General features: G+C 39.4%; 43 protein-coding genes and 1 tRNA gene (1 of these 44 only partly in view). 14 read left to right on the forward strand and 30 right to left on the reverse strand.

The window, feature by feature from the left end; genetic code table 11:
- Positions 1-204, forward strand: the final stretch of a protein-coding gene (locus tag B176_RS0117560; RefSeq protein ID WP_017260147.1) for a RagB/SusD family nutrient uptake outer membrane protein. Its footprint begins 1626 nt before the window's first position; 204 of the gene's 1830 nt are visible here — the last part of the coding sequence; its start codon lies beyond the left edge, outside the window; its stop codon occupies positions 202-204.
- Positions 205-555: 351 nt separating this feature from the next.
- Here the strand turns inward: B176_RS0117560 and B176_RS0117565 are convergent, their stop codons facing one another.
- A complete protein-coding gene (locus B176_RS0117565; RefSeq protein WP_017260148.1) occupies positions 556-1044 on the reverse strand; it encodes a hypothetical protein in 489 nt (162 codons plus the stop codon).
- 129 nt (positions 1045-1173) lie between these two features.
- Entirely contained in the window at positions 1174-4524 is a 3351-nt protein-coding gene (gene mfd / locus B176_RS0117570) for a transcription-repair coupling factor (protein ID WP_017260149.1), read from the reverse strand.
- Between the two features lie 315 nt (positions 4525-4839).
- Between mfd and B176_RS0117575 the strand changes: the two genes are divergently transcribed.
- Together B176_RS0117575 and B176_RS0117580 are read left to right on the forward strand one after the other, a co-directional pair.
- A complete protein-coding gene (locus B176_RS0117575; RefSeq protein ID WP_026063431.1) occupies positions 4840-5286 on the forward strand; it encodes a low molecular weight protein-tyrosine-phosphatase in 447 nt (148 codons plus the stop codon).
- Between the two features lie 24 nt (positions 5287-5310).
- Complete coding sequence (locus tag B176_RS0117580; RefSeq protein WP_017260151.1) at positions 5311-5733, forward strand: hypothetical protein; 423 nt, start codon at positions 5311-5313, stop codon at positions 5731-5733.
- Between the two features lie 42 nt (positions 5734-5775).
- Here B176_RS0117580 and B176_RS0117585 read toward each other — a convergent pair whose 3' ends face one another.
- Together B176_RS0117585 and B176_RS0117590 are read right to left on the reverse strand one after the other, a co-directional pair.
- Positions 5776-6069, reverse strand: a complete 294-nt coding sequence (locus B176_RS0117585) for a hypothetical protein (RefSeq protein WP_237739852.1) — start codon at positions 6067-6069, stop codon at positions 5776-5778.
- 59 nt (positions 6070-6128) lie between these two features.
- Entirely contained in the window at positions 6129-6605 is a 477-nt protein-coding gene (locus tag B176_RS0117590) for an Lrp/AsnC ligand binding domain-containing protein (protein ID WP_017260153.1), read from the reverse strand.
- A gap of 163 nt (positions 6606-6768) precedes the next feature.
- Between B176_RS0117590 and B176_RS21085 the strand changes: the two genes are divergently transcribed.
- Positions 6769-6880 (forward strand) — tRNA-Asp (locus B176_RS21085).
- Positions 6881-7326: 446 nt separating this feature from the next.
- Here B176_RS21085 and B176_RS0117595 read toward each other — a convergent pair.
- From B176_RS0117595 to bla, 3 genes are all read right to left on the reverse strand, one after another.
- The gene (locus tag B176_RS0117595; RefSeq protein WP_017260154.1) at positions 7327-10734 is read right to left on the reverse strand and encodes a DUF1080 domain-containing protein; all 3408 of its coding nucleotides are present in this window, start codon (positions 10732-10734) and stop codon (positions 7327-7329) included.
- 31 nt (positions 10735-10765) lie between these two features.
- Entirely contained in the window at positions 10766-12034 is a 1269-nt protein-coding gene (locus tag B176_RS0117600; RefSeq protein ID WP_017260155.1) for a Gfo/Idh/MocA family oxidoreductase, read from the reverse strand.
- A 201-nt stretch (positions 12035-12235) separates the two neighbouring features.
- The gene (gene bla / locus B176_RS0117605) at positions 12236-12952 is read right to left on the reverse strand and encodes a subclass B1 metallo-beta-lactamase (protein WP_083852754.1); all 717 of its coding nucleotides are present in this window, start codon (positions 12950-12952) and stop codon (positions 12236-12238) included.
- A gap of 235 nt (positions 12953-13187) precedes the next feature.
- Between bla and B176_RS21660 the strand changes: the two genes are divergently transcribed.
- On the forward strand, positions 13188-17489 hold the full coding sequence (locus B176_RS21660) for a choice-of-anchor Q domain-containing protein (protein WP_017260157.1): 4302 nt from the start codon (positions 13188-13190) through the stop codon (positions 17487-17489).
- Between the two features lie 168 nt (positions 17490-17657).
- Here the strand turns inward: B176_RS21660 and B176_RS0117615 are convergent, their stop codons facing one another.
- The 4 genes from B176_RS0117615 to thrA all read right to left on the reverse strand — a co-directional run bounded on the left by B176_RS0117615 (position 17658) and on the right by thrA (position 23870).
- Complete coding sequence (locus B176_RS0117615; RefSeq protein WP_017260158.1) at positions 17658-18305, reverse strand: hypothetical protein; 648 nt, start codon at positions 18303-18305, stop codon at positions 17658-17660.
- A gap of 53 nt (positions 18306-18358) precedes the next feature.
- Positions 18359-19663: a threonine synthase gene (gene thrC / locus B176_RS0117620; protein WP_017260159.1), complete on the reverse strand. Its 1305-nt coding sequence runs from the start codon at positions 19661-19663 to the stop codon at positions 18359-18361.
- 505 nt (positions 19664-20168) lie between these two features.
- Positions 20169-21101, reverse strand: a complete 933-nt coding sequence (locus B176_RS0117625) for a homoserine kinase (protein ID WP_017260160.1) — start codon at positions 21099-21101, stop codon at positions 20169-20171.
- A 318-nt stretch (positions 21102-21419) separates the two neighbouring features.
- The gene (gene thrA, locus B176_RS0117630; RefSeq protein ID WP_017260161.1) at positions 21420-23870 is read right to left on the reverse strand and encodes a bifunctional aspartate kinase/homoserine dehydrogenase I; all 2451 of its coding nucleotides are present in this window, start codon (positions 23868-23870) and stop codon (positions 21420-21422) included.
- Between the two features lie 275 nt (positions 23871-24145).
- Here thrA and B176_RS0117640 point away from each other — a divergent pair, with 275 nt between their 5' ends.
- Entirely contained in the window at positions 24146-26827 is a 2682-nt protein-coding gene (locus tag B176_RS0117640; RefSeq protein ID WP_083852756.1) for a PAS domain-containing sensor histidine kinase, read from the forward strand.
- A 160-nt stretch (positions 26828-26987) separates the two neighbouring features.
- Here B176_RS0117640 and tsf read toward each other — a convergent pair whose 3' ends face one another.
- The 4 genes from tsf to rplM form a co-directional block, all read right to left on the reverse strand.
- Entirely contained in the window at positions 26988-27827 is an 840-nt protein-coding gene (gene tsf / locus B176_RS0117645) for a translation elongation factor Ts (protein ID WP_017260164.1), read from the reverse strand.
- A 97-nt stretch (positions 27828-27924) separates the two neighbouring features.
- A complete protein-coding gene (gene rpsB, locus B176_RS0117650) occupies positions 27925-28791 on the reverse strand; it encodes a 30S ribosomal protein S2 (RefSeq protein ID WP_017260165.1) in 867 nt (288 codons plus the stop codon).
- Positions 28792-28809: 18 nt separating this feature from the next.
- Entirely contained in the window at positions 28810-29196 is a 387-nt protein-coding gene (gene rpsI, locus B176_RS0117655) for a 30S ribosomal protein S9 (RefSeq protein WP_017260166.1), read from the reverse strand.
- Positions 29197-29214: 18 nt separating this feature from the next.
- Entirely contained in the window at positions 29215-29658 is a 444-nt protein-coding gene (gene rplM / locus B176_RS0117660) for a 50S ribosomal protein L13 (RefSeq protein ID WP_017260167.1), read from the reverse strand.
- 580 nt (positions 29659-30238) lie between these two features.
- Here rplM and azu point away from each other — a divergent pair.
- Entirely contained in the window at positions 30239-30757 is a 519-nt protein-coding gene (gene azu, locus B176_RS0117665; RefSeq protein WP_237739853.1) for an azurin, read from the forward strand.
- 202 nt (positions 30758-30959) lie between these two features.
- Here azu and B176_RS0117670 read toward each other — a convergent pair whose 3' ends face one another.
- Entirely contained in the window at positions 30960-31415 is a 456-nt protein-coding gene (locus B176_RS0117670; protein WP_017260169.1) for a hypothetical protein, read from the reverse strand.
- A 124-nt stretch (positions 31416-31539) separates the two neighbouring features.
- Positions 31540-31884: a hypothetical protein gene (locus tag B176_RS0117675; RefSeq protein WP_017260170.1), complete on the reverse strand. Its 345-nt coding sequence runs from the start codon at positions 31882-31884 to the stop codon at positions 31540-31542.
- Positions 31885-32094: 210 nt separating this feature from the next.
- On the opposite strand from B176_RS0117675, the gene B176_RS0117685 reads away from it, so the two are divergent.
- Positions 32095-32913 carry an ion transporter gene (locus B176_RS0117685; RefSeq protein ID WP_017260172.1) on the forward strand — a complete coding sequence of 273 codons (819 nt, stop codon included), beginning with the start codon at positions 32095-32097 and terminating at the stop codon, positions 32911-32913.
- Between the two features lie 235 nt (positions 32914-33148).
- Here the strand turns inward: B176_RS0117685 and typA are convergent, their stop codons facing one another.
- A complete protein-coding gene (typA, locus tag B176_RS0117690; protein WP_017260173.1) occupies positions 33149-34960 on the reverse strand; it encodes a translational GTPase TypA in 1812 nt (603 codons plus the stop codon).
- A 121-nt stretch (positions 34961-35081) separates the two neighbouring features.
- On the opposite strand from typA, the gene B176_RS20775 reads away from it, so the two are divergent.
- The 3 genes from B176_RS20775 to B176_RS0117705 all read left to right on the forward strand — a co-directional run bounded on the left by B176_RS20775 (position 35082) and on the right by B176_RS0117705 (position 37839).
- Positions 35082-35240: a FeoB-associated Cys-rich membrane protein gene (locus B176_RS20775; protein WP_017260174.1), complete on the forward strand. Its 159-nt coding sequence runs from the start codon at positions 35082-35084 to the stop codon at positions 35238-35240.
- 575 nt (positions 35241-35815) lie between these two features.
- On the forward strand, positions 35816-37570 hold the full coding sequence (locus B176_RS0117700) for a lysophospholipid acyltransferase family protein (RefSeq protein WP_017260175.1): 1755 nt from the start codon (positions 35816-35818) through the stop codon (positions 37568-37570).
- Between the two features lie 2 nt (positions 37571-37572).
- Positions 37573-37839, forward strand: a complete 267-nt coding sequence (locus tag B176_RS0117705; RefSeq protein ID WP_017260176.1) for a VF530 family protein — start codon at positions 37573-37575, stop codon at positions 37837-37839.
- Between the two features lie 303 nt (positions 37840-38142).
- Here B176_RS0117705 and nadD read toward each other — a convergent pair whose 3' ends face one another.
- The 9 genes from nadD to B176_RS0117770 all read right to left on the reverse strand — a co-directional run bounded on the left by nadD (position 38143) and on the right by B176_RS0117770 (position 47262).
- Positions 38143-38715, reverse strand: coding sequence for a nicotinate (nicotinamide) nucleotide adenylyltransferase (gene nadD, locus B176_RS0117710; protein WP_026063433.1), 573 nt, complete (start codon positions 38713-38715; stop codon positions 38143-38145).
- Positions 38716-38809: 94 nt separating this feature from the next.
- The gene (gmk, locus tag B176_RS0117715; RefSeq protein WP_017260178.1) at positions 38810-39379 is read right to left on the reverse strand and encodes a guanylate kinase; all 570 of its coding nucleotides are present in this window, start codon (positions 39377-39379) and stop codon (positions 38810-38812) included.
- Positions 39380-39450: 71 nt separating this feature from the next.
- Complete coding sequence (locus tag B176_RS0117720; protein WP_017260179.1) at positions 39451-40314, reverse strand: YicC/YloC family endoribonuclease; 864 nt, start codon at positions 40312-40314, stop codon at positions 39451-39453.
- Positions 40315-41774: 1460 nt separating this feature from the next.
- Positions 41775-42218: a hypothetical protein gene (locus B176_RS0117730; RefSeq protein WP_193372315.1), complete on the reverse strand. Its 444-nt coding sequence runs from the start codon at positions 42216-42218 to the stop codon at positions 41775-41777.
- A 17-nt stretch (positions 42219-42235) separates the two neighbouring features.
- The gene (locus B176_RS0117735) at positions 42236-42781 is read right to left on the reverse strand and encodes a C40 family peptidase (RefSeq protein ID WP_026063434.1); all 546 of its coding nucleotides are present in this window, start codon (positions 42779-42781) and stop codon (positions 42236-42238) included.
- A 399-nt stretch (positions 42782-43180) separates the two neighbouring features.
- Positions 43181-43822, reverse strand: coding sequence for a DUF6266 family protein (locus tag B176_RS0117745; protein ID WP_026063436.1), 642 nt, complete (start codon positions 43820-43822; stop codon positions 43181-43183).
- A gap of 1519 nt (positions 43823-45341) precedes the next feature.
- The gene (locus tag B176_RS0117755; protein WP_017260186.1) at positions 45342-45641 is read right to left on the reverse strand and encodes a GIY-YIG nuclease family protein; all 300 of its coding nucleotides are present in this window, start codon (positions 45639-45641) and stop codon (positions 45342-45344) included.
- Positions 45642-45998: 357 nt separating this feature from the next.
- Positions 45999-46277: a helix-turn-helix domain-containing protein gene (locus B176_RS19950; protein ID WP_017260188.1), complete on the reverse strand. Its 279-nt coding sequence runs from the start codon at positions 46275-46277 to the stop codon at positions 45999-46001.
- A 130-nt stretch (positions 46278-46407) separates the two neighbouring features.
- Complete coding sequence (locus tag B176_RS0117770) at positions 46408-47262, reverse strand: LytTR family DNA-binding domain-containing protein (protein ID WP_017260189.1); 855 nt, start codon at positions 47260-47262, stop codon at positions 46408-46410.
- Between the two features lie 912 nt (positions 47263-48174).
- On the opposite strand from B176_RS0117770, the gene B176_RS0117775 reads away from it, so the two are divergent.
- Both B176_RS0117775 and B176_RS0117785 read left to right on the forward strand, forming a co-directional pair.
- A complete protein-coding gene (locus tag B176_RS0117775; protein WP_154648036.1) occupies positions 48175-48579 on the forward strand; it encodes a hypothetical protein in 405 nt (134 codons plus the stop codon).
- A gap of 660 nt (positions 48580-49239) precedes the next feature.
- Positions 49240-49599 (forward strand): hypothetical protein, encoded by a 360-nt coding sequence (locus tag B176_RS0117785; RefSeq protein ID WP_154648037.1) that lies wholly within the window; start codon positions 49240-49242, stop codon positions 49597-49599.
- A gap of 60 nt (positions 49600-49659) precedes the next feature.
- Here the strand turns inward: B176_RS0117785 and B176_RS0117790 are convergent, their stop codons facing one another.
- Genes B176_RS0117790 through B176_RS21445 form a run of 3 tightly spaced genes read right to left on the reverse strand, consistent with a single transcriptional unit; the run spans position 49660 to position 55988 of the window.
- Complete coding sequence (locus B176_RS0117790; protein ID WP_017260193.1) at positions 49660-51021, reverse strand: RagB/SusD family nutrient uptake outer membrane protein; 1362 nt, start codon at positions 51019-51021, stop codon at positions 49660-49662.
- Positions 51022-51032: 11 nt separating this feature from the next.
- Positions 51033-54236, reverse strand: a complete 3204-nt coding sequence (locus B176_RS19955; RefSeq protein ID WP_017260194.1) for a SusC/RagA family TonB-linked outer membrane protein — start codon at positions 54234-54236, stop codon at positions 51033-51035.
- Between the two features lie 21 nt (positions 54237-54257).
- Complete coding sequence (locus B176_RS21445; protein WP_316928476.1) at positions 54258-55988, reverse strand: TlpA family protein disulfide reductase; 1731 nt, start codon at positions 55986-55988, stop codon at positions 54258-54260.
- 1 nt (position 55989) lies between these two features.
- Here B176_RS21445 and B176_RS21450 point away from each other — a divergent pair.
- The coding region (locus B176_RS21450) for a hypothetical protein (protein WP_237739855.1) at positions 55990-56576 on the forward strand (587 nt) is incomplete at its 3' end.

Raw genomic sequence — 56576 nt, forward strand, 5'->3', positions numbered from 1 at the left:
CGATGGATGATTGCAGAAAACGCTGTTGGAGATGGAGGCTTAAATGGAGATTTCCACGGCATGAATATGGATGGTGATGCCACCACCTTTTTCCAACGTACAAAAATACAAACTAGAGTTTTTGAGCGCAAACAATACCTTTACCCAATTCCTTACAACGAAATGGAGAAGACTAAAAACCTTGTTCAAAACCCCCTTTGGTAGGCTATTTAAAATAAAAAATGTTTAACCCAAAAGCTGGACTTAAAACTCCAGCTTTTTTTATGCATTATTTTTAACGGTTTTGTGGCAACTCCTTAGGTTTTAGAAAAATAGCAGTTATTCGAGCTGTTAGCAAAGCACATTCCGAATCAGGAATAATTCGGATTTACAAACCTCTGACAACAAATAAGTTAATAGCGGAATAGATAGATTACGAATCTATCACATTTTTAAGTTCAACATGGATTTGAGAGCAGCAGGATTTGGTTTAAAACAGCAACCGAAGCAAAAATAAAATAACGCAGGGTCCTCGAAAAGAGAGACCCTGCGTTAACATAAATGTTGATCTACACTTTAAAAATTGACTTTTAATCCGGCGCCGTTATTGGAGATTAGTAAGTTATAGCGGACTTCATTTTTACCAGTTTGCATTAAACCATTGTTGTAGATTAAGACAGCACTTTTGAGGTGCTTCACTCTTCCAAGTTCAAACGGAATAGACAATCCTAACAAAGCAGTAGCCGCACTAAGTGCTCCCCAATTGGGTTTGGATCTAGTATACCTACTAGTTAATTGATAACCGAAAATATAACCAGATGTGCATCCAAATACTATCGAAAAAATCAAATTAGTTCTCATTAATTTTATTTCGGCATTTGTTTCTGGATTTGACCTTAATAACTTATTTAATCCCTTGCCGTTACCTATGCTTTTGTCGCCCTTTAAATAAATAGTACCAAATACACCTTTTTTAATTTGAATAGTGTCTATTAATGGTTGAGCTTTAGAACAGCTGAGACAAAAAAACATTAAGCAGAAACCGACTATTAAATTTTTCCCCATCCTCTAAAATAAAAATAATGTTGTTTCAATAAATAAGTATTTTTTACAATATTTTCCACCTCTGTCCTTAGAGTTCAGCGAAGCGTCTCTAAGGATTCAAGAATAGAAAAGAGTCTCTGCCTCTTTAAACTAAATCACCACCGGATCCCGCATCTGCTCCAAAGCAAAAATAGCTTCATCAATAGTTTTGATACCCTCAATGGCAATCCTCAATGTATTTTTCACCTCTTTTAAATTTACATTACGAGGATTCTGTTGCGCAAAAGACAGTATCCTGCCAAAGGCTTCCGATTCAAAATACTTGGATTGTTTATCCGAGATAAAATAACCTCGCAAAACGCCTTTTTTCCAGCTGATTTTTTCTAAGCCGATTTCTTTACCGATCCATTGCAATTCAACGGTTCGCAATAAATCACGGACTTGCCGTGGGACAGCTCCAAAACGGTCATGTAGCTCTTTAGCGAAAGCATCCAACTGGGTTTGGTTTTCTATTTTAGATAATTCGGTGTATAAATTATAACGTTCCTGAATGTTGGTGACGTATTCATCCGGAATCATCAATTCCATATCCGTATCAATCTGCGTAAAGCTTACAAACGGACGAGGTTTGTCATCGGAAAATAGTCCCTTGAACTCGTCTTCTTTCAGTTCTTGGATGGCTTCGTCCAAAATTTTATGGTACATATCAAAACCAATTTCGGCAATGAAACCACTTTGTTCGGCACCTAAAAGGTTTCCGCTTCCTCGGATATCCAAATCTCTCATGGCAACATTAAAGCCGCTTCCCAAATCAGAAAACTCTTCAATAGCGCTCAGTCTTTTTCTAGCTTCAGATGTTAAAGTGGATAAAGGTGGACTCAATAAATAACAGAAAGCTTTTTTGTTGGAACGCCCAACTCTGCCTCGCATCTGGTGCAAATCGCTTAAACCAAACATATGGGCGTGATTGATAAGCATTGTATTGGCGTTTGGAACATCCAAACCTGCTTCAATAATGGTTGTTGCTACTAAAACATCATATTTACCATCAATAAAATCAAGCATCACATCTTCCAGCTTATCACCTTCCAACTGTCCGTGAGCAATTGCAATTTTAGCTTTTGGAACCAGTTTTTGAATTAATCCACCTAACTGACGTAAATCTGCAACACGGTTATGGATAAAGAACACTTGTCCGTCGCGGTCCAACTCAAATTCAACAGCCTCTTTAATTAAAGTTTCGTTAAAAACGTGAAGTTCTGTTTGTACTGCTTGGCGGTTTGGCGGAGGCGTTTGCATGATGGATAAATCACGAGCACCCATTAAAGAGAAATGCAAAGTACGCGGAATTGGCGTTGCGGTAAGCGTCAACGTATCCACATTGGCTCTAAATTGCTTCAGCTTTTCTTTAACAGAAACGCCAAATTTTTGTTCCTCATCAATAATCAGCAAGCCTAAATCTTTAAACTTTACATCCTTACTTACCAGCTTGTGCGTACCAATAATGATGTCCACTTTGCCGGCTTTTAAATCCTCTAAAGTATCCTTTACTTGTTTGGTAGTTTTAAAACGATTGATATAATCCGTACGGACAGGAAAATCTTTTAAACGTTCGTTAAAGGTTTTGTAATGTTGCATTGCTAAAATGGTGGTGGGCACTAAAATAGCGACTTGCTTACCATCCGTTGCGGCTTTAAAGGCGGCTCTGATTGCAATCTCTGTTTTTCCGAAACCAACATCGCCACAGATCAAACGATCCATCGGATTGGGCGATTCCATATCCTTTTTTACATCTGCTGTAGCCTTTTCCTGATCTGGCGTATCCTCATAAATAAACGATGCTTCCAGCTCGTTCTGCAAATAAGTATCGGGCGAAAACGCCATTCCCTCCTGCGCTTTACGAACGGCATAAAGTTTTATGAGGTCGCGGGCAATATCTTTAACTTTTTTTTTTGTGGTTTTCTTTAGCTTATCCCAAACATCGGTACCCAATTTATTCATTTTCGGCACCTGCCCTTCTTTGCCGGCGTATTTAGAGATACGGTTTAACGAGTTGATATTTACATACAGCAGATCGTTATCGGCGTAAACCAAACGAATCATTTCCTGCACTTTATCATTCACTTCTACTTTTTCTAAGCCGGCATATTTCCCAACTCCGTGATCAATATGGGTAATAAAATCTCCGGGTTTTAAATCACGAAGTTCTTTTAGAGTTATGGATTGCGAGCGGGTATAACCACGTTTCTGCTTATACTTATAATACCTGTCGAAAATCTGATGATCGGTGTAGCAAGCGATTTTTTGCTCATGATCAATAAAACCTTCCCGTATGGAAACGTTGATGGGCTGGAATTTGATTGCCTTATTCAAATCATCAAAAATGGCAAACAAACGTTCCTGCTGTTTTGATGAATCTGTTAAAATATAGTTGTCGATTTTTTGTTCTTCATTTTGCTGAAGGTTGTGCATCAACAACGTGAAGTCTTTATTGAACGAAGGTTGCGGACGGGCATCAAAATTAATGGTATCCGTAGCGTGATAAAAAAACTGCTTCCCAAATTCTATAATTGGATAATCATTTAGCTGATCTGCCAACATTTTATCATCCGTAAAAGCAAATTTTGGATCAATCCAATCTGGGTTTTGTTGTTTTTGCGCTGGCGATAGTGCTTTCCATAATTCGGATGCTTTCTTATAGCCCGATTTAATCACATCCAATGTAAATTGAACATCCTTAAACCAAACCACAGCATCTTTTTCAATAAATTCAAGCAAAGAAATATTACTTTCCGTCAAAAATTTAGCCTGTACATTAGGCACAATGGTAATGGATTTTACCTGCTCTACCGAAAGCTGACTCTCAATTTCAAAAGTACGGATGCTTTCAATATGATCACCAAAAAACTCAATTCGATATGGTAGTTCATGCGAAAACGAGAAAATATCTACAATACCTCCACGTACAGAAAACTGCCCAGGTTCATAAACAAAATCAGTACGTTCAAAATCGTAATCGATCAAAAACTCATTGATAAACTCAATGCTCAACTTATTATTGATAGAAATTTCTAGGGTGTTTTTCTCGAGCGCATTTCTGTCGATTACCTTTTCTGCCAGCGCTTCTGGGTAGGTAACAATCAGATTTCCGAATTCGTGGGTTTTACTCAGCTCACTTAAAACCTCGGCCCGCATCAATACATTTGCCGAATCTGTTTGGGTAAAATCAAAAGATTTACGGTATGACGATGGAAAAATCAGCACTTCTTTCTCCATCAAACTCTCCAAATCTGCCTGAAAATAATTGGCTTCTTCCCGATCCGGAAGAATGAAAACCATATTTCTATGGTTTAAAAAATAAGTTGAAGCAACAGCAAAAGCATCCAAAGAACCTATTAAGCCTTTCAATTGAATGCGTGAAGCTTTTTTTTGTAGCGCCTTGGTTAAACTGAGCACTCGCTCGTCTGTTTTATACTGCGCTAAAATTGATTTAATATTCATGAACACACAAATATAAACAATGGATTGTTAATTCTGTTTTAGCGAGTGGTTAAGGTACATTAATTCTAATCTGGCTAAACGGGACATGGGTATCAATAAAAAATTTATCTATATTGGCAATTAGCAGGTTTAACAAGCGCACCGGCTATGACAGTTAATTTAAATCTTTTTAGTTCCTCTTAAGTTTGAGATCTTTAGTTTTAAAAAGTGAAAATAATTTATAATACGACAGCTTAGATCTCCTTAAAAAGCCATAAACTATCAAAACCAACGTTAGTACATAGCTATTATAACCTTAAAATTTTAAAATAAATTATGAAACTATTAATGGTGTGCTTAGGCAATATTTGTAGATCACCTTTAGCCGAGGGAAGTATGCGACATTTAGTAAAAGAGAAGAATTTAGGCTGGCAAGTAGATTCTGCTGGCACTGGCGGTTATCATATTGGTAGTAAACCAGACCCCAGGTCTATAAAAGTGGCTAAGCGTTACGGAATAGACATCTCACAACAGGCAGCAAGAAAATTCAGTGCCGAGGACTTCAACCTTTTCGATCATATTATTGTGATGGACCAACAAAATTATAAAGATGTAGTGGCCTTGGCAGAAAACCCGGAGCAGGAGAAGAAGGTACGGTTATTAATTGTTAACGACATTGTGCCCGATCCCTATTACGATGATAACCTATTTGAACCGGTTTTTGAACTTATAACAGGTAATTGTGCAAAACTTTTAACTGATTTACAAAACACTAAGGCTTAGCTTTATTCTGTAAATCACTAATCAATGAAAAAATTAATTGTTTTGTTACTTGTGTTCTTAAGCGTAGGCGCTTATGCGCAAAAGGTTGAAAAAGACCTGACCTATTATTACTACTACGCAAATCAGGATAAATATTTCAACAATTATTTAAATGCTCGTAGGGTTTTCGACAGTAAGAAATTCGATTTTACTCTACCATCCTCTAAAGAAGCATTGGAAGAATTGCAGGATAACCAAAACAAGATTTTAAAAAACGCTAACAGCTATGCTACATTTTTAAACAAGTATGGAATGAAGGGTGCTGGTGAATATGCGGAATTATGGTTTAACCAGATGGAAACCTTAAAAATATTCATCAAAAAAAATCCGGAATTTTATCAATTAAGTGCGAAAGAGCGGCAAAACATCATTGATAAATGGTACTTCTCTGAAGTAGCTGCAAAATAAGGAAAGAGCCTTTTGGGCTCTTTCCTTATTAAAAATCTTAAACTAGTTTGAAGTTTTTGTTGGGCGTGTTTCCAGATTTGGTTCGCTTTTCAAATCAGAATATTGCTGATGCTCATCTCCGTTCTTTTCCTTAAAAGAACCCTCTCCCTTATCATCTAAATTTTCTTTTCTACGCTCCGACTCTTCTTTTGCTCGTTCAAACTGTTCGTCAGTGCGTTTGTCGTCGGTTTCCTGAATTGGACCCGATTCCCATTTCTTATTTTTAGCTTCCATAGCGATAAACTTATTTATAGGTATTCTACTATAAGTCAAAACCTCTGCCAAAATTAAATCCAACGCTAAGCTTCAATTTTTAGTTGTATGCTTTGCCCCATACCTTTTATCCCAAACCTTTTTTACTTGAGGGTAATTTGTCGCTTAATGCTTTCTTCTAAGGAGATAAAAGTTTCTGTGCGCTGTATCCCAGGGACAGCTTGTATCTCGTCGTTTAATACGTGGCGTAAATGACCGGTATCTCTACAAATAATTTTTGCAAACATGGAATAATTACCTGTTGTGTAATGCAATTCTACAATTTCTTTGATTTTTTTCAGCTCTGCCACTGCCTCATGATAAATAGAACCCTTCTCTAAATAAATCCCTAAAAAGGCGCAGATATCATAACCTACTTTTTGAGCATCTACAATAAGATTAGAACCTTTGATAATACCCATATCCTGCATTTTTTTCATCCTCACATGGATTGTGCCGCCAGAAACGATCAGTTCTTTGGCGATTTCTGTGTACGCAGTGGTAGCGTCGTTCATCAAAATCGATAATATGTCGATATCTAAATTATCAATTTCTAAATTAGTTCGCGTTTTATCACTCATGTTTTTATCGAATATTAATATAAAACAAGTATAAATAAAAAATTGGTAAAAATTAAAATATAATGTTGAAATATTTGCAACATATAGCTATTCCTCTTACATTTGTACTATACAATAAGTCAAAAGGGCAAGCTTTTTGATTATAATTGAAAAACAAATATACTGTAGGGTGGTGAAATTGGCAGACACACCTCCTTGTCTCGGTGGCGAAGGTTTGGAAAATAGCAGCAATGTGAAATAACCACTTCGTGTAGGTTCGACTCCTACCCCTACAGCCCTTTCGTTTAATTTAGGTTTATAATTGGTTAGTTTAAGCTCCACTCTCCCCGTTTGGAGCTTAACTGTTTTATAACCTTTTGGTTACGGCTCTTAACGAATCGCATCTCTCAAATAAAAAACATAGTATATACGGGCAAATAGAGTGCATTTAAGGGTCATATTTTATAAATTGATACTCAAATTGATGCCATTTTTAAGTTTTTTGGGTTTCAAAAAAGTACTTAGTGTATTTAAAAATTAAGCCGACTAGTTTCAGTCTATAGTAATTAGTCTTTTAATGATAGATTAAGAAGTACTGCTATTAGATGGCCCAAATGAACAAAAACTAAAAGAGGCTGAACATTGTTTTGTTCAGCCTCCCTTACAAGCTACTTATCTTACAAGCTACATGACAAAACACCTATTGTTATTGCCAAAATCCTTAAGAGAACAAGCTATAGCTCTATTTACCTAAATCTTTGATTCGTATATTTTTGAAATGAACCTCTGATCCATGACCTAGAAAACCAATATGTCCGATTTTTCTTCCTAAACCTGGATGTTGCTTTTTATCGAGTGTCCCATTTTTAGAAGCTTCCGCTATGTTTCCTTCTAGTATTACAGTTCCGTTTAAAGTCACCTTTATATTATTCCCTTTAATATGAATTTCCTCACTGTTCCACTCTCCAAGTGGCTTAAGATAACCTCGTTTAGCGGGGATAACACCATAAACAGAACCATGATATTGATAAACTGCTAAATTCTTATACTTATCCGCATCATTATCCAGTACTTGGATTTCCATACCTTCGTACGCTGCATCTCCGGTAAGAGGAGCTCGGATTCCAATTCCGTTATTTGCTCCAGAAGTCAAACGAAATTCAAAACGATATATGAAATCACTAAACTCTTCTTTGGTAAATAAGTTCCCTCCTGATCCTTTCGTTGGATAAATAGCCAAGGTTCCTTCGTTACTTACCGTATAAGATGTTGTATTACCCATCCATGAGTCTAAATTGCTTCCATCAAACAGTATTTTAAAACCTTCACCCTTCTCTTGCTCACTTAACTTAAAGATTTCTTTACGAGGGAGCTCTTTAATAAAAATATCTCTGTAATAAACCAAAGATCCATGTGCCTGAAGTTCGATCTGCTCAACGGGGAAAATAGACTGATTTCTGTCCCAGTAATTTTCCAAGGTAACCTGGTCCACAACTAACTCGCCGTTTAAATATACCGTTACCTTTTCTCCTACCATTGTAATCTTCATAGTATTCCACTCTCCCAAAGGATTATCAGCTACTTTAAGTGGTTTACTAGGATTCTGTTTATTATTGTACAAACCACCAGAACCCACTTGTGCCCCTACGTTTGTACGGGAAATATCCCATATCTGAACTTGAGGAGTTCCGCGTAGATACACACCTGCATCACCCTCTTTCCCGTCCTTATCGAGTTTCCAATCTACCAGCATTTCGAAATCTCCGTATTGCTTGATGGTTGCAATGTTATTCCCTTTGCCAGTAAACATCAAAACACTATCCTTAACTACCCAACCCTGGCGCATTTCTTCATTTGCTTTTGCCTGTTCTAGACCGAGTTCTTTGGCACTCATCTGGCTTCTTTTGATAGGGTTAGCCACCAAACCTTGCCAGCCACTTAAATCAAATCCATTGAATAGCGGAACATAGCTCGAACCTCGGGGCAACTCTATGATATGCTTTTTAATAGCTTCTTTATCATAGCTACTGTCGCCTCCTTTTAAAAGAGGGATAACTTTATTCAATAAGGCTTTTACTCCTTCTCCGTTATAACTGTTATTTGCCAAAGCGATCTCCATAGCTGTGTTGGCAGCTACTTCTCCCAAATCCTTATCATCTAAAAAAGAACTCGCAAACATCAAGGCATTATAGCTATCTGTTGATCCAATATTCTTCAAGATTAACTTTTTCTGCGCCTCCGTTCTCGCCACTTCCATCGCGTCGCGGTAGATTAAAAGCTTACGCTCGTCGTTAATATCTGCAGCTTCGGTTAAGCGGACTAAACCATTCAATACCAAACCAAACTGTGTAGGATTTTTTGTAGTTCTGCTCAAGTCAACCAAAGTCCAAAGTGCATCCTTATCTTTCCAATTTGAAAGCGCTGCTATTGCAGCATCATTTAGAACAGCATTACTGCTTTCACTTGATTGTATTGTAGCATCTAATGCTCTTTGTCCGCCCATGCCAGGTAAAATCTCCAAAAACTTAGCTTTTTTAAGATCATCAAGCGTGTTATAATATTTTAGAATATATTCGATATCCTGATCCTTACTGGAACTATACCGCACAGCATTTACAATAGCATCATTTACAAGCTTCTCATTTGTAGCTTGTCCATTATTTAATAGTGAAATTAGAACAGGTAAATCTTTAGATCTTGAAATTTGAGGAAGTGCTGTAAACGCAGCAACTTTCACTGTTTCATCTTTATCTTTCAACAAGGCGCTTATTGAAGAAAAACTATCGGAATATCCACGATGTGCAAGTATTTCAATAAGAAAAACCTTATTTTCTGGACTTGCTCCCGAAAGTGCACTCGTTAATAAAGCCGGAGTTTTCGCTCCTTTCATCGTTAAAAACGCTTCTTTCAAAGCAGGTCTGTCCACTGAGTTTCCTTTCTTCAATAGGCTTAGTAAGACTGGAGCAACTTCATCACCTCCTAATTTACCTAAGCCCGCAATAGCAGAAATACGCTCAGCATCATAGTTGCTCCTCAAAGATTTTTTAATGGCAGGAATAACTGATTTGTTATTACTTGCTCCCAAAAAAGTAATAATAGCAGGTTTTGCTTCTTTATCTGCTTTCTTCAGTGCTTTAACCCACGCTCTAATATTTCCTTGGTTTACAAACGGAGCAGCAAACTTTAACGCTGCAACTCGGTATTCGATATTTTTATCGCCGGCTGCCTTAATCAGCTCCGCGGTATAATCCTGACCGTGGATATCCGTTAGTACTTTTAAGGCTACAATACGGGAATGAACCTGGGAGTCGGCACCGGCATCCTTTATAAAATCGGAAGCTATTTTTTCTGCAAGCTTATTATTGCCATTTTTAACCAATACAGATGCATAGTGAAGATAAGATGCGGTTGCATCGGTTATATCATATAAATAACCTGATTTAAGCGCTGCATTTTTCAACGCATCAAATGAGCTTGGACCGCCAATATTAGAAAGTGCGTATAGAAGTACTTTTTGCAAATCCGCATTACCTTTTCCAAGGAGCGGTAACAGTGCTGATTCAGCCCCTGCATATCTCGTATCGCCCAAAGCCTCAATAACAGAAAGCAAGGCATTTCCTGTAGCCGAACTTAGCGCATCTAAAAGTGCTTTAGAAGCCGTAACCGATCCTATCCTTACCAATGCTCTTGAGACTTTTTCCGACAAATAATCATCTGTTAAATAAGAACTTAGAGCAGCAACAGCATCGTCCTTTCCGGCTTTTTGTAATAAAGAGATAATATATCCTTTATTGTCTTTGTTTACAACTTCCTTTAAAGCGGCACAAAGTCCTTGTACGTATTTTGCTCGTTGGCTTTCTTTTCCAGTTTGCATTACATAGAACGCATAGCTGTTTGTAGCATACTCAACTCCGGAGTTATCCTTTTTCCCGGGAGGAGCTAATAATTTAAGCATGGCAACAAAGTCAGGACTCTCGAAAGCCTCCATTTGCTCCATGGCGCCGTCCAGTTTTTGTTTGTTGAGGGCAGGGAGTTGAACAAGTAAATCGGCAATCTTTGTGGTGCTTGTCCGTTGATCAACCTGTTGTGCATAAACGGGTAATTGTAGTATAAAAATCGCTAGTATAAGCGTATATAATAATTTCTTCATTGTTTCTTTGATTTCAGCTAGATAAATAAAATTAGATAATCCACGGGCTCCGCATTGGCTGGTCAATTAACCGATTTGCAGCTTCATCATCGATAAACTGTTCTTTTACCGAATCGTATTTAAGAGATCTTCCTAACCTTAAAGCAATTTTACCCATATTCACCAAGGTGCAAGAGCGGTGACCATTGTCCTCGTTCAAAGCAAATTTCTGTCGATTTTTTACAGCTTCCACAAAGTCCGTTACTTGAGCTTCTGGCTCGGGAAATGAAGCTAATTTTTGTTCCATATTAGGTATATCAGATTTGAAGCCCTTAAATAACTTTCCATCTGGTCCATCTATATAGGGAACATTATCAATTTTACCTTCTCCGTCTAAAATCACTTTACAGCCATCTGCGTAGGTGTACACAATTTTACGCCAAACGCCTACTGCATCACTATGTTGCTGAGGCGCATCTACCTCTATAGAGATAGGGCTTTCATTATCTTTTCCTAAAAAATATTGAACCGGATCCAAATAATGCTGTCCCATATCTCCTAATCCTCCTCCATCATAGTCCCAATAGCCTCTAAAAGTTTGTTTAGTGCGATGATCGCTATATGGTTTGTACGGAGCTGGCCCGAGCCACATATTGTAATCAAGTTCTTGTGGAATAGGCTCTACAGCTAAATTATCTTTTCCAACCCAATAAAACTTCCAGTTAAAACCCGTATGCCGGCCAATGGTGACAGTTAATGGCCATCCTAGCATCTTTGAGTCAACCAGTTTCTTTATCTTTTTTACCGGAACATTCATTCCATAAAAGGTACCTTCAAACCTAAACCAAGTATTCAATCTAAAAATCCTATCGTACTGCTGTACTGCCTCTTTTACTCTTTTTCCCTCTCCAATAGTCCGCGTCATCGGTTTTTCACACCAAATATCCTTTCCGGCTTTCGCGGCATCAGCGGCCATAATTCCATGCCAATGTGGCGGAGTAGCAATATGGACAATATCAACCTCAGGCAGTTGGATAAGGTCTCTATAATCAGCAAACTGTTTAACGCCTTTACCAAGCTGTTGGGTTGCAAGCGCAAGCTGTCGCTTATCAACATCACATATTGCTACTGTTTTGGTTCCGGCATATTTAAAGTGGTTTCGCCCCATGCCTCCAACGCCAATAACTGCTTTAGTTAAATGATCGCTCGGCGCTAAATAACCCTGACCACCTAAAACAAAACGGGGTACAATTGTAAACGCTACTGCTGCAATTGCTGTTTTTTTTAGAAATTCGCGTCTAGAGTCTGTTTCTTTATTCATAATTAATTAATAATTGGTGTAACATAAATGTTTAAGGTGATGGCTCTCCTTAATAATATTTATAACTTGGGTAATTACTTGAGGTTTATACAAGCAACGAAGATGAAGTTAGATAATTAGTTTAATATTCGTATGGTTTTTCTTATCCGGGGGAATTCACAGAGATTGACTTTTACAAGAAACAGACTGCTGTTTAATTCTTTATTCTTCAACCCTGAATAATCTTTCGGTATAGTCAAGCAACTCGGCTCCACCCCAATTTCCATGACCTGGAATAACGATGGTCGGTTTTAATTTTTTCACCTTATTAATTGTTTTACTCCACTGTTTAAGATCAGCGTCTGCTAGGTTTCCTTTCGAAGCCCCTAACGCTTTCACCATACAGCCTCCAAAAAGCACTTTTTCTGCGGGGATATAGCTTACGATATTGTCAATTGTATGTGCTCCGCCGAAGTAGTAGTTCGCTGCAACATCCCCCTCAACATTTAAAAATAGTTTCTTCTCAAAACCATGTTGAGGAATTTCATATTGATGAGCTTTAGCTAAAACTACAGTCTTATTATTGGCGTATGATGGAATATTTAACTGGTGAAAAACTTGTAATCCGGCAAGGCAATCAGCATGAAAATGATTGACCACTAGCCCTATAATTTTCGCTTTCAAGCTATCTTGAATAATATTGATTAATACTTTGGTAGCCTCTTCACTAGCCGGAGTATCAAAAACAACTGCTTTATTCTCATTGATAAAAATCAATCCGTTACAAGAAACTCTCCCCCATTCTTGGGTTTGTAAAAATGATTCATGAACATATGTTCTCGGACTTATTTGGGTGATGTTAATTACGCTTCCTTGAGAAAAGCCATCTAAAAAAATCGTTAATAGCATAAAAAGACAAGAAGATATTTTAAGACTCATGTTGCAAACATCAGAAATTTACAGGAAATACTAAAGCTCTAAACAAAACTTGGTGAATTTTTGAACTGTAAAGAAGAAATTTATCTCAATCAAGGAACACCCATCGAAAAAAACCTACAATTTCTTATTGAGAAATAATAACTTTTATTTATTGGTTTCATTTGCTTATGTAGCAAATAAAAGCCAGTTTTGCCACTTTACAAAAGTATCTTATAGCTCTTACTTATCAATTTTTATGAAAAAAATCCTATCTACCTTTCTAGCATTGCTTTTTGCCGCGACTTTGTATTCGCAAACACCCAATTCCAACAATATTTTATTTGTAAATATTAACAACCCTAGCGGCAACGGTAGTGGTGACAGCTGGAACAATGCTATACCAGAACTCGCCGATGCTTTAAAATGGGCAAACGAAAACCGAAATGCCAACTTTTGGGACGTTGCTAACCCTTTACAAATTTGGGTAGCAGGTGGTATTTACAAACCGATGTACACCCCAGAAGACAACCAAAACTTTAACGCCAACCCGGTTGATCCACGAGACAAAAGCTTTCTTTTGGTTAACAACGTTCAAATTTACGGCGGGTTTGCAGGCTCAGAAACCACGTTATCGCAACGGAGCTTAAAACTAACAGCTAACACGAGTATATTGTCGGGCGATTTAAACGTTGCCAATGATGATACTGATAATGCTTACCATGTGGTAGTTAGTGCCGGAGGAGTTGGCACAGCTTTACTCGATGGCTTTAGTATTTACAGCGGTAACGCAGCCGGCGCAGGCAATATCGTTATCAATGCTAGAAACTTTAAAAGAGAAAACGGCGGTGGCATATATGTTCATTACTCCTCGCCAATGATTACAAACAATACATTTTCTGGAAACACAGCCAACTACGGTGGCGGACTTTTCAATAGCATTGGCGGAAATCCATCGATTACAAATTGCTTATTTACCGGTAATGTTGCCGCATATGGTGGTGGACTTGCTATTACTGGTGCAAGTTCTCCAGTTTTAACCAATGTTACCATATCTGGTAACAAAGCTCCTAACGGAGGTGGCATCTATAATCAAACATCTACACCGCTACTTAGAAACAGCATAGTTTTAGGAAACAATACTGGCGTTAGCAATGAGAACGGAACAACTACAACTAGTTATAGTTTAGTACAGGGCAACAGCGTTTTGGATAATGGCAATTTACTAGGCACTGGCGTTGCGTTTGCAGATATCTTTACAGCTCCTATAAATCAGAATACAGCACCATTTGTTGGTGGCGATTATACTTTAAAAAAAGGAAGCGGTTTGTTTAATGTAGGAGATGGAGTTCTGTTTGATGCCGGGAAATCTCCAGACATCAGTGCAATAACAAGCGATATCGCAGGTAATATCCGTGTTTTTGACACCAATATAGACTTAGGAGCTTATGAAAGTCCGATTATACAATTTACACCGACCAACAGTATCATATACGTAAAAAAAGGAGGTAGTGGCAATGGCTCATCATGGAGTAATGCCATAGGCGAACTAGCTGACGCCTTACTTTGGACAAATACCACTAAAAGCAATTGGACAAATAAAGTACTACAGATATGGGTAGCAGGCGGCACATACCAACCGCTCTACAGCCCAGAGGATGGACTTAATTTTGGCACAGACCAAGATACCGATAACGCTTTCCTTTTGGTAAACAATGTGAAGTTGTATGGCGGTTTTGCAGGTACAGAGACAGATTTGTCCCAAAGAGATTTGAGTTTAACCGCAAACGCCAGTATACTATCTGGCGATTTGAACAATAATTCAACAAAAGATTTAGCTGATGCTAAGCATCTAGTGGTTAGCGTAGACAATGTTGGGTTAGCAGAACTTAATGGATTTACGATTACTAATGCTTATACAAACTCGACGGTTACAGGAGATCTGAAAGTAGGAACAAAAAATATCGCAAAGAAACATGGCGCTGGCATATATAACTATTCATCATCACCAACAATCAACCATGTGCTTATTTTAAATAATGAAGCAGCCTTTGGAGGCGGAATGTATAATGTTTCAAGTTCTCCCATCATTTTAAATAGCATTTTTTCTGTTAATAAAGCCACTAATGGCGGTGCGCTCTCTAATAACTCTAATTCATCGCCCATAGTGATGAATTGTGTTTTTTCGGGTAATACCGGAAGTAATGGAGGTGCGATGGCTAACGCAACAAATTCTATCCCCCAAATAACAAATAGTGTCTTTTCTGGCAATAAAGCAACTAACGGATCCGCCGTACACAATAACACTTCACACCCGGTACTTTTACATACTACATTAGCCGGAAACCAAGGCAATGGTGTTTTATTTAACAATACTTCCTCTAATCCTCAAATAAAAAATAGCATCATTTATGGTAACAGTAGTGGAATTGTAAATAACAGTTCAACTCCTGTAATTACGAATAGTTTAGTTCAAGGCTATACTTACAGCACTGGAGATTTAAACAACTTATCTAATACCACCGATCCGTTATTTACAAACACACCAAGTTTTAATACAGCACCTTTTCTTGGTGGAGATTACGCGTTAAAGGTTAGCAGTCCCGCAATTGATAAAGGCGATAATAGTTTCGTAAATACAACTATAGATTTAGCAGGCAATCAGCGCATTAGGAACATCCAAGCCGACTTAGGTGCTTACGAACAGCAACAACTTGGGACAATTGTTGTGGCTACACCAGATGCAAACGGGATAGTATATGTTAAACCGGATGGCTATGGTACGGGTGCCAGTTGGACTAACGCTTATGGTGAACTAGCCGATGCTTTGGTAGCTGCCAAACAAAATACTGCAATACAATATATACATGTAGCCCGCGGTACTTACAAGCCAATGTATACACCACAGGACGGACAAAATTTCACGCCAAACCCTAGCAACGCAAGAGATAAAGCATTTCTTTTAGTTAACAATGTAAAAGTTTATGGTGGTTTTGCAGGGACAGAGACCTCATTAAGCCAAAGAGATTTAACGCTAACAGCAAATAAAAGTATTTTATCTGGAGATATTGGAACAGTAGCGAACACGGCAGACAACACTTACCACGTAATTGTTAGCGCCGGCGAAATTGGCACAGCCGAGTTAAATGGTTTTACCGTTACTGCTGCTAACGGTAATGATCTAGGGAGCTCCATCCTCATAAATAATAAACAGGCTCCTAGAAATTATGGTGGTGGAATGCTAAACACATCTTCTTCTCCATCCATTAACAAGGTTATTTTTGCCGCTAATAACTCTGGCGGTGGTGGTGGTATGAATAATACGGGTACCTCCCTACCAACAATCAGTCAAACAGTGTTTATGGAAAATACTGCTACTAATGGTGGCGGAATGGAAAACTCAGGACAATCTTCACCAACAATCACCAACACGCTATTTAGCGGAAACACCGCAAATCGGGGAGGAGGAATAAATAATGCCATATCATTGTTAACTACCATTACCAATACGGTGTTTTCTGGAAATAATGCTGCTCAAGATGGCGGAGCGATTTATAATCTAATGTCACCGTTAATAGTTACCAATTCAACTCTCTCTGGAAACAAAGCAAGCGGAAGTGGCGGCGGTATTTACAATGATGATGATTTCATTAATTACACTTTCCAAATTAGAAATAGTATCGTTTTAGGTAATAGTACCGGGATTTACCAAGAAATCCCTAATTCAAACCAAGAAATTAGCAACAGTTTAATACAAGGAGAGACCAGTAATGCAAACGGCAACTTAGACGCCACAGGTGTTACACCTACGCAGATTTTCAACAATGCACCCAATTTTACTACAGCTCCTTTTACAGCAGGAGATTATACTTTGGTAGAAAATAGTCTGGCAATCAATAAAGGAGATCAAACATTATTTGATACTGGCAAAACTCCAGATCTTTCGGGTATTACCACAGATTTAGCAGGTAACCCGCGTATTTTTGATAACGAGATAGATATGGGTGCTTTTGAAAACCAAACTGAAACAGTGCTACCAGTAACTTTAACCAGTTTTACGGTATCAAAACAAGTCAACAAAGCACTGATACAGTGGCAAACGGCTATAGAAACTAGAAACAAAGAGTTTGTTGTAAGTCGTAGCGCTGATGGATTAAACTTCACAGCATTAAATACAATCGTTGCTAAAGGGAATAACAGCAGTTACAATTACTCGGATTTTAACCCTTTTAACGGAGCAAACTACTACCGTTTGCAACAGCAAGATTTAGATGGAAAAATCGCAACTTTTGGTATAAAAGTATTGAGATTTGATTTAAGTGCAAGCAACGTAAGCGTTTACCCTAATCCAACACAAGAACAGCTTACCGTAGCCTATGCACCAGGTATTTATCAAACTTTAACCATAACTGATTTTTTAGGAAGCGTATTGTTGGTTAAAAAACTTGGCGCTAATAGCACTAATCAAGTAGTTTCTTTAACTGCTTTTAACGCAGGCACTTATTTCGTAAAATTAGCGGGTAAAGCTAAAGCCGAAGTTTTAAAAGTGATTAAGAATTAAAATTTTCAACACGTTCTTTCAAAATAGCTTAGCCTAAGGTTAAGCTATTTTTGTTTGTACTAGACAATACATTCTTTCTGGTTGAACCCGAGCTAGCGTCGATTTACTTTAAACAAAAAATCCACAAATATGTGGATTTAAAATATCTATAGCCTTTACACCATACGTTTAGATATCCAAACAATTCCCTGCCTTATAAAAAACAGAAGTTGACGACCTATGCAGAAATCCGGGCGACACGCCACTAAATGGCAATTCTTTAAAACCGTTCGCTTTCAAAAAATCAATCCCAGGTTTGTATTCAGTTCTATAAGAATCATCCAATACAATAACACCAGTATTGGTTAAAGCGTTTACAGCTTCTTTGCAGCAGTTCACGCGGTCTCTACCATCCACAATAATGATATCAAATTTTTGACCTAAAGAAACAGGCTTTTTACAATATTCGCCTCCCTCTTTTAGCGCACAAAAAATCATGTTGCTGTTTGCTGGTTTGCTTGCCACGATTTTGTTGTACCAATCTTGATCATGCTCTACAGAGGTTACCAAACCTACATGTTGCGCATAAAACCAAGTGGAGTTACCCGAACCGAATTCAAAAACGCTTTGTTCTTTTTTCAATCGCCCTTTGATAAAATCTAAGAAAGAATAAGTAACCCAGGGAATTGGATTTCCGTTTTCATCAACCGAAGATTTGCTTTCATAAGCTTTGTACCAACCAATCTGCTTCAGATAACCTTTGTGGTTTAAAGAAAGTAGCGATTTTAGTCGGGCTGGTTTTGATAAAAGCTCTAAAACTGAGGAAAATCCGTTCATTTGGTATTTATAAATTTCGGTTTAAATATAAGCGTTCGAAAATAAAATCTAATTTATTTCTTCAACAAAAAAGCTTTAAAATAATCAAAGTTATTTGCCATATCTACTTGGTGTTTATCTTTTTTATAAAGCTCCGCAACCTGTTCTGGCTCGTCGTATTTGATATTCAGTTCCTCAAAAACATCAGGAAATTTACATGGATGCGCCGTAGCTAAAACGATGTAAGCTGTTTTTTCGGTAACCGAAATCGTTTCTTTCAACTCTTTAACCGCTAAATAACCGGTTGCCGTATGCGGACAAAGCACATATTGCTTCGCATTGTAAACTTCGGTAATTGCTTGTTTAATCTGCTCATCGTTATAAGCGTAAGCGCTCAACATCTGTTTTAACTTTTCAATATCGCCATCAAACATATCCAAAATACGCACAAAATTACTTGGATCTCCAACATCCATTGCATTTGCCAAAGTTTGCACAGAGGGACGTGGCGTGTATTTGCCAGTACTTAAATACTGCGGAACAATATCGTTGCTGTTGGTTGCTGCGATAAACTTTTTAATAGGCAAACCCATCTTATAGGCAATCATCCCCGCTGCAATGTTTCCGAAATTTCCGCTTGGCGTTACAAATACCAAATCTTTGAACTCATTTTTAAGTTTAGCATAGGTATTTGCATAGTAAAACATCTGCGGAATCAAACGGCTGATGTTGATAGAATTTGCAGAAGTCAGGTTCAGTTTTGCATTCAACTCTTCATCATGAAAAGCTCTTTTAACCAAAGCTTGGCAGTCGTCAAAAGTCCCGTGTATCGCGATGGCTTCAATGTTGTTTCCGTTAGTGGTTAACTGTAGCTCTTGGATTAAACTTACTTTCCCTTTCGGATACAAAATCGTGACTTTAATCCCCGGAACATTTAAAAAGCCTAGCGCAACTGCACCACCTGTATCGCCAGAAGTGGCTACCAAAATCTGAATCTCTTTTTGTTCTTTCTGTAAGAAATGAGCCATCATCCTACTCATAAACCTGCCACCAAAATCTTTAAAAGCTAAAGATGGTCCGTGGAAAAGTTCCAATACAAAAGTATCATCCTGTAAAGGATATAATGGTGCATCAAAATTCGCAGCTTCATCTACAATCGCCTTTAAATTCTCTGCAGAAATATCATCTTTCAACAAAGTATAAGCTATATCAAATGCAATTTCTGGCAGTGATTTTTTATCCCAATTTTCCATCAAAGCTGTATCTATTTGAGGCAAAATTGTCGGCATATACAACCCCTTATCAGCCGGAAGGCTATTAAAAACAGCGGTTTCTAAATCAACTGATAAATTATGATTTTTGGTGGAGTAGAGTTTCATTCTTGTGTTGTGTGTTAGTGAGTATCGAGTAGTTAGTATCGAGTATCAAGATTCTTTTATTATGGCAACTTGTAAGTTAATTAGTATCGAGTAGTTAGTATCGAGTATCAAGATTCTTTTATTATGGCAACTTGTAAGTTAATTAGTATCGAGTAGTTAGTATCGAGTATCAAGATTCTTTTATTATGGCAACTTGTAAGTTAATTAGTATCGAGTAGTTAGTATCGAGTATCAAGATTCTTGTAGTATGGCAACTTGTAAGTTAATTAGTATCGAGTAGTTAGTATCGAGTATCAAGATTCTTGTAGTATGGCAACTTGTAATTTAATTAGTATCGAGTATCAAGATTCTTGAACCAGATAAGCTCTTGCTACTTGCTACTCAAATCTTGCTACTTAAACAAACCAGATAAACTCTTGATACTTGATACTAAATCTTGTTTCTGCAAAGGTTACAAGGTATCAAATTTATAAGCTCTCGATACTTGATACTAAAATCTTGCTACTTAAAGAACCACTGGTCCAGTTTCGTTAATTTCTGATAAATAAATATTGCTTTTAACACCTTTATCGGCTAACATTTTTTGAAGATTGGTGATTACTTTTTGGGCGTCATCTGGTGAGCGGTACAGCGAAAACACGGTTGGTCCAGATCCAGAAATACCAAAACCTAAAGCTCCGTTTTCCATGGCGTAGGTTTTCATATGATCAAACTCTGGAATTAAAATAGAACGTATTGGTTCTACAATCACATCTTTCAAGCATCTGCCTAATAAATCGTAATCATGCGTATAAAGTGAACTTACCAAACCAGCGATATTTCCCCATTGCGTTACCGCGTCTTTCAACAGAACTTTAGAACGGATAATTTGGCGGGCATCACGCGTTGGTACATCCACATGCGGATAAAGTAATGCGCAAAAAAGTTTAGGGACTGGTAAAGCAATCACTTCTAAAGGCTCGTAACTTTTAATCAGCGTAAATCCACCAAATAAAGCTGGTGCAACATTGTCCGCATGTCCGTGTCCGCAAGCCAAAGCCTCACCTTCCATGGCAAATGGCAAAAGTTCCAATTTGGTCAATGGCTTTCCCAGCAATTCGTTTGCAGCAAATAAACCTGCAACCGCACTCGCCGAACTTGAGCCTAACCCACTGCCCATGGGCATTTTTTTGGTAAGTTTTAGTTCAAAACCAACATCTTCCCTACCCAAGTGTTTTAGTAGACTAATTACGCTGGCACTTACCGTATTCTTTTGCGGGTCTAAGGACAGTTTACCTTCGTCGCCATTAATAGACAGAATTCTAACACCCGGTTTATCCGAGGTTTCCATCCACAGCTCATCACCAGGTTCGTTAACTGCAAAACCTAAAATATCAAACCCACATACAACATTTGCAACAGTTGCGGGGGCAAAAACTTTGATCGATTCCTTTTTCATTATGCCTCATCCTAAATCCTTCTCCGAGGGAGAAGGACTTGCTTATTTTATGGTTTGTTTGGAGGTCGCCACTTGACTTGACTTCCCCTAATTTAAACCCAGTTCTATTTCATTTTGGGCGTTTTAACGGGCTTTCCGTTGTATCTTTTTTGTCTTATTCTTCGACTCCCTCTTCGACTCCGCTCAGAGTGACGGTTCTTAGAATGACAAAAAAAGGATGTCAATCAATCCCTAACGCAAAATCTATATTATTCTATAATTCGCCTTTGTAAAACTTTCTACTTTGAACTTTAGACTTTCTACTTTAAACTTCAAGTCTTACTTCGCTCCTACCTTAACCAAATCAGAGAAAACGCCAGCAGCAGTCACCGCGGCACCTGCACCTGGACCTTTAACTACCATTTGGGTTTCATTGTAACGCTCTGTAGTAAATGCGATAATATTATCACTTCCAGATAAACTGTAGAAAGGATGATCAGCACCAACGGCTTGCATACCTATCTCCACTTTTCCGTTTTCTAACTTACCAATGTAACGCAGTACTTTCCCCGCTTTTGCCGCATCATTTTTCATCTGCTCAAAATAAGCGTTCTCATTTTTAAGCTCCTGATAAAAATCGTCAACACTTGTAGCTTTTGCACAGCTTTCGGGAATAATAGCGCCTAATTTCACATCTTCAGCTTCGATTTTGAAACCTGCGTTACGGGCCAAAATCAGCATTTTGCGCATAAAATCTATTCCTCCTAAATCGTCTCGTGGATCTGGTTCTGTGTAACCTTTTTCCTGTGCCATCTTTACCACATCGTGGAAATTGGCATCGCCCTTAAAATTATTAAAAATGAACGAAATAGTTCCGGATAATATCGCTTCAATCTTGGAAATCTTATCTCCGCTGATGATTAAATCATTTAAGGTTTTGATAATGGGCAAACCTGCGCCTACGTTGGTTTCGTAATAAAAATCTACTCCATGTTTTTGAGCAGTCTCTTTTAGCTCAGCGAAAGCGGCGTATTTACCAGAATTGGCAATTTTATTACAGGTTACCACAGAAATACTCGCCTCAAAAACTTCTTTATAAAACTTTGAAGGATTTGGACTGGCTGTATTATCAACAAACACACAATTAGGAAGGTTCAGCGCTTTCATTTGGGCAACAAAATTGCTCAAATCTGCCTCTTCATCGGCATTAGCCAAATCTTCCTGATAAGTATTTAAATCGATCCCATTAGCGTCGATCAACATTTTTTTAGTGTTGATTAGGCCTAAAACCTGAATATTGATTAAATTATTTTTTGCTAGAAATTCTTTATGCTCATTAATCTGACGGAAAAGTTCTTTACCGATATTGCCCACGCCAACCGCAAAAACGTTCAATGTTTTCTGCAATTCTGCAAAGAAAGCATCGTGTACCGCGTTTAATGCTTTAGATAAATCATCATGCGGGATGATTACCGAAATGTTAAATTCTGAAGAACCTTGTGCAATGGCCACAACGTTTACACCGTTACGACCCAAAGCATTAAAAAGCTTACCCGAAATACCCGGTGTCTTTTTCATATTCTCGCCAACAATGGCCAAAACAGAAAGATCAGTCTCAATTTTTACAGGTTCTAATTTACCGGCAAGCAACTCCAGTTCAAACTCCTGCTCAATCAAAGCTTTCGCTTTTAAAGCGTCTGCTGGATTAACCGCAAACGTGATGGAATGCTCAGAAGAAGATTGGGTAATTAATATAATATTTACCTGCTCGCGGGAAAGTAAAGTAAACAAACGACCGCTAAAGCCTGCTTTGCCCACCATTCCACTACCCTGAATATTGATGATACTGATATGATCTACAGAAGAAATTCCGCGGATAGTAGTTTGCGAAGGCTTTAAATCATGTTTGATAAATGTACCTTCAAAATCGGGGTTAAACGTATTCTTGATTACAATGGGAATCATTTTTAAAAACGCAGGAATCATAGTGGGTGGGTAAATCACCTTTGCACCAAAAAATGAAAGTTCCATGGCTTCGGTATAAGAAAGTTCTTCCATTGAAAAAGCCTTCTTCACTCGGCGAGGATCTGCGGTCATCATCCCGTTCACGTCTGTCCAAACTTCAATTTGCTTCACATTCAAAGCTGCACCAATAATTGCAGCAGTGTAGTCACTTCCTCCTCTACCCAAAGTAGTAATCTGATCTTGGTTATTACTTGCTATAAAGCCGGTTACTACAACTAAATTCCCCTGTTCGTGGCTAAAATAATCCTGAACAAGATGGTTTGTTTGGTTAAAATCTACTTTCGCGTTTCCAAAAGCACTATCCGTTTTAATAATTGTAGTTGCATCTAAAAATTCTGCTTCTGGCTTTACGCTTCGTAAAATACGGCTCAGCATAAATGCCGAACTTTTTTCTCCAAAACTCACAACGGCATCTTTAGTTTTGGGGCTCAATTCTTTTAAAGCAGCGATACCGTTCAAAACATCCTCTAAAGCCTGGAAATATAATTTAAGTTTGGTGATTACCTGATTTTGCTGTTGTAAGGCAACCAATTCTTTGACCACCGTAAAATGCCGTTTTTCCAATTCCGCTAAACCAGCAGAAAAATCATTTCCAACTACGGCATCGTCTGCCATTTTCAGCAATTGATTGGTTACGCCACCCATTGCAGAAACCACCACAATAATCTGTTCTTTCTGATCTATGTTAGTTTTAACAACAGCAGTCAATGCCTTTAATGCTTCTACGGAACCTACGGATGTTCCCCCGAATTTTAGAATTTTCATCTTTGAATATTAAAAAAAAGCGCCTTCCGTTTTATCGGAAGGCGCTGAATATGCTATTTTAAAACCATAACTACCTTCCTTTACGCTAAAAGCGTAACGGTTGTTGTAGTAGTGTATGTGCTTATTAAAATCATTGTTTTTAAATTGATATGCCAAAGCTAATATTTCAATTTTTAATTGCAAATTTTTACACGATATTTATTACTCGAATATTTTTTTTTCGAATAGCTGTTAACATGTATGAATACTGAACTTCTCTTCCCAAAACCCCGCCTATGAATCGCTTGAACTTTCTCTCTTCTCATGGTGAAATGGGAAAACTCATCCGCGAGAAGGATTGGACAAAAACGCCGTTAGGTGAACCTAGAGATTGGCCTCAAAGTTTAAAGACTACGCTCAGCATCATACTAAACTCTAAATTTCCCAAATTTTTATTTTGGGGAGAAGAATTAATCTGTTTCTATAACGATGCATACCGCCCAAGCTTAGGTAATGAAGGAAAGCATCCTAACATTTTAGGAGCAAAAGGTAGCATCGCATTTCCTGAGATCTGGGATATTATTAAGCCTATGATGGATGTGGTAATCGCAACTGGAGAAGCAACATGGAGCGAAAACCAGTTACTTCCACTTTACAGAAACGGCAATATTGAAGATATTTATTGGACCTTTAGTTACAGTCCTATCGTTGATGAAAACGGAACGATTGCTGGCATCTTTACAACCGTTGTGGAAACAACTGCCGAAGTAAATATTAGGAAAAATCTAATAGAAGCAAATAAACGCTTTTACGAAAACATCATGCAAGCGCCAGTAGCAATGAGTGTTCTTGTTGGAGAAAATTTTGTAGTTGAAATAGCGAACCAATTGATGTTAGAACTTTGGGGGAAACAAGAAGCTGATGTAATCAACAAACCGGTTTTTGAAGGCCTTCCAGAAGTAAAAGGACAAGGTTTAGAGAAAATTATAGAAAACGTATTCCGTACGGGCCAAAAGTTTGAAGCAAATGAACGGGTAGTGGTATTACCCAGAAACGGAAAACTCGAAAACATATACCTGAATTTTGTTTACGAACCCATTAAAGGGGAAAACAACCAAGTGGTGAGTATTGTGGCAACCGCCACAGATGTTACCAACCAAGTATTAGCCCGACAAAAAATACAGGAAAGCGAGGAAAGATTCAAAAAAGTAGCCGATAGTGCGCCAGTACTCATTTGGATGTCGGGAACCAACAAACTTTGCTATTATTTCAATAAAGCGTGGCTGCAGTTTACCGGCAGAACAATGCAAGAAGAAAACGGCAATGGATGGGCAGAAGGGGTACACCCCAACGATCTTGAACGCTGTATAGAAACCTACACTGGTGCATTTGATAAGCGGGAAGAGTTTTACATGGAGTACCGCCTAAAAAGGAACGACGGAACATACCGATGGCTTTCTGACAATGGTGCCCCGAGATTTACCGCCGACGGTATTTTTGAGGGATTTATCGGCGCTTGTATGGATATTCACGACAGCGTGACGGCAAAACAGGTTTTAAAAGAAAGTGAAGAGAAGTTAAATATTGTAATTGAAGCCACCGAGCTTGCCGTGTGGGAATACGATTACAAAAAGAAAGAGGGTGTATTTGACGCACAGTATGCAACTATTTTTGGATATACAAACCCAAAAGAACTAACGAGCAAACTGATTGAACAACATATGCACCCAGAGGATAATACAATTAGAGATAAAGCTCACGAAGTAGTACTAAAAACTGGTTTATTAACTTATGAAAGCCGGATAATATGGGCTGATAAATCTGTGCACTGGATTGATGTAAGCGGAAAATTATTTAAAGATCGGGACGGTTTGCCGGATAAGTTGATGGGAACTATCCGGGATATTACGCAGGATAAGAAAAATGAACAGGACTTAATTGATAGGGAAGAAAAATTTAGGCTTTTAGCAAATGAAATGCCGCAATTTGTGTGGATTGCTGATACCGAAGGGCATTTAAATTACTTTAATCCTTCGGTTTACAGGTATTCTGGAATGGATGAAAGCATTCTTGAGGATGACAACTGGCTAAATATTGTACATCCAGACGACCGAGAAGAAAACGTTAGACTGTGGACCAATTCCGTAAATACCGGAAAAGATTTCTTATTAGAACACCGTTTTAGGCGTAAAGATGGAGCTTACAGATGGCAGTTGAGCCGAGCAAAAGCTTTGCAGGACAGCAAAGGCAATATTACCATGTGGGTGGGTACCAGTACAGATATACACGACATTAAAGAGCTAGAGGAACAGAAAGACTACTTTATCAGTATGGCCAGTCACGAGCTTAAAACCCCTATTACATCTATAAAAGGCTACGTTCAATTATTAGAAAGCAAGTATAGAGACACGGAAGATCTGTTTCTAAAAAACTCTTTAAAAGTTGTGCACAAACAAATAGAGAGTTTAACAACTTTAGTTGCCGATTTATTAGATGTATCTAAAATAAAGACTGGAAATCTGCAACCCAAAAAAGCTCGATTTATCATCAATAACTTAATCGACGAGGTAATCTCTGAAATCCAACACATTAACCCGCTAAGTGAAATTAACTTTAAACGGGAATCAGAAATTGAGGTACTTGCGGATGAAGAAAATATAAGGCAGGTTATCGTTAATTTTCTGACTAACGCGGTTAAATATTCTCCAAATTCAAAAAAAGTAAATGTAAGCTTAACAGCGCATGAGAACCATATGATGTTCTCTGCTACCGATTCGGGAATTGGGATAACTCCAGAAAACCAGCTTAAGATATTCGACCGATTTTACAGAGTAGAAGGTAAAAATGAAAAAACTTTCCCCGGTTTTGGAATTGGACTTTACATTGCCGCAGAAATCATCAGAAAACACCAGGGTAAAATTGGCGTAAGTAGCGAAATAGGCAAAGGCTCCACCTTTTATTTTACCTTACCATTGTAAGGAAATGCAGAAGACTGAAAGCTTAAAACAAGAGGCCTACCTATATGAATTCGTTGATCTAATATTAACAAAGCATTAACAAAAAAACCTCGTCTGAATTCCAGACGAGGCTCTATATTAATATCGCAAGTAATCTTGATTCTTGCGTCTTGCTCTAAAACTAAGCTCCTAAAACAATTCTTTTAAAAGCACTAACTGTTAAGCCTTTAGATGTTTCATCTAAAAATTTACGGATATCCTTTGAAGAATCCTTAACAAACTCTTGGTTTAATAAAGTTTGTTCTTTGTAGAACTTATTCAATTTACCAGCAGCAATTTTCTCAATCATTGCTTCAGGCTTACCTTCTGCTCTAATTTGATCTTTTGCAATTTCAAGTTCTTTTTCGATAACTCTTGCGTCAACATCATCTTTATCAATACCAACTGGGCTCATTGCAGCAATTTGCATTGCAACATCTTTTCCAGCTTCGTCTAATCCAGCTCCGTTTTGATTAAAACCAACCAACACAGCTAAACGGTAGTTTCCATGAATATAAGCAACTACTTTTTCAGCAGCAACAGCTTCAAATTTAGAAACACCGATTTTCTCGCCTATTTTACCAGTTTGGTCAATAATTAAGTCGGAAATTTTAGCACCATCTAGTTCTAAAGCAGTCAACTCTTCAATAGAAGAAACACCGCTTTCAACCGCTTTATCAGCAATTGCTTGTGCAAAAGCAACGAAATCTGCGTTTTTAGCTACGAAATCAGTTTCGCAGTTTACTTCAACAATAATTCCTTTTTTACCGTCAGCAGTTGTTTTAGCAATTACAACACCTTCGTTAGAATCTCTGTCTGAACGTGAAGCTGCTACTTTAGCCCCTTTTTTACGTAAATAATCAATTGCAGCTTCAAAATCGCCATTAGCTTCTGTTAAAGCTTTTTTGCAATCCATCATACCTGCGCCAGTTTGCTGACGAAGTTTGTTTACATCTGCTGCAGAAATTTGTACTGTAGACATTTTATTTTTCTTTTTAAATTTTTAACTAAAAGCAATGGGTTGTTAACAGAAGCTGAGATTACTCCAACTACAGCTAACAACCCATCACTAAATTTATTTACTCTCCTTTTGCCTCATCCGTAGCAGCTGCTTCCGCAACTACTGGAGTTCCAGCGTCAGCACCTTTACGGGTTCTTTTACCTGGTTCAGCCGGAGCTTTTTCTTCTTTAGCTTCTGGAGCGTCAACTTTTGCTTTTTCAGCAGCAGCTTCTTTATCGCTTTCAGCATCCTTCTCTTGCTTACGCTCTTCTAAACCTTCATTAATCGCATCAATAATAATGCTGGTGATTAAAGAGATAGATTTAGTAGCATCATCATTCGCTGGGATAGGGAAATCGATGTTTGAAGGATCAGAGTTAGTATCTACCATTGCAAAAGTAGGTATGTTTAACTTGATAGCCTCAGTTACAGCGATATGCTCTTTTTTAACATCAATCAAAAACAAAGCAGCTGGTAAACGGTTTAAATCAGCAATACCTCCTAAAAGGCTTTCTAATTTAATACGCTCACGCTGAATCATTAATTTTTCTTTTTTAGAAAGCACATCGTAAGTACCGTCTTTAGTCATCTTGTCGATGTTTGTCATCTTCTTGATCGACTTTCTAACAGTAGCAAAGTTAGTTAACATACCACCTAACCATCTTTCGGTTACAAACGGCATATTTACAGATTTTGCGTATTCTGCAACGATGTCTTTAGCTTGTTTCTTAGTAGAAACAAATAATATTTTACGACCCGATTTAACAATTTGTTTGATAGCAGAAGCTGCTTCTTCAACGCGTGTTAAAGTTTTGTTTAAGTCGATAATGTGAATTCCGTTACGCTCCATAAAAATATATTGCGCCATTTTCGGATTCCACTTGCGGGTAAGGTGACCAAAATGTACACCTGCATCCAATAAGTCCTGATAAGTTGTTCTTGCCATTGTCTTGTCCTCCGAATATTAACGTTTACTGAATTGGAATTTCTTACGAGCTTTAGCTCTACCTGGTTTCTTACGCTCAACCATACGGTTATCACGTGTCATTAAACCTTTAGCTCTAAGAGATGGTTTCCTAATAGCGTCTAATTCAACAATAGCTTTAGCGATAGCTAAACGAACAGCTCCAGCTTGTCCATTAATACCGCCACCTTTAACATTTACAGTAACATCGTATTGCCCTGTAACTTCAGCAACAATAAAAGCCTGATTTACAACATACTGCAAAGGCAGTGTTGGGAAATATTCTGTATGATCTTTACCGTTTACGGTTATGGTACCGTTGCCGTCTTTCAAGTAGATTCGGGCAACTGCAGTTTTTCTTCTTCCAGAAGTATTAGTAACTGACATTTCTTTTCTCCTTTAAATTTAAAATTTAACTTCTTTAGGGTTCTGCGCAGCATGTGGATGCTCATTACCTGCATAGATATACAGATTTTTGAAAATTGCTCTACCTAAACGAGTTTTAGGTAACATACCACGTACAGCCTTCTCGATAATACGAGTTGGATGCTTTTCCATTAAATCTTTCGGAGTAATGAAACGCTGACCACCTGGGTAGCCAGTATATCTAACATAAACTTTGTCAGACATTTTATTACCAGTCAATTTAACCTTGTCTGCATTGATAACGATTACATTATCGCCGCAGTCTACGTGTGGGGTAAAAGATGGCTTGTTTTTTCCTCTAATCACCTTAGCGATGTTAGAAGACAAGCGCCCCAAAATCTCGCCCTGAGCGTCAACAACAATCCATTGTTTGTCAACGGTCTTTTTATTGGCAGAGACAGTTTTGTAACTTAACGTATTCACTTGCTTTGTATTTAATTAATAAAATATAGTATTCCCCTAATTTTTTTAGGGACTGCAAAGATAGAACTATGCTTTTATATATCAAAGGGTTGGATGGAGATTTATTTGGAAGATTTTGAGTGGGAGGTGGGAAGTAAGCGGGTTGTAGGTTATAAGTTTTATAGATAGGCTATCTGACAGAAAGTCCCCTTTCCCAATTTAATCACTTTATTGATCTGGGCGTTTCCTTTTTCCATAGCACAAGGCCCCACCCAGGTCAGGCTTTCCGCTCATAAGCACAAAGCCTTAGCCACGGGCGGGTACCCACTACAATCCCTAACCAGATATTATTCTCTTGATCCCCATGCACTCGCCATTCTTCTTTTGATTCTCTTAATCGGTGTACTCATCGAAATTAGAGAATCGCCCTAACAAAAGCGACGCTACGAAAGCATCGAGCGTGAAATATAAGCTAGGTTTTACCATTATTACTTTATTATTACAGTACAAGCTAATTCTGCCAAGTTTATGACCTAAATCACTTTAGATATGAAAAGCTTTGCCTTAGATTTGCTGAAAAATATATTTTAATATGAAACAAATGAAATTAAAATCAACTTTCGCAATGTTAGCCCTAGGCTTAACCTTCTTATTTGCGTGTAACAACGAACAAAAAAGTGAAGCAACGAATGAAACAGCGGTTGCTGATGAAACAGCTGTTGATGAAACGGAGGCTACCAGCCAAGAAAAAGCAGAAATCACTTTAAATGCCAATGATGCTATGCAGTTTGATAAAAATGAGTTTACTGTTTCTGCTGGACAAACAGTAGTTTTAACGTTGAACCATACAGGCAAACAGCCTGCAGCTTCTATGGGACACAATTTTGTACTTTTAACCCAAGGTACAGATATGGCTACTTTTGCAACTGCAGCAATGGCGGCTAAAGACAATGATTACATCCCAGCTGATGGTAATGGCGTAATTGCACATACCAAACTTATTGGTGGCGGAGAGAGCGACACCATTACCTTCACAGCTCCAGAAAAAGGGACTTATGATTTTTTATGTTCTTTCCCAGGGCACTATTCTATTATGAAGGGTAAATTTATTGTTCAGTAAAAAGAACTAAAGTTTATACTTAAAAAGTCCCAGAAGGCTTGCAGGGAATTATATTATCTTGCACCTCTGGGACTTTTCTTTTTCAAAGGGCTTTTATTTTCCGGCTGGAGGGTTACTAGCTTTTTCAAAGCTCCCTAATTCTATTATACCGTTCTATTAGAAACAGCCGTTTATCTTATCGTAACAAACGGCTGTTCGGATGTTAAGCTGGCACAGCCAGTAGTAAAACCCATTCCTTGGCCATTTTTTTAGCGCTAGGCAATTCGCTTTCACTACTGTCATATTGCTTATAAAGAACAATTTCTTTTTTCGCACCATTAGCAAAAGACAATAAAAGCATCACATTTCTTACTTCTTTGCCATTATAACTTATCTCTTCCTTAACACTTATAACTTTTTCAAGGTCGATTAATTCGTAGGTAAAATCGATTAAATTGAGAAGTATCAACTTCCGCTTATCCGAAAAGGCAAGTAGCAAGTTCCCTATACTGCCTGTACGGGTAAGTTTACAATTATTATCGGCAGTAATGCTGTCGAGTTTGTTTTGGAGTAATTCCTGTTTCTTTTTTCTGTTACTTCTTTTAACTATAACTACGGGAATCAATATCAATGCGGCTAAAACAACCATAACAAGGGTGTTCTCTAAAATATTTGTCATTTTTTTTAGGATATAAATTTTGGATTACCAGTATTAACTGGCAGCTAAATAAAGATTTGGAAATTATCTTTTTAAATTTCCTAGGAGGATTGCCTGATCTTTAAAAGAAAGAGCAATTGCGTAACTAATAAAAAGAATGGAAAGGAAAAAGGATGAGCCACAACCAGCGTTGCCTCAAAACTTTAATTTTTTTCTGATAAAAACTATCCGCACCAATTCCAGCAAAACCGATGAAGGAAATAAAAGTGAACAGTACGGACGTAGAAACAGGCAAAGTTTGCGAGTGTACAGGGAACGACACTCTTGAACTCTCTAAAAACGCAGCACTTGTACCACATGTCTGTACTTTTTTAAACTCCTGCTGTTGATTACGCTCAAGTTTTGCTTGATCATAAGAAACGACTGAGGCCTTCGTGTTAAATACGATCCCGAAAATTAAGATGGTAAATATTTTTAGCAGTAGCTTCATTTTATGCAATGATACAAAATCATTGCAATAGTAAAGTAAAAAGGTGGCTTGATGAAAAAATTGAAAAAGGTAGGAAGGTGGAAATAACCTTTTTCCTCGAAAAATTCGCCTTCTACCCCCTAAACTCTTTATTTTGTATAAAATCCCGCTATAAGTTTAACGCCAAGTCTGTTTTTTTTGGCGGCTTTACAAGAAATTTAATACAACAATATGCCACAACAGAATTTTAAGGAGCGACTAAACAGCATTATATTCGGAACAGATACCAAAGAAGGAAAACACTTTGACATCATTTTACTTTGGGTAATCTTGGTCAGTGTAGTGGTGGTGATTGCGGAAAGCATGCCTGAGCTCGGCCTTAGGTTTCCAAAAACATTTTATTACATCGAATGGTTTTTCACCATTGCGTTTTCTATTGAATACTTGGTTAGAATTTATATTGCAGAAAAGGCCCGTAAATACGTATTCAGCTTTTGGGGTGTTATAGATTTCCTTTCTGTTGTCCCCACTTATTTCAGCATCTTTTTTGCCGCGTACCACTACCTCTTAGTCATCAGAATACTTCGGTTACTGCGAATCTTTAGGATATTAAAGCTGGTTAGGTTTACCCGCGAAGGACAAGTTCTTTTAGCCGCACTAAAATTGAGCGCTTACAAAATAGCAGTTTTTATAACCTTCATATTTACCTTCATTGTACTTTTAGCTACGCTAATGTATGTGATCGAACATGGAAACCCAGGGTTTTCTAGCATTCCTTCCAGTATTTATTGGGGAATCGTCACGGTTACCACGGTTGGCTTTGGAGACATTGTACCCATGACTTATCTGGGTAAAGCCATTGCATCTTTCATGATGTTATCGGGTTATGCAATAATTGCAGTACCTACCGGAATTGTAACTGCAGAACTTACTAAAAAGGTGAGAGAAAAACACCAGTCGGAATGCCCGAAATGCGATCGACCAGTAAAAAATGCCGATAACTTCTGTGGCAATTGCGGGCAAACCTTAAGCTTGGAGACCGAATACTAGTAGGCAATTTGATCGCATTTCTTTTTGCGCTAACGATTGAAACGGCATCCTTTTTTTTGTGCTTAAACTGGGTGCAGGTAACAAAAAAAGATTTAGTGAAAAAGCGTGTAAAAGCGCCCGATTAAAAATTTAAGAAACTTGATACTGCTTTTTAAAGACTTGTGTGCAATTTAGCTGGCACAAAAAAAGGCCTCAGATTTTAAACCTGAGACCTTTAATAATTAATCAAAAATCCTTATTGGTTAATCAATGCTTTCCCTTTTGTTTTACGTTCTTGATCTGTTAAGTAAATTTTACGTAAACGGATGCTTAATGGCGTAACTTCAATGTACTCATCAGCTTGGATATATTCCATACACTCTTCTAAAGAGAATTTGATTGCTGGTGCAATACGTGTATTATCATCTGTACCAGAAGCTCTCATGTTAGTCAATTGCTTTCCTTTGGTTACGTTAATTACCAAGTCGGTATCACGGATGTGCTCACCCAAAATCTGACCTTCGTAAATATCAACTCCTGGATCAACAAAGAAACGGCCTCTATCTTGCAATTTGTCAATCGCATAAGCGGTAGTCATCCCTTTATCCATAGAAATTAAAACTCCGTTTCCACGTCCAGGGATTGTACCTTTCCAAGGTTCGTAGGCTTTAAAACGGTGCGCCATAATTGCCTCACCTGCAGTTGCAGTTAAAACGTTGTTACGTAGACCAATAATACCGCGAGCAGGAATGTCGAATTCTAAATGCTGTAGATCGCCTTTAGGTTCCATAATCAATAAATCACCTTTACGCTGCGTTACCAATTCAATTACTTTACCTGCAACCTCACCCGGTACATCAACAATTAAAGTTTCAATCGGCTCGCATTTAACGCCATCAATAACTTTAACAATTACCTGTGGCTGGCCAACCTGCATTTCGTAACCTTCACGACGCATGGTTTCAATTAAAACTGATAAGTGAAGAATACCACGACCGTAAACTAGGTAGGAATCTGGAGATTCGGTCTCTACTAAACGTAAAGCCAAGTTTTTCTCTAATTCTTTGTATAAACGCTCACGTAAACGCTGTGAAGTAACAAATTTACCTTCTTTACCAAAGAAAGGAGAGTTGTTGATGGTAAACAACATGTTCATTGTTGGCTCATCAATAGAAATTACTTCCAATTGTTCTGGATTGTTGAAATCAGCAATGGTATCGCCAATGTCAAAACCATCAATACCTACAACAGCACAAATATCTCCACACCCAACTTCAGTAACTTTAACTTTCCCTAAGCCTTCAAAAGTATATAATTCTTTAATTCTTGATTTTACAATTTTACCATCGCGTTTTACCAAAGAAACTGGCATGTTTTCTTTGATGGTACCGCGGGCAACTCTACCAACTGCAATACGACCTACGAAAGAAGAATAATCTAACGAAGTAATCTGCATTTGCAAAGTACCTTCCTGTATTGGTGCTGGTGGAATGTTTGCTAAAATAGCATCCATCAAAGGGAAAATATTTTCTGTCTTTTCTTTCCAGTCTGTACTCATCCATCCTTGTTTTGATGAACCGTAAATTACAGGGAAATCTAACTGATCTTCTGTTGCATCCAGGTTGAAGAACAATTCGAAAATTTGTTCGTAAACTTCTTCTGGGCGACAGTTTTCTTTATCTACTTTGTTTACAACAACAATTGGTTTTAAGCCTAAAGCCAAAGCTTTTTGTGTTACAAAACGAGTTTGAGGCATTGCGCCTTCAAAAGCATCACATAATAACACTACACCATCGGCCATTTTCAAAACACGCTCAACCTCGCCACCAAAATCCGCGTGACCAGGTGTATCAATGATATTGATTTTCACGTCCTTATACTGAACCGAAACGTTTTTTGAAACAATGGTAATACCACGTTCACGCTCTAAATCGTTGTTGTCTAATATCAGGTCACCCGAGTTCTCATTATCTCGGAAGATAGAACAGGAGTGTAAAATTTTGTCAACTAATGTGGTTTTACCGTGGTCAACGTGGGCGATAATCGCTATGTTTCTAATCTTTTGCATTCAAAAATTACTCTAAAAAAATTTTTGCAAAGGTATAATATTAATCACAAAAAATCGCATGCTAATCATTTGAATTTAAAATGACTATGTATTATTTTTAAACTTTTACCTTTGTAAGGTTATGGATTTACAGCTCATTATCGTTATCATTTTATTCTTAGGCGCCTTATTTTATATGGGGAGGTTAATATATAGGAGTTTAAAATCAAAAAAAGGCTGCGCCAGTGGCTGTGGTAAATGTGGGGTTGATTTCTCAAAAATCGACACAAAAAAAAATTAATACGTTTTTATTTTTTACCCTCAAAAAACAAAAAAGGCATAAGGTAATAAGCTTACGCCCCCAACCTTAAAAAATATTTCCTAAATCTTAATTCTGAAACTGGGTAGGATATCTGTTGCTGGATTCCTTTTATCAGTCGCTACGTTTTCATTTTGTAGAGGGTGTTTTCACTTCTACTACAGGTCGATTTTCCTCAAACAGGATACCAGTCAATATCATTACTTAAGAGGTTTTTGTCCTTGTCGAGGACACGAGACATCTCGCAAGGCAATACATTGGGTGTCCTACCTATTTGTGAGATGTCTCACTGGCGTCAGACATGACGCCATGAAGAGAAAAATCTCTTAAATAACGACATCGGGATACCAGCATACCATTGTAATTTGTTTGCTTTCTGTAAAGAGGTTTATAAAATTGAAATGCTGTAGCGTAAAATTTATTTTAATTCCCCTTATAATCATTACATTGCTTAACGGTGTGGTTACAAACGCCAAAACTGCCCAACATTATTCCTTTACCACATTATAATTTTATAGATTTGCTCGTTAATATTTAGTGGAACAACCCTGTTAACCATGGAGATTATAAGTACAGAAGAATTTGCCAAAGCCACCAAGCTTAATAAGTTAAGAATGCCTGGTTTGGCGTCTTTAATAATGGCGATTATGAAGATCACCGACATCAACGAAACGTTTGCAAAAGCAGCAAAGTACGAAGGCGTTGAATTTGTTGATGAGATTTTACGGTTGGTTGGCGTAAAGGTAGAAGTTAATGAATCTGACTGGAAAAACATCCCTTTAGAAGGTGCATTTACGGCGATTGCTAACCACCCTTATGGTGGCATAGAAGGCTTGATATTAATAAAGGTTTTATGTACGGTTAGGCCCGATGCCAAAGTGATGGCTAACTTTTTATTAAAAAAAATACCTAACCTGACCGATTTTTTTGTTGCGGTAAACCCGTTTGAGAACATAGAACATTCGTCCAGCATCAGCGGTATAAAAACCACATTATCATTACTAAATAACGGAACGCCTATCGGTATTTTTCCGGCTGGCGAGGTTTCAACCTATAAAATAAATCAGCAACAGATTACCGATAAAATATGGCATCCGGTGGTGGGTAAACTGATTAGTAAAGCTAAAGTTCCGGTATTGCCTATCTATTTCCATGGAAATAATGGTTTACTGTTTAATCTTCTATCCTTAATTCATCCTACTTTACGAACGGCAAAGTTACCCTCAGAACTTTTCAATAAAAAAGGACACACCATTAAAGTACGTATAGGAAAACCGATTGCTTATAAGGATATACCAACAAACGACAACAGCACCGATATGCTTGCCTTTTTAAGAGCTAAAACCTATGCTTTAGGCGCAGGTTTAGAAGAAGAAAAGAAAATTTTTAGTCCACGGAATCTTTTTAAAATCAAATCTAAGCCTCAAGAAATTGTAGCTCCAATTGCGCAAGAGCTGATGGAGGAAGAGGTAGAAAAACTAAGAGACTCGCATAAAATCTGGACAGAAAAAAACTACGAGGTTTATATTACGCCAACAGCAAATATTCCGAATATCATCAAAGAAATTGGAAGGTTAAGAGAGGTTACCTTTCGAGAAGTTGGTGAAGGATCCAACAAAGCCATAGATTTAGATAGCTACGATATTTATTATAACCATTTATTTATTTGGGATTTAGAAACTAAGATGATTGTAGGTGCTTACCGTATTGGAAAAGGCGACGAGATCTTTTACAGTTTCGGCAAAAAGGGATTTTACATTTATGAGCTATTCAAAATCAAATCGCAGTTTTACCCGGTCTTGCGCAATAGCTTAGAGCTTGGTCGAAGCTGGATTAGAAAAGAATACCAACAAAAACCTTTACCGCTGTTTTTACTGTGGAAAGGGATCTTAAAATATATTTTAGACAACCCGCAGTACCGCTATTTGATTGGGCCTGTTTCTATTAGCAATGCTTTTAGTAAATTCTCCAAATCCTTAATCGTAAACTTTATTTACCGCAACCATTTTGATAGCGAGCTGGCGCATATGGTAAAACCACGTAAAAAGTTTAAGGTTGATTTTTCTAAAATCGACGCGGATTTGTTGACGGCTTCCAGCAGTTCCTTAAAAAATCTGGACAGCTTAATTGCCGAGATTGAAACTACACATATTAAAGTTCCGGTACTACTAAGACAGTACATCGCATTGAATGCAAAAATTATCTGCTTCAATATCGACCCTAAATTCTCGGATTGTTTGGATGGTTTCTTAGTCCTCGATTTACAGGATGTACCACATGATATGCTGGAGAAATTGGGTAAAAATATTTAACAATGGAAGAGAAAAGCAAGGATCTGGACGAACAAAAGAATAATCCCTTACATGGTTTAACTTTAGAAACTATTGTAACGGATTTATCGAAATACATCGGCTGGGAAAAAATGGCGGAGAAAATTCCTATAAAATGCTTTTCCAACAACCCTAATGTAAAATCGAGCTTGGCTTTTCTGCGTAAAACACCTTGGGCTAGGCAAAAAGTAGAATATCTTTATCGCTATAATATCAAGCGTATAGAAAAAGGGAAAAGTGGTTTGTTGTAAAGTTTTATTTTTTTTGATACGATTTTGAACTGGGGCGGAAGCAAATCACAAAGTCCACCACACTCCTTCGACTCCCTCCTCGACTCCGCTCAGAGTGACAATCCTCAGGATGAAACCTACCGTGGGAATGAATTCTAAACGCAGGGTCGTCTGCAACAGACCCTGCTTGGACATAATCCCAATTTAATAAAAAAGACCCTAATTTCTCTTGTAAAAAGCCCTACGCACTCCTTCGACTCCCTCCTCGACTCCGCTCAGAGTGACAATCCTCAGGATGACATGCCCTTATTTTCTTGCGGAAATTTATTTATAAAGCCCTTTACTTTCAATAAAAGCAATCACCTCATCAGGTAAAAAATACTTTACACTCTTTTCAGCGCTTATTGATTTTCTAATAAAGGTTGAGGACAGCTCCATCAAAGGTGTTTCTGTAATGGTAACATACGGATGGCTCGCAAGTTCTGAGTTTTCATAACCCGGACGCGGGTAAACATAAATCTTATAATCGCGTAGAATCAACTCGTAGTTCTTCCACTTTTTTAAAGATTTAAGGTTATCAGAACCCATAATCAGTGTAAACTCGTGTTCTGGATAAAGCTCCCTTAAATGTGTTAAGGTATCAATGGTATAAGATGGTTGTGGCAATTTCAGTTCGATATCGCTCACCATAATATTCTCCGCGTCTTCGGTAGCTAGCTTCGCCATCTCTAATCGATCATAAACCTGGATCAGATCCTTTTTTTCTTTCAAAGGATTGTGTGGCGAAACCACCAACCAAACTTTATCTAAAGCGGTATGGTTGGCTAAATAGCTGGCAATAATTAAATGCCCTGTATGTATCGGGTTAAAAGACCCAAAAAGTAATCCTATCTTCAATTTTTTTAGGTTTTTAGGTTGTTGGTTGGTTCGGTTGTTAGTAATGACTTTGTTTGTTGCTTTGTAGAAAGAAGTATTAGAGGTATAATGAGCTTTATGCCTCAATAAACTGCAAAAGTAAATCCTCTGCTTCTTTACAAGCCGTATTTAAATCGTAATTCTTTAGAATGACATCAAATTTTGGCGCATAGCTTAATTCCTTACCGGCTTTGGCAATACGCTCCTGTACTTTTTCTTTACTTTCTGTACCCCTACCGGTCAAACGTTCAATCAACACTTCCAATGATGGTGGCTGTACAAAAATAGCGAGTGCATCTTCACCGTATTTTTCTTTCAAACGTAAACCACCTTCCACATCTAAATCAAAAATAACGGTTTTCCCGCTATCCCAAATCCGCTGGATCTCACTTTTTAACGTTCCGTAAAATGTCCCCGAATAAACTTCCTCAAATTCGGCGAAAGCATGCTGCGCAACTTTATGCAAAAATTCTTCTTTAGAGATGAAATAATAATCTTTCTCATTCTGTTCCTCGCCGCGGGCTTCGCGAGTGGTTGCCGATATAGAAAAGGCAATTTTTTCTGGAAATGTTTTTAACAGATGTTGTACGATGGTGGTTTTACCTGCTCCAGATGGCGCAGAAAATATAATGAGTTTACCTTGCATTCTTTTTAAGCTGAAAGCTAAAGGCTGAAGGCTTAAAGCTATTTACTTCGAGCCTTAGTCTTTTGGCTTATTTACAAAACGTTTAACAGTTGTTCTTTGATTTTTTCTAATTCTTCCTTCATCCCAACAACATAGCGCTGAATGTTGGCGTCGTTGGCCTTAGAGCCCATGGTATTGATTTCTCGACCAATTTCTTGGGATATAAAACCTAGTTTTTTACCGTTGGCATCCTTGTTTTTTAAAGTTTCGATAAAATAGTTGCAATGGCTTTTCAGTCTTACTTTTTCTTCGGTAATATCCAACTTATCAATATAGTAAATCAACTCCTGCTCTAAACGATTCTGGTCTACGTTTTCCTTCCCCACCGCATCGGCAAGCATGGTGTTTAATTTTTCTTTGATTGCAGGCACCCGATTAGGTTCATCACGTTCTACCAAAGCCATAAAATCTAATATACTTTTGACCCTGTTTATTAAATCAAGCTCTAAAACAGCGCCCTCATCCCCTCTAAATTGTTGGAAATTATCAATTGCTCTGTAAAAAGTTTCCAGCATCAGCTTCCACTCGTCCTCAGAAACCGAACTTTCATCGTACTTCACCACTTCCGGTAAATTTAAAACCACAGGAATTAGGTTATTTCCCTCATCACCAATCGTATTAGCGATACCTTTAAGCTCGGCATAATAATGCGCAAATAAATCTTTGTTAATAGTGGCTGCTTTTGAACCTGCGTCGGTCACATCTGCACTAATGCTCAACATCACTTTACCACGCTCCAACAACTTGCTACACTCATTTCTTAAAAAAAATTCCTTGTCGGAAAATGCTTTTGGTAACTTGATATTTAGTTCTAGAAATTTACTGTTGAGAGATTTAAGTTCAACGGTGTATTTGCCATTAGCCAAGTCGGTAACGCTGGCACCGTAACCAGTCATAGATTTAATCATTTGCAAAGATAAAATTTAAAGGGAGATAAATGAATTGGAAATTTTACTCAAGTCACCCTCCGGACTGTCATCCCGTTTTAATAGTTTCTCGCTTTATGTCCAAGCGGGGTCTGTTGCAAACGACCCTGCTTTTTTAATGGTAATTTTTTAGTTAATTGTTACTTTTTTCTTTTGGGAACTGTTCTTTGAATCATAATCTTCCCGCCTCATTGCCGCCGGAAAGGCTAGTTCTTTTCCTTTAGCTGAAAAGGAACCAAAAAGCCACCGCTGCGTTTTATGCTAACAAAGGCAGTGCTTTAATTTCTGTACCAATACCGCATAAAACAAGGCGGAATTTTTCGCTAACGAAAGGACATTGCTAGTAATACTCCTGTTAACCGCATCGCTCCTCCTTTACCCCTCATTGTGATGAGCAAAGCTTCCGCCTTTGCGACGGGGGAAGTGACATCTGTTGGTTAACAGATTCTTGCTTGATTCACGGTTGTCTTTCTTTTGGAAATTGTTCTTTGAATCATAATCTCCCCGCCTCATTGCCGGCGGAAGGGCTAGTTTCTTTTTTTCCGCAAAAAAGTAACCAAAAAACTCTCCGCTGCGTTTTATGCTACAAAGGCAGTGCTTTAATTTCTGTACCAATACCGCATAAAACAAGGCGGAATTTATCGCCAACGAAAGGACTGTGCGCTGAGGAATACTCCCACTTAACCGTAAACCCCTCCGTCACCCGTCATTGTGATGAGCGAAGCGTTAGCCTCTGCGCTGGGGCGAAGTAACAATCCGTGTGTTAATTGCTTCTTGCTTGATTCACGGTTGTCCCTATTTTTCGATTCCGTCCAAGCAGGGTCTCTCACAGAGGACCCTGCGTTTCGTCAACTGACCTTTTTTTGTCTATAAGAAATCGGCGAATATACCTGCTAGTGGCTGTGCTGAAAAACAGTATAAAGCTAGAAACTTAGAGACCTCTCTCTTCTTTCGAGGTGACGTGGAGCTATCGCCTCCATCGTAAATAACAAAGTCCAAAAAACAATAGTAATCCTATCCAAAAGCAAAATTTCCAGTTAAAAGCTACAGGCAAAATCTCCTGTTTTAACATCCGACGTTTCAGGCTTTCTCTTTTATTTTTCTCATTCTTTTCTAAAAGCTTTTGCCTTCTGCATTAAATTAAACAACATCGCTCCTCCTTCATCCGTCAGTGCGAAGCCCGAAGCGGCAGCGTTGTGCGAAGCGGGCTGTGGCAATCCGTGTGTTAATTGCTTCTTGCTTGATTCACGGTTGTCCCTATTTTTCGATTCCGTCCAAGCAGGGTCTCTCACAGAGGACCCTGCGTTTCGTCAACTGACCTTTTTTTTGTCTATAAGAAATCGGCGAATATACCTGCTAGTGGCTGTGCTGAAAAACAGTATAAAGCTAGAAACTTAGAGACCTCTCTCTTCTTTCGAGGTGACGTGGAGCTATCGCCTCCATCGTAAATAACAAAGTCCAAAAAACAATAGTAATCCTATCCAAAAGCAAAATTTCCAGTTAAAAGCTACAGGCAAAATCTCCTGTTTTAACATCCGACGTTTCAGGCTTTCTCTTTTATTTTTCTCATTCTTTTCTAAAAGCTCTTGTTCGGATAAAGCTACTTTTTTTCGTAAAGAGCTCTCCTTCTTCATCATCAGGATGTGATAGCTCCCCGCACCACCGGATAAGCCGCTATCCGCCTTCCATTTAAAAGGCGCATCAGCTTCAATGAATAAATGCTGTACCAAACTGTTTTCGGTAAGCGCTATTACACTGCTCCATCTACCCTGCTTCAGTTCCCTTCGGTTTGAAGATTTTACTACTGAAACGGAATCCTGCTCCAAACGTATTTTCTCTTTGAACAAAGTACATCCCGATAGGATGATTAACATCAAAAACACCAATATTCTCATGGTTTATCCTCCCCCACTTTTATCCAATCGGCGAAAGCATAAATACTTTTTGCCAGCCTTCTTTTTCGATACACACCATCGCCTTCTCTGCTCCCAGCAATATTGGTGTTTCCCTCTATACTAATGATCCAGTTCCCTTCCTTTCTTTCTACTAAACCCACATGGGCGATGCGCTTTAAGTTTGGAAACCAAATCCCGAATACATTTCCCTCCCTTGCCATGGAGGTGTTGACCTTAGGATTAAACAATGCGGGACTCCATCCGGTTCTGGGTCTGTTGAATCCAGACTGTTGAAATACCCAACTTATAAAAGCTGCACACCAAGGCTGGCCTTGCTTTAGTCCCACGGTGCTCAGGTATTTTTCAACGCTCGCTCCATCATTTCTACCTGTCTTTTCTCTTACGCCTATTTCTCTTTCGGCAGTGGCGATTACTTGTTGTCTTTTTTCGCTTTGCTGTGCTAACAAAGTGCGATGAGGCAGCCGATAACCGCCAATAGCAGCAAGGCAAATGATGCCCAATAAAATACGTATTGTTGCCATAAGGTTAATGTTTTAAATTGTGAAACCATCCTATTAAATGTGGGCAGACCCAGCCATCTCAAACTCGCTTTAAAAAGGTAAGCACTCAACAAGAGCAAAATCAGAAAAACTATAATTGCCAGTAATACCAGCGACCATATCCCAGCATCGGGTAAGGCCGCAGTGGGGTCTAACCAATAAACCCACAAAGGAGCACATTGGTAAATAACGCCTAGGCTAACTAGCAATAAGATTAAGGGGTGCGTATTGAGTACCGGGACTAGGCTACTCAGCCTCCGTCCGTTCATCGTAAAAATTGTCATTTTTTCTTTTGTTAAAGTGAAGACGAGCTTTCTTCCGCTCATCAAAATATATTTAAATAACAGCCGTCCCCAATCTAGGTCCGGCTGTTCGTAATGATTAGGAAACCGTTGTTTTACCGATGTATACGCTGGTAGCAATGCGCTTACCATCTTCATTACTAAAGCTCATCCAGCAATCTACCTCGTCACCAGTAAAGGTTGCGGGTAAGATAAGGTTGACCTCTCCTTCAGAACGGTTTGCTGCATTTTCCAAGGACACATATTGTGATTTTGTAGCATTGTAAACTAACAATATGGCTTTATCATTGGCCTCGGCTAAGCCGGTTCCGGTATTATCCTGCCAACTGAATAAAATACTGGCAGGCAAGGTACTTTCAACTATCGTAGCCCAAGGCCCAGCGAGATCACCCTGGCTAAAAATTACTTTCGTAGTGTCGACTTCAAAATCAGGACTTGCACCCATAATCGCATTTTTAACGTGGTAAGACACTGCCGCATTCATCGGTGTTCTGGCGCCGGTAGCGGCTTGATAGCCTTTGCTAATCAGTGCAGATATAGGTTTCAGGAACGCCATTACTGCGGCAAATTTTATTCTTTGATCAGATTGTAACGCAGTAGGAGCTTTAGAAGATGCCTTTGGCAAACTGCGCATATAATCAACACCTTTCCAGTTGCCTCCTATTACCGTCCCTACTTTTCCAGAGAATCCACCTAGGATTCCTTTTTTAATTGTTGCCATTTTTTCTTTTTTTAAATGATAAATAATCAAACTCCAAGCTTGTATGCCGGCCAGCTTTCACTTGTTGAAACAAACGTAGGCTACAATTTTATAAAAAACTATAGTCCAGTAGCTTATGTCTTAATTTGACTTTCATTGACGCTAATTGGCTGGGCTTGGCTGTTTTACTGTTTTTTTCTTAAAAATGACTTCTTCGCATGCTGTTCGGTACTGGTGCGTACCATGTTCGCAAAAAAGGTACTTTTTGCGAAGTACATACGAAGGTGCTACGAAGATGGTACGAACAAAGAGCCCATCGTTCCCACTGTCATGCTGAGGAACCTTCATTAACCGTCATTCCGAACGAGGTATGAGGAGGAATCTGTTAGTGGGATGTGGTGGAACAAGGGGCGTATGCTGGGGGACTTACAGACCTCTCCTTTCGTCGAGGTGACGTGAGGGGTAGTCGAGGTGACGGACCTTTATTAACCGTCATTCCGACGACAGTAACGAGGAGGAATCTGTTAGTGGGATGTGGTGGAACAAGGGGCGTATGCTGGGGGACTTACAGACCTCTCCTTTCGTCGAGGTGACGTGAGGGGTAGTCGAGGTGACGGACCTTTATTAACCGTCATTCCGACGAGAGTAACGAGGAGGAATCTGTTAGTGGGATGTGGTGGAACAAGGGCCGTATGCTGGAGGACTTACAGACCTCTCCTTTCGTCGAGGTGACGTGAGGGGTAGTCGAGGTGAAGGACCTTTATTAACCGTCATTCCGACGAGAGTAACGAGGAGGAATCTGTTAGTGGGATGTGGTGGAACAAGGGCCGTATGCTGGAGGACTTACAGACCTCTCCTTTCGTCGAGGTGACGTGAGGGGTAGTCGAGGTGACGGACCTTCATTAATCGTCATTCCGACGAGAGTAACGAGGAGGAATCTGTTAGTTGGGATGTGGTGGAACAAGGGGCGTATGCTGGGGGACTTACAGACCTCTCCTTTCGTCGAGGTGACGTGAGGGGTAGTCGAGGTGAAGGACCTTTATTAACCGTCATTCCGACGAGAGTAACGAGGAGGAATCTGTTGTTGGGATGTGGTGGAACAAGGGGCGTATGCTGGGGGACTTACAGACCTCTCCTTTCGTCGAGGTGACGTGAGGGGTAGTCGAGGTGAAGGACCTTTATTAACCGTCATTCCGACGAGAGTAACGAGGAGGAATCTGTTAGTGGGATGTGGTGGAACAAGGGGCTTGCGCTGGGGGACTTACAGACCTCTCCTTTCGTCGAGGTGACGTGAGGGGTAGTCGAGGTGAAGGACCTTTATTAACCGTCATTCCGAACGAGGTACGAGGAGGAATCTGTTAGTTGGGATGTGGTGGAACAAGGGGCGTATGCTGGAGGACTTACAGACCTCTCCTTTCGTCGAGGTGACGTGAGGGGTAGTCGAGGTGACGTGAGGGGTAGTTGAGGTGACGTGAGGGGTAGTTGAGGTGACGGGGAAGGGATCGGCCGAGGTTACGAGGAAGGAGTGTTCGAGGTGGTATTACCATTCCTGAATCCCTATCGATAAGTCGTCCCATTTTGGGTTTAATTGGTTAATGAGCTTTTCTTTTTTCTCTCTTCTCCATTTCTTAATTTCCTTCTCTCTGGCTATTGCTTCCACAATAGAAGTAAACGTTTCATAGTAAATACAGTAGGTTAAATTATATCGGGCGGAGAAACTACGAGGATAGATGTGATTTTTATGCTCATTTAACCGTTTCGAAAGATCGGAAGTGACGCCGACGTAAAGCGTTGTCTTGTTTTTATTGGTTAGGATATAGATACAACCTCCTCTTTCCATATGTGAATTTATAGATTTTATTTGAGTTTTAAAAGTGGCTGAACCCGCTTATGCCGTCATTCCGAACGAAAGCAACGAGGAGGAATCTGTGGTAGGTGGTAATGGAACTGGGGGTAGTGCTGGAGGACTTACAGACCTCTCCTTTCGTCGAGGTGACGGGAGGGGTAGTCGAGGTGTCGGACCTTCATTAACCGTCATTCCGAACGAGAGTACGAGGAGGAATCTGTGGTGGGTGGTGATGGAACGGGTGGTAGTGCTGGAGGACTTACAGACCTCTCCTTTCGTCGAGGTGACAGAGGGGTAGTTGAGGTGAGGAAGGAGAGCCGTAAAAAGAGAGCGCTAAAATATATTAAAACATTATCGACCGTCTTTAAGCATCTGGTTAACGTCGTTTTCGAGGTACCATATTTTACCATTGATTTTACTAAAAGGCAGTTTAGATTCTGCTCGCCAGCGCTGTAATGTTCTATCGCTCACATGCAATAACTGCATCAAGTCTTGGTTGTCTAACCAATGGGTTTCGGGAGGCAATGGTTTAGGGATTAGGTCTGCAGGATGTGGCATCTTCATAAGGATGTGGTAAAGTAGGTTTACGATTTCCTGTAGATATTGCGGTGTAGGTATTTCTTTCATCATGTTTGTGTATTAGAAAACAGAACATGGCTTTCATCCGCTTATAAAAGCATAAGCAAAGCCGTTAACACAGGAAGGCTAACACAAACAGTAAACCCAAATATAATAAAAAAATAAATCTCCAAAAACAAAATCATCCCTTCACCAACAGGGCCTTGTGACCTTCTTCTGGTTTAATTGCTCTTTGGCTCAGTAGCCGCTTTAAGGTCTCTGTCCGATTTCGAGTAACCGTCAAATCAATCCCTATCTGTATCGGCACCCGCAATAGCAACACGCATTGCATGTTTTTAACCGGTTTGTATCCGGCTACCGCATCCAGTGAGACCATTAGTGAGCGGTTTGCTCTAAAAAACTTCTTAGGGTCAAGTAACTCCTCTAGCTCGCTCATCTTGTAAACGATATGAAGAGTCTTATTGTTCTTGAGCACTGCATAGCCTTCCTTCCCGGTCCGCACTAAATAGAGGATATCGCCTACAGGTATAAAAAAAGATTTGCTGCCCAGAGTGCCTTTGAGGTGTTTTTCATGATTTTCCGGGACTAATTTTTTTGTGATGAGATAATAGCAAAGGTAAAGCACATTGAGCATCGCGATCGCAGTTTGAACAATTGGGAACTCTAACACCATATAGTCGCTCAAATCCATGTTGCCACCAATGTTGCGGAAATAAATAGCTACCGCTAGGTAGGTAAACAAAATCATGGCAACTACCCCAAACAACAGTTGTGCGATGGTGCGTAATATGGGTTTTTCTTCCCAAAGCAGGTACTTATCTAAGTAAAAACTAATATAATGAACACCGGATATTACACCTATCGCCATTAAAAAACTAAATAAAACGGCTTCTTGATAATTGCGCTGCTGGATTAATATAAAAAACGATCTGTACTGTGTAGCTGTATTAAGATACCACGCTATAAATAACGAGATTACCAGACGGAACGACCAATGAAAATAGCTTACCGATGTTTGGATTGCCTGGTTTTTCATAAATAGGATGCTTAGTTGTACAATTTATTTCTTTTTTAGAAAAAAATCAAATTAATCTGCTTTTGAATTGCGGGCTCTTTTCGGGTTGGTGCCTTTGCTGGTAGTGCGTGAAGAGGGGGCTTGCCTTCGTGGGTTGGGGATTCCTCCTCGTACCTCGTTCGGAATGGCGGTAAACCACGTCATTTCGACGAGTGATGGTGACCGAGCGCATAGCCAAAGGAGAAATCTCAGTGTTCCTTGGCACAAGCCTGAGTTTAACACCTGTGCTTAACGAAGTTTCACCCGCTGTAGCTTAAAGATTTCTCCCTGCGGTCGAAATGACGGGGGGGAGGGTAGTGCGGGAAGAGGGGCTTGCCTTCGTAGGTTGGGGATTCCTCCTCGTACCTCGTTCGGAATGACGGTAAACCACCTCATTTCGACGAGCGATGGTGAACGAGCGCATAGGCAAAGGAGAAATCCCAGTGTTCCTTGGCACAAGCCTGAGTTTAACACCTGTGCTTAACAACAGTTCGCCCGCTGTAGCTTAGAGATTTCTCCCTGCGGTCGAAATGACGGGGGGAGGGTAGTGCGGGAAGAGGGGATTGCCTTCGTGGGTTGGGGATTCCTCCTCGTACCTCGTTCGGAATGACGGGTGAAGGTGGTGCGTGAAGGGGGGGACTAACCTTTGTGGGTTGGAGGTTTTCTCCCTGTGGTCGGAATGACGGGGGAAGGTGGTGCGTGAAGACAGGACTAACCTTTGTGGGTTGGAGGTTTCCCCCTGTGGTCGAAATGACGGATGTGAAACTACCGCTCACACCTTTTTTTACTACGGTTCACTCCTATTTCATACTTAGGGCTTGCGAAGCTGTATTATTTAGCTCTAATTCGCCGATGGCTTGCAAGCTTATTTTTAAACCTTTAATAATTTTTACAATGGAAAAAGTAAACTTTAGTGATGCTGGTTTACAGCAGCTACTGCAGGAACTCTACCTGCTCAACCAACAACAATTGCAAGAAGAAGTCTTGCATATCCAGACGGACTTGAGACAATGGCTCAAAGATCACTTTATCTTCAGCACTCCACAATTGGAAGACTTGGATAACCTAGGAGCAACTTTCCTACAAGAGTCGGCTACACAATTGGGATACTTTGTACTCAATCGTTTACCTGTATCACTTTATAAGCCAGAGACCTCCCTATTGCGGGAAAAGAAAGACCGTGGCAAGCTTTACCGTAACGAAGCAAAAACGGCTAATGTGTATAATGAATCATTGGGTAGTAGCCAAACTGAAACCCTCAATTTCAGTATCGAATACTTAAGCCCTATGGGCAGCTAAAGCATGGAACAGCAGCCGGCAAACCACAAACAGTATAAAGGGAAGAAGACCGGCTGTTTTTCGTTTTTATTGGTTAGGTAGGTGGGTGGTTGGGTGGGTGGATGGTTAGGTGATTAGGTGGTTAGGTGGTTGGGTGGTTGGGTGGTTGGGTGGTTGGGTGAAAATACTTGCTACTCTCTACTTTTCACTTGCTATTTGCTACTTTATACCTGCTACTTTATACTTCATACTTTCTACTTTCTACGTACTACTTTCTACTTGCTACTCAAAACCCAATCATCCTTCACAATGGTCAGTTACCAAACTTATGAAAGTCAAAGAGATTATTTACTGGAGTTGATTCAAAAAAAATCTCCTTTATCCAGAAAAGAATTGGCTGTAAAATTTAACTGCGAGGAGCATCGGATTACCCGCATGATCAATGACCTACGATACAACAAAAACCAAAATATCCATTACTCCAGATTTTTAGGGCGCTATACCCTTCTCCCCGGTTCCTTCAAAAAAAATTCCCCAAAAAAGTAAAAGAACATTTTTTACGCTTTCAGGCGATTTACTTTACCTGTGCATTAGGCCTGATGTTAGGAGCAGCCGAAAACCTGAAAGAGTAGGCAACAATTCCAAAAAATCTATGGCTTCGATAAATAGTAAGCCAACAACATGATGAAAAATTCTTTTAAAATTTTTAGCGCTTTTATATTCCTAATTGCGCTAAGCATTGCATTTTCAGCTTTTAGAGCTGAAGCACCAAAGGCCGCCGCACTTACCTCGCTATGGTATGAATATGATGGCAGTGGCTCCATTACTGATGCTTCCAATTATGACCTGTTAGCTTCACAACCATCTGGAGAAGAAGAAGCAGCTGCAATTTGTGAGGGTAACCAAGAAATCTGTGTCATCCAAGCACCAGAAGGCAGCAGTGGTAAACCAGCCACTTTTGATGGCACCATGACAACTGAAATCAGTGATGCGCAAACCAATCATGTGGAAAGTGCAAACGTTAAATTAAGACAGGAATAAGGTTTTCAAAACAGAACGGGAAGACATTTATTTTAAATTCTTCCCGTTCTTAATCAATTCTTATCTTTCATTCTGTTCCATTCCGCTCCTGTTAATCACCAATGTTGGTATTAAATACGCAAACCTTTTATCTCCGGGTTTCAGCTCATATAACTTCCCCTCCAATAATCTCTTGAGCGTAATGGCATACCTGTTTTCCTTGTTCAAACGTTTAATATCTGTCCAACGACTTCCCCTAAATACCAGTTCTTTCCGCCTTTCTATCAATATCAAGTCCAAAGCTTCCTGCCAATCGTTGGCAATCCTTTTTACAAAACTGCTTTTTTGAATCCGCTTTGCCATCAAGGTATTTAGGTCTTCCATCGCTCCCGCAAGGTTTTGATTTCTGACCCTACATTCTGCCCTAATCAAATAAATTTCATCGGTGGCAATACCCATAAAAAATGCACCTACATAAGTGCCATCATAACTGGCTTTCACCGTATATGACAAATCTTTGTTCACTTTAAAATAAATGCTCTTACGTAAATCATTGGCTGCATAACTGGCATACAATAAAGTATCAATCCTACATCTCGAAGTAGCTGTCAAAGCACTTTCAGAAACCGAGCGGGCAGTAAAAATCACTTCTGGATTGTACCGGGCAATAGGCGTAGTAGCGGTTAAGCTCAAATCGTTATAATCCATCAATACATTTTGATATTTCAAACAACTGTCTGCCGCATTTTCTGCTGCTTCATAATTTCCCATCACCAAACGCACTTTTGCCAATAACCCAAAAACTGCCGCTTTGTTCGGCCTACTTTTGATACTCACCGTTTTAGGCACCAAAGGCAAAGCATCATTGATGTCTTTAATAATCTGCTGATAGGTGGCTTCCAAATTGGTCCTTTTTGAAACGTCCTTATAATCTGCATCCAGCCTTAAAGGCAAACCCAAATGAGTGGCACTTTGAGCGTCATAAGCCAAACAAAATACTTGTGCCAGCTCATAATAGCAATTGGCCCGATAGAATAAGGCACTACCTCTTAATAATCCACTTTGCCCCACTTCTGTGTTTTTTTCTTTGATTTTTTCCAACGCATCCAAAACCACATTGGCACAAAAAATGGTTTTATAGGGTGCTGTCCAGTTAGCCGGTACGCCGCCATCATCCTCCCATATATAACTTCCTCTCGTTGTTGCACTGGATATCCCTTGCCAAATATTGCTCAATACATAATAATTATCGCTGCCTTCTTCTCCATTATAGGGCAAACTTTGGTTCATCACCAAATAATTATCCAAAATAGCTTGCAGATCGGCTATGGTTTCTGGGGTTGATAATTTCTTATTCGGTTTCAGTTCCAGGTAATCATTACAGCTTAAAAGGAACAAAACACCGAGTAGGCTTAAGCTTAAAAACAGTTTATTTCTTTTCATCTCTTTATTTTTTAAAAGTTCGTCCTGATCCCGAGAGCAATGCTCATCGGATTCTTCATCCCATTGATAAAATCAGGGTCTATCCCCGCTTTGTTGGCTTTCCATAGCAACACATTCAGGTCTGCGAGGTAGGTATAGATTTCAACTTGCTGAAAGGGTAGTTTTGGCAGCTGCTTCTTTTGCAGAGAATACGACAAACGCAAATCCCGCAAACGGATATGGTCTCCTTTCTCTACAGTTACAGCCGAACGGGCATAGAGGTCATCCCGATACTGATTGCCTGGATAAACCATGGATGGAACGGTGTGATGCAGCTCGTCCCCGCTTTGTTGCCAGCGCAATAGGTAGTCTGGATGTGCATCCCCAAACTGCATGAAATCGTAATAACTAATGGTATTCCTCCTGAAATAATAAGCAAATTGATAGGCAATATTTGCGGAAAGACTCACGTTTCTAAACGAAAAGGTATTTCTTAGAGCACCAAAAAAATGAGGTAAAGGTGTGCCATGAAATACCATTCCATCACTCAATAAAGAATTGCCTACCAAGTCCCTATAATTTTTACTGGCTAAGCCATTGGCATCAACCCCTATCGGATCTCCATTTTGTGGGTCCAAGCCTCCCCAGGGATAGCTGATTACCATATAAGGTTGCTTCCCTTCAAAAGGCAATACGGTATTGGCATTACCTACGTAACTAGTAGCATAAACAGATGGAGTAGCCAAATATCTGGTGACCGTATTTTTAACCGTACTGAACAAAAACTGGCTCTGCCAATTGAATACGCCTTCTATATTTCGGCTTTGCAAGTTCAGGTCGAACCCATTGGCTTTCATGTGTGCGGTATTGGTCAACATACTCAATACGCCTGTGGTTGGGTCTAAATCTTGATGCCCTAAAAGATCGCTCACCTGTTTATGATAATATTCCACACTGCCCCATAAGCGATGTTTCCAGAGCGCAAAGTCTAAACCCATATTCAGCATGCCGGTTTTTTCCCAGCGTAGGTTTGGGTTGGGCGGTGTACTCACTACTGCATAAGGTAAGTTATTCCTTGTTCCAGTAGCCGAATACCATGTCAACAAAGTGGAGGCAGATTGTCCGCTTGGTAAATTACCGCTAAAGCCATAAGTGAAACGGGCTTTCAGGTAATTCAACCATTTTGAACTGTAAAAATCCTCATCCGAGATATTCCATGCCGCACCTGCCGACCATAAAGGGATACCCCTATTATTCGCTTTTACCCCAAATAGATTAGAAACATCCTTTCTGGCACTGGCATACAAGGTGTAACGCTTTTTATAGCTATAGGAAGCATTGGTATAAAAAGAAACAAAACGATCGGTCAAGCTTACCATACTTCTCCCATCAGGGATTCTTCCGCTACCGTTCACGTAATAATTATAGTTATTGAGGTAATCCACCAAATTATAAGATAAATGTGCATCGTCATAACCATAGGTTCTGTCTCCTCTCCCTTCGGTATTTACCTGCCTAGTTTCAGCACCCAGCATGGCACTCAGTTCATGCGCTGTTCCATAACGCTTTTCAAAACTCACTTGCCCTCTAATGGAATGATGCTGAACCAGCTGGGTATTCTCATCCAGTATTCCTCCTATTGGAATAGGTCTGCTCACTGTTGTTCCACTAATCTGCGTAAACTGATTGATCAGATCTCGAGCGAAATAGCTGTCTGCACTGTTCAGCTCATATCCGTTTAACTGAACATTGCCATATTGATAGCGCAACTCTGCTTTAATGCCGTTAGCGATCTGGTAAAGCCCTGCCAAATTAATTTTGAGGTCTCTCCCCTTTTGCGCATTGTTTGCCAAACCCAGTTCTTCCAGTGGTCTATAATTCCAATCCAGCAATTGGCTGTTGCTACTGTTTAAATATGATTGTCGGTATGTCTTTTCTACCGCCAAGGGGCTGCCTTCTTCATCTGCCAATTGGGTATAGGGCAATAACGCTCGGTTGCCCGTTTTATAGCTACCATAGCCGCCCGGACTATTGTTCTCATTTTGGTTGGCTACAAAATAAACTTGGCTCTCCAATTCCCAACGTTTGGTCATTTTTAGGTGATGGTCAAACCTTATGCTCAAACGCTCCGAACCATTTCCTTTCAAATTGCTTTGGCTTTTATCATAGCCCAAACTCAATAGGTATTTCATGCCGGCTGTCCCTTTGCTCATGCTCAAAGCATACTGCTGCGCTAGGGTGTTTCTGTAAAGATATTTTTCAAAATCTCGACGTACATCCCGATTTTGCAGCACTTCTGTTCCTGTTATGGCGGCTTGCGAACTCATTGTTCCGCCTCTTTCTGCAGCTAATAGCTCTATGTATTCACCAACTGGGCTATAAGTACTTTGGTTATTCAGCTCGCTATCATAATAGCCTTTGTTAAAAAGATCTTTTTGAAAAGCCATATAATTTCTGGTATCCAGTTGCTGCAGATCCATCAGGTTTGGCTTGCCTGCAATATTGGTATTGATATTTAAAGACAGCTTTAAGGCCTGACTATAATTTCCTTGCTTGGTGCTGATCACAATTACACCATTGGCGGCTCTTGCTCCCCAAATTGACGCTGCAGTGGCATCTTTCAACACCGTTACCGACTCTATATCATTAGGATTAATGTTTTCAATCGCACCTTCATAAGGGAAATTATCCAGTACAATCAAGGGGTCCGGCGTGGCATATAAAGTACTGAGCCCTCTAATCTGTAATCTGGGTTTCTCTTTATCACGCCTATCAAACAGCAAACTCCCGGTTACGCCTTCTAACCGATCCAATATATTGGCACCCACACTGCGGTTCAGCAACTGCTGATTCACCTGTTCAAAAGAACCTGTTGTACGCTCTTTATTGAGTTTTTGATAACCAGTGCGCACCACCACCTCCTGTAAGGTATTTAAGGCCGTTTGTAGATTGATCTTTAAAAAACTTCCTTGTGCTTTGGTCCATTGCTGACTATATTTCTGGTAACCCAATAATTGGACTTCTAACAGGTCATCTTTTAGCTTTCCTAAAAAACTAAAATGCCCTGTACTATCCGTAATGGTGATTTGTTGTTGATTTTTTAGACTGACCAATGCACCCACCACAGGGCTGCCGTCACTTGCGTTTATAACGCTGCCATTCAACTGTGCTTTGGCAAGATGCACACTTCCTATTCCTAACAACAACAGGAATATATATTTGTAGCTCTGTTTCATTTTAAATTGCTTTAATTGTTATTATGGTTTGTTAGCGCCCTTATTTTGCTCATACAGTACAAAAAATGGCACTTCCTTCTCCGCTACTTTCAATTCGATACCGTACCCTGCTAAACGCTTGTTGATGTTTGAAATATTGAGCGGTGTATCATCCATTTTTGGGACTTGTAAATTTCCAATAGCCGTTTCAGCTATGGCTATGGGCAGTTCTGGATGGTGCTCGTTGATTTCCCAAATCAGGTTATCCAAAGATTGCGTATCCGCTACAGCGGTCTGCTTGGTCGTTGTTCCTACTTTATCGAATAGCCATGCAGTCACTTTTAGGTATTCCAGTTTTCCCTCTAAACCGAAATAACATTTCAAATCCTCCCGCATTTTTTGTTTGATCTGAGCGGGGTTAAAGCTTAAAGGAAATACTGCCTCGTAACAAAAAGTATGTTTGACCTTCCAATCCATATACAATGTTCCAACTGGGCAGCTGTAATTATTGATGTCTTTTACCTCATAACGGTATTGCTTTTTGCTGAGCAATGGAAGCTTAGTTTCAGATGCCCGCACACTGAAAGTACCCAGCGTCATATTGATATCGTATCGCCTTTGATGCCCTTCTGCTTCATTACTTTGTAAACCCGAAACAGGGTCAACACCCAATAAGTGAGTGGCAAAAGCGCTATAACCTGTCATTTTTGGCATTGCTCCACCACGCTCTACCCAGGCCATCAAAGCATCCGCTTTATTGAATTCCAGAAAATCCCGCTTCATGGTCCAGTTCAGTTTTTCGCTTTTTAAAACTTGCTGTATCTTTTCGGTCTGCACATAGCTGGCCGCTGTACTTGCTACAAAATGCCCTGTACCATCTATCCATACCACATGTGGCATTAATTGATGTTTAAAGGTTTTAGAAAGTAACTGATCATCGGTAACCACTGTTAAACTTGTTCCTTTGGTAGGGTTATCCCTTTGCATAAAAGCGCTGATCACACTTTGCTTTTGGGTACTTACCGGCAAAATCACGATTTGGTCTTTAAATTCCTTTTGCAAGCGGTCTTCCTCTGGGAATGATTTCACACAGTTAACACACCATGTAGCCCAAAAATCCAGGATAATCAGTTTGCCTTTGTAATCACTTAGCTTGATGGTGGTTTTTCCTTCTGGATGGTTGACTACCTTTAAAGGGGTATTCCATATTTCTGCGGGGATGGTGTCGCCAATTTGCAAAGCTCTGTTTTGGGATTTGGCTTTGTCCCCTGCTCCTATAATTACGACTACCATTAGTAATAACATTAACAGGTTTGGACGAAGTTTGGAGTTTCTGGTTTTTCTCCGGATTGGTGTTCCGAGTGCTTTATAACGACCGCCCTCCCCTTCACCCGTCATTGTGATGAGCGAAGCGTACGCCCTTGCGCTGGGGTGAAGCGATAGTCTGTTGCTTAATAGCTTCTTGCTTGATTCACGGTTGTCCCTATTTTTCGATTTGTTCGTTGAATTAAAATCTCCCCGCCTCATTGCCGGCGGAAAGGCTAGTTCCTTTTTTCCGAAAAAAGTAACCAAACTTGAGCGGAGCGGATGCATGAAAGCCTTTAAAAAACAATAAGCAAATTGAATAAACTCTCCGCTGCGCCACTTGCTACAATGACAGTGCAAGAAGTTCTTCACCTTTACCGCAACTGACAAGGCGGAATTTTTCGGTAACGAAAGGTCATTGCTATTAGGATTACTCCTTAACTGCAAACCTCCTCCTTCACCCGTCATTGTGATGAGCGAAGCGTCCGCCCTTGCGCTGGGTCGAAGCGACAATCTGTTGCTTAATAGCTTCTTGCTTGATTCACGGTTGTCCCTCTTTTTCGATTTGTTCTTTGAATTAAAATCTTCCCGCCTCATTGCCGGCGGAAAGGCTAGTAACTTTTTTTCCGCAAAAAAGTCACCAAAAAACTCTCCGCTGCGCCACTTGCTACAATGGCAGTGCAAGAAGTTCTTCACCTTTACCGCAACTGACAAGGCGGAATTTTTCGGTAACGAAAGGTCATTGCTATTAGGATTACTCCTTAACTGCAAACCTCCTCCTTCACCCGTCATTGTGATGAGCGAAGCGTCCGCCCTTGCGCTGGGTCGAAGCGACAATCTGTTGCTTAATAGCTTCTTGCTTGATTCACGGTTGTCCCTCTTTTTCGATTTGTTCTTTGAATTAAAATCTTCCCGCCTCATTGCCGGCGGAAAGGCTAGTAACTTTTTTTCCGCAAAAAAGTCACCAAAAAACTCTCCGCTGCGCCACTTGCTACAATGGCAGTGCAAGAAGTTCTTCACCTTTACCGCAACTGACAAGGCGGAATTTTTCGGTAA

This window comes from Pedobacter arcticus A12, from assembly GCF_000302595.1.
Taxonomy (GTDB): Bacteria; Bacteroidota; Bacteroidia; order Sphingobacteriales; family Sphingobacteriaceae; genus Pseudopedobacter; species Pseudopedobacter arcticus.

Coding starts and splice junctions, on each gene's coding strand:
- B176_RS0117565 (WP_017260148.1), bottom strand. CDS start 1,044: ATGGGGAAAAATTTAATAGTCGGTTTCTGCTTAATGTTTTTTTGTCTC.
- mfd (WP_017260149.1), bottom strand. CDS start 4,524: ATGAATATTAAATCAATTTTAGCGCAGTATAAAACAGACGAGCGAGTG.
- B176_RS0117575 (WP_026063431.1), top strand. CDS start 4,840: ATGAAACTATTAATGGTGTGCTTAGGCAATATTTGTAGATCACCTTTA.
- B176_RS0117580 (WP_017260151.1), top strand. CDS start 5,311: ATGAAAAAATTAATTGTTTTGTTACTTGTGTTCTTAAGCGTAGGCGCT.
- B176_RS0117590 (WP_017260153.1), bottom strand. CDS start 6,605: ATGAGTGATAAAACGCGAACTAATTTAGAAATTGATAATTTAGATATC.
- B176_RS0117595 (WP_017260154.1), bottom strand. CDS start 10,734: ATGAAGAAATTATTATATACGCTTATACTAGCGATTTTTATACTACAA.
- B176_RS0117600 (WP_017260155.1), bottom strand. CDS start 12,034: ATGAATAAAGAAACAGACTCTAGACGCGAATTTCTAAAAAAAACAGCA.
- bla (WP_083852754.1), bottom strand. CDS start 12,952: ATGAGTCTTAAAATATCTTCTTGTCTTTTTATGCTATTAACGATTTTT.
- B176_RS21660 (WP_017260157.1), top strand. CDS start 13,188: ATGAAAAAAATCCTATCTACCTTTCTAGCATTGCTTTTTGCCGCGACT.
- B176_RS0117615 (WP_017260158.1), bottom strand. CDS start 18,305: ATGAACGGATTTTCCTCAGTTTTAGAGCTTTTATCAAAACCAGCCCGA.
- thrC (WP_017260159.1), bottom strand. CDS start 19,663: ATGAAACTCTACTCCACCAAAAATCATAATTTATCAGTTGATTTAGAA.
- B176_RS0117625 (WP_017260160.1), bottom strand. CDS start 21,101: ATGAAAAAGGAATCGATCAAAGTTTTTGCCCCCGCAACTGTTGCAAAT.
- thrA (WP_017260161.1), bottom strand. CDS start 23,870: ATGAAAATTCTAAAATTCGGGGGAACATCCGTAGGTTCCGTAGAAGCA.
- B176_RS0117640 (WP_083852756.1), top strand. CDS start 24,146: ATGAATCGCTTGAACTTTCTCTCTTCTCATGGTGAAATGGGAAAACTC.
- tsf (WP_017260164.1), bottom strand. CDS start 27,827: ATGTCTACAGTACAAATTTCTGCAGCAGATGTAAACAAACTTCGTCAG.
- rpsB (WP_017260165.1), bottom strand. CDS start 28,791: ATGGCAAGAACAACTTATCAGGACTTATTGGATGCAGGTGTACATTTT.
- rpsI (WP_017260166.1), bottom strand. CDS start 29,196: ATGTCAGTTACTAATACTTCTGGAAGAAGAAAAACTGCAGTTGCCCGA.
- azu (WP_237739853.1), top strand. CDS start 30,239: ATGAAATTAAAATCAACTTTCGCAATGTTAGCCCTAGGCTTAACCTTC.
- B176_RS0117670 (WP_017260169.1), bottom strand. CDS start 31,415: ATGACAAATATTTTAGAGAACACCCTTGTTATGGTTGTTTTAGCCGCA.
- B176_RS0117675 (WP_017260170.1), bottom strand. CDS start 31,884: ATGAAGCTACTGCTAAAAATATTTACCATCTTAATTTTCGGGATCGTA.
- B176_RS0117685 (WP_017260172.1), top strand. CDS start 32,095: ATGCCACAACAGAATTTTAAGGAGCGACTAAACAGCATTATATTCGGA.
- typA (WP_017260173.1), bottom strand. CDS start 34,960: ATGCAAAAGATTAGAAACATAGCGATTATCGCCCACGTTGACCACGGT.
- B176_RS20775 (WP_017260174.1), top strand. CDS start 35,082: ATGGATTTACAGCTCATTATCGTTATCATTTTATTCTTAGGCGCCTTA.
- B176_RS0117700 (WP_017260175.1), top strand. CDS start 35,816: ATGGAGATTATAAGTACAGAAGAATTTGCCAAAGCCACCAAGCTTAAT.
- B176_RS0117705 (WP_017260176.1), top strand. CDS start 37,573: ATGGAAGAGAAAAGCAAGGATCTGGACGAACAAAAGAATAATCCCTTA.
- gmk (WP_017260178.1), bottom strand. CDS start 39,379: ATGCAAGGTAAACTCATTATATTTTCTGCGCCATCTGGAGCAGGTAAA.
- B176_RS0117720 (WP_017260179.1), bottom strand. CDS start 40,314: ATGACTGGTTACGGTGCCAGCGTTACCGACTTGGCTAATGGCAAATAC.
- B176_RS0117730 (WP_193372315.1), bottom strand. CDS start 42,218: ATGTTAATCATCCTATCGGGATGTACTTTGTTCAAAGAGAAAATACGT.
- B176_RS0117735 (WP_026063434.1), bottom strand. CDS start 42,781: ATGGCAACAATACGTATTTTATTGGGCATCATTTGCCTTGCTGCTATT.
- B176_RS0117745 (WP_026063436.1), bottom strand. CDS start 43,822: ATGGCAACAATTAAAAAAGGAATCCTAGGTGGATTCTCTGGAAAAGTA.
- B176_RS0117755 (WP_017260186.1), bottom strand. CDS start 45,641: ATGGAAAGAGGAGGTTGTATCTATATCCTAACCAATAAAAACAAGACA.
- B176_RS19950 (WP_017260188.1), bottom strand. CDS start 46,277: ATGATGAAAGAAATACCTACACCGCAATATCTACAGGAAATCGTAAAC.
- B176_RS0117770 (WP_017260189.1), bottom strand. CDS start 47,262: ATGAAAAACCAGGCAATCCAAACATCGGTAAGCTATTTTCATTGGTCG.
- B176_RS0117775 (WP_154648036.1), top strand. CDS start 48,175: ATGGAAAAAGTAAACTTTAGTGATGCTGGTTTACAGCAGCTACTGCAG.
- B176_RS0117785 (WP_154648037.1), top strand. CDS start 49,240: ATGATGAAAAATTCTTTTAAAATTTTTAGCGCTTTTATATTCCTAATT.
- B176_RS0117790 (WP_017260193.1), bottom strand. CDS start 51,021: ATGAAAAGAAATAAACTGTTTTTAAGCTTAAGCCTACTCGGTGTTTTG.
- B176_RS19955 (WP_017260194.1), bottom strand. CDS start 54,236: ATGAAACAGAGCTACAAATATATATTCCTGTTGTTGTTAGGAATAGGA.
- B176_RS21445 (WP_316928476.1), bottom strand. CDS start 55,988: ATGACGGGTGAAGGAGGAGGTTTGCAGTTAAGGAGTAATCCTAATAGC.